The organism is Streptomyces sp. NPDC028991, assembly GCF_055564775.1.
On sequence record NZ_JBVHVP010000002.1, the window covers coordinates 168,165 to 221,843 of the forward strand.

Below are 53,679 nucleotides of genomic sequence, written 5' to 3' on the forward strand. Positions count from 1 at the left end.
GGCGTCGCCGACCTGGGACTGAACGAACGCGACGACCGCGGCGGCCGAACCGGTGGCCGTGGACGTGTTGCTGCTGACGCCGCTGTCCGAGCCGGTGGAGCTGTCGGAGGACCCGGTGTCCGCCGAGGCGCTCAGGGTGGCGCGCTCGGCACTGCGCGAGGCGCGCTCGGCGGCCGCCTTGCGCGCGGCCTCCTCGGCCTTCTTCTTCTCCGCCGCGGCCTTCTTCTTGGCCTCGGCGAGGTCCGCCTTGGCCTCCTTGGCGGCCTTGGCGGCGGCCGCGTCACGCTCGGCCTGCAGCTCGTAGCTCGCGGCCGCCTGCTGCGTGACGTTCGCGGACTGGGCGACCTGAGCGGACAGGTCGGCCGTCAGGGTGGGCAGTTCGAGGGTCTGCGTCACCGGTTCGGCGGCGTTGGCCGAACCCGACGCCCCGGCGACTGCCAGGGTGCTGAGGACGCCACCGGCAACTCCGGCCCGCATCGCGATGGTCGACGCGCTGCGGCGGGGTTTCCGGTGGCTGCGTATGTGAGCGGTGTGGGACATAGGGACAACCGGTATCAGGAGCTCCTCCATACCTTCAAGAAACGTGTGCTCCGCCACAGTTGTTCAATCGCGTCCCGAATCCCGGGCGTGTCGCTCCTTATTGACGCCCTAACGGACATTGCGGACGGCCCGTAACCCACCTGTGATCACGGGCTTTGATCGTTACGCCCGAATTGCCCCGCGCTTACCACTTGTTGGGACAGTTGGCCAAGCCCGGTTCTCAGGCGTCTCTCATGAATGTGGCGCAGGTCACGGAACGGTTACCCCGTCGGCCGCGTCCGTGGCGCGCGACCGGGCTTCCGGCGCTCGTGAACGCGTGCACGTGTCCACACCGCACCCCGACCCTCCCTCTGATGTGTGAACGCGTCCTCTATCAAGGGTTCGCGTCCAGCACCAATTTGCATGCAAGAGAACCATCTTGATATTGAGGCGCTCGCCGCACGCCTCCTCTGGCCAGCGGCGACGAGCGAAAATGTCACCTCTGGTGATCACCTGAACGCTTCTTGTGTGAAGATCACCGCTCATCCGACTTCATGATCGTTCGTCAGGTGGTGGAGATCACAAAGCTTGTGCAATACCCCGTGTCGCAGATCACAGAGCGGCAGGCATAAGATGCGAGGCAGTTGGGCTTGTGACCTGCTTCACATGTTCGCGATCTTCGCCGGGACGGGCGGAGCTCGTGGGGCTGTTGGGGCGGCTGTGAGTCCGATGCAACCGCCAGCAGTCAGTGCCGACTGAGAGGAGCGAGGAGCGGTGAACGCGTATGCGCCCATCCTCGTACTGGGAGCCCTCGGGGCAGGCTTTGCGATCTTCTCCGTGGTCATGGCCACGCTGATCGGTCCGAAGCGGTACAACCGGGCGAAGCTCGAGGCCTACGAGTGCGGCATCGAGCCGACCCCCACGCCGGCCGGCGGCGGGCGCTTCCCCATCAAGTACTACCTGACGGCGATGCTCTTCATCATCTTCGATATCGAGATCGTCTTCCTCTACCCCTGGGCCGTCACCTTCGACGCCCTGGGGATTTTCGGGCTCGTGGAGATGCTGCTCTTCGTGCTCACCGTCTTCGTCGCGTACGCGTACGTATGGCGGCGCGGCGGCCTGGAATGGGACTGAGGGGCCATTGACATGGGACTCGAAGAAAAACTGCCGAGCGGCTTCCTGCTGACCACCGTCGAGCAGGCCGCGGGCTGGGTGCGCAAGTCGTCCGTCTTCCCCGCCACGTTCGGCCTCGCCTGCTGTGCCATCGAGATGATGACCACCGGCGCCGGCCGCTACGACCTGGCGCGCTTCGGCATGGAGGTCTTCCGCGGCTCACCGCGGCAGGCGGACCTGATGATCGTCGCGGGCCGGGTCAGCCAGAAGATGGCGCCGGTGCTGCGGCAGGTCTACGACCAGATGCCGAACCCGAAATGGGTGATCTCCATGGGGGTCTGTGCCTCCTCGGGCGGCATGTTCAACAACTACGCGATCGTCCAGGGCGTCGACCACATCGTCCCGGTCGACATCTATCTCCCCGGCTGCCCGCCGCGGCCCGAGATGCTGCTGGACGCCATCCTCAAGCTCCACCAGAAGATCCAGAGCTCCAAGCTCGGGGTGAACGCCGAGGAGGCGGCCCGCGAGGCGGAGGAAGCGGCGCTCAAGGCCCTGCCCACGATCGAGATGAAGGGGCTGCTGCGGTGAGCGACGTGAACGACACGACAGGTGACGGGGTGAACCCCGAGAAGGACCTGTCCGCCGAGAACCTCCCCGGCCAGCGCGGTCAGGGCGGTGAGGAGATCCGCGTCCAGCGCGGAATGTTCGGCGCCAACAACGGCGGCGACACCTCCGGCTACGGCGGTCTGGTCCGCTCCGTCCGGCTCCCCGGGCCGGCGAGCAGGCCCTACGGCGGTTGGTTCGACGAGGTCGCCGACGAACTGGAGGGCGCGCTGGAGGAGCAGGGACTCCTGCCCGACAACGCCATCGAGAAGACGGTCGTCGACCGCGACGAGCTGACCTTCCACATCGAGCGCGAGCACCTGGTCCGGGTCGCCCGCACCCTGCGCGACGACCCCGCCCTGCGCTTCGAGCTCTGCACCGGCGTCAGCGGCGTCCACTACCCGCACGACAAGGGCCGCGAGCTGCACGCCGTGTACCACCTGCGCTCGATCACCCACAACCGGCTGATCCGCCTCGAGGTCAGCGCGCCCGACGGCGACCCGCACATCCCGTCGCTGGTCTCCGTCTATCCGACGAACGACTGGCACGAGCGCGAGACGTACGACTTCTTCGGCATCGTCTTCGACGGTCACCCGGCCCTGACCCGGATCATGATGCCGGACGACTGGCAGGGCTTCCCGCAGCGCAAGGACTACCCCCTCGGCGGTATCCCCGTCGAGTACAAGGGCGCCCAGATCCCGGCTCCGGACCAGCGGAGGTCGTACTCGTGAGCACACAGTCAGCGTCCGCGGCCTCGGCACGCGAGACCACCGAAGGCACCGTCTACACGGTCACCGGCGGCGACTGGGACGAAGTCGTCCAGTCCGCCGCCCGGGCCGACGACGAGCGCATCATCGTCAACATGGGCCCGCAGCACCCGTCCACGCACGGCGTGCTCCGCCTCATCCTGGAGATCGACGGCGAGACCGTCACCGAGGCCCGCTGCGGCATCGGCTACCTGCACACCGGCATCGAGAAGAACCTCGAGTACCGGACCTGGACGCAGGGCACCACCTTCGTGACGCGCATGGACTACCTGACGTCGTTCTTCAACGAGACGGCGTACTGCCTGGGCGTCGAGAAGCTCCTCGGTCTCGAGGACGAGATCCCCGACCGGGCCACGATCATCCGGGTCCTCCTGATGGAGCTGAACCGGCTCTCCTCCCACCTGGTGTGCATCGCCACCGGAGGCATGGAACTCGGCGCCACCACGATCATGATCTACGGCTTCCGTGATCGTGAACTGATTCTCGACATCTACGAGCTGATCACCGGCCTGCGGATGAACCACGCGTTCATCCGACCGGGCGGACTCGCCCAGGACCTGCCGCCCGGCGCCGTGGACCACATCCGCGAGTTCGTGAAGAAGATGAAGAAGAACCTCCCGGAGTACGACAAGCTCGCCACCGGGAACCCCATCTTCAAGGGCCGCATGCAGGACGTCGGGTACCTCGACCTGGCCGGCTGCATGGCCCTCGGCGCCACCGGCCCGGTCCTCAGGTCCACCGGCCTGCCGCACGACCTGCGCAAGACCCAGCCGTACTGCGGCTACGAGACGTACGACTTCGACGTCCCGACCGCCGACACCTGCGACTCCTACGGCCGCTTCCTGATCCGGCTGGAGGAGATGCGCCAGTCGCTCCGCATCGTCGAGCAGTGCCTGGACCGGCTTCAGCCCGGCCCGGTCATGGTCGCCGACAAGAAGATCGCGTGGCCCGCCCAGCTCGCCCTGGGACCGGACGGACTGGGCAACTCCCTCGACCACATCAAGAAGATCATGGGCACCTCCATGGAGGCCCTGATCCACCACTTCAAGCTGGTCACCGAGGGCTTCCGCGTGCCGCCGGGCCAGGCCTACGCGGCGGTGGAGTCGCCCAAGGGCGAGCTCGGCGTGCACGTCGTCTCCGACGGCGGCACCCGCCCCTTCCGGGTCCACTTCCGCGACCCGTCCTTCACCAATCTCCAGGCCATGGCGGCGATGTGCGAGGGCGGCCAGGTCGCCGACGTCATCGTCGCCGTGGCATCCCTCGACCCCGTGATGGGAGGCGTCGACCGGTGACCACCTCTTCTTCGGAGCGGGGCGTCAGCCTGGGCATGCCGGAACTGCCCGCGCCCGCCTACCCGGACGACGTCCGGGCCCGGCTGGAGACCGACGCGCGCGAGATCATCGCCCGCTACCCGGACTCCCGGTCCGCCCTCCTGCCGCTGCTGCACCTCGTGCAGTCGCAGGAGGGGCACGTCACCCGCACCGGCATGCGGTTCTGCGCGGACATGCTGGACCTGACCACGGCCGAGGTCACCGCGGTCGCCACCTTCTACACCATGTACCGGCGCGGGCCCGGCGGCGACTACCAGGTCGGCGTCTGCACCAACACGCTGTGCGCGGTCATGGGCGGCGACGCGATCTTCGAGTCCCTCCAGGAGCACCTGGGCGTCGGCAACGGCGAGACGACCGAGGACGGCAAGGTCACCCTGGAGCACATCGAGTGCAACGCGGCCTGCGACTTCGCACCGGTCGTGATGGTCAACTGGGAGTTCTTCGACGACCAGACCCCCGCGAGCGCCCGTCGCCTCGTCGACGACCTGCGCGCGGGGCGGCCGGTGACGCCCACGCGCGGTGCGCCGCTGTGCACCTTCAAGGAGACCGCCCGGATCCTGGCGGGCTTCCCCGACGAGCGGGACGGCGCCGTCGCGGCCGGCGGCAGCGCGGGTCCCGCCTCCCTGGCCGGCCTGAAGCTGGCCAAGGGCGAGGCGTCCGCCGCGCGCGTGGTGCACCCGCGGGACGGCGGACCGCACGACGCGCCGCAGGACCGGGCCGTGCACGACCCGTCTCCGACGGAACATCTCAGCTCGCACGACGCGCCGCAGGACACATCGGCATCCGATTCGGCCCACCCGGCGGGCCCTGTCGCCGAGGAGGGGGAGTGATGACCGTGGCAGCCGAGATCAAGGGCACCAGCCCGGAGAAGCTGCTCGCACCCGTGCTGTCGGCCTTCTGGGACGAGGACGAGTCCTGGACTCTCGACGTCTACCGGAGGCACGAGGGGTACGAGGGGCTCCGCAAGGCGCTGGCGATGGCGCCGGACGACCTGATCGCGTACGTCAAGGAGTCCGGTCTGCGCGGACGCGGCGGCGCGGGGTTCCCGACGGGGATGAAGTGGCAGTTCATTCCCCAGGGGGATGGCAAGCCTCACTATCTGGTTGTCAACGCCGACGAGTCGGAGCCGGGAACCTGCAAGGACATCCCGCTCCTCTTCGCGAACCCACATAGCCTCATCGAGGGCATCGTCATCGCGTGTTACGCCATCAGGTCTTCGCATGCCTTCATCTACCTGCGTGGTGAAGTCGTCCCAGTGCTGCGGCGGTTGCACGAGGCCGTGCGCGAGGCCTACGCGGCCGGCTTCCTCGGCGAGAACATCCTGGGCAGCGGGCTCGACCTGGAACTCACCGTGCACGCGGGCGCGGGCGCGTACATCTGCGGTGAGGAGACCGCACTGCTCGACTCGCTCGAAGGCCGCCGGGGTCAACCGCGGCTCCGTCCCCCCTTCCCTGCCGTCGCGGGCCTCTACGCGTGCCCGACTGTGGTGAATAACGTCGAGTCGATCGCATCGGTTCCCGCGATCCTGAACAAGGGCAAGGACTGGTTCAGGTCGATGGGCAGTGAGAAGTCCCCGGGCTTCACGCTCTACTCGCTCAGCGGCCACGTCGCGGGCCCCGGCCAGTACGAGGCACCGCTCGGCATCACGCTGCGCCAGCTCCTCGACATGAGCGGCGGCATGCGCCCCGGCCACCGGCTGAAGTTCTGGACCCCGGGCGGCTCCTCGACGCCGATGTTCACCGACGAGCACCTCGACGTCCCTCTCGACTACGAAGGAGTGGGCGCCGCGGGTTCCATGCTCGGCACCAAGGCACTCCAGTGCTTCGACGAGACGACCTGCGTCGTGCGGGCCGTCACCCGCTGGACCGAGTTCTACGCCCACGAGTCCTGCGGCAAGTGCACACCGTGCCGGGAAGGCACGTACTGGCTCGTCCAGTTGCTGCGGGACATCGAGGCCGGCAAGGGCTCGATGAGCGATCTCGACAAGTTGAACGACATCGCCGACAACATCAACGGCAAGTCCTTCTGTGCCCTCGGCGACGGTGCCGCCTCGCCGATCTTCTCCTCGCTCAAGTACTTCCGCGAGGAGTACGAGCAGCACATCACGGGCCGCGGCTGCCCCTTCGACCCGGCCAAGTCGACGGCCTGGGCCGACCGCACGGAGGTGAACGCATGACCGTACAGCAGTCTGTGAGCGGCTCCGCCGCGGGCCAACGCCCCTCGGGAGGGGGAGAGGCGGCGGTCCCGCCGGAGGACCTCGTCTCGCTGACGATCGACGGCGCCGAGATCAGCGTGCCCAAGGGCACCCTGGTCATCCGGGCCGCCGAACAGCTCGGCATCGAGATCCCCCGGTTCTGCGACCACCCCCTCCTCGACCCGGCCGGCGCCTGCCGCCAGTGCATCGTCGAGGTCGAGGGCCAGCGCAAGCCCATGGCCTCCTGCACCATCACCTGCACCGACGGGATGGTGGTGAAGACCCACCTGACCTCGCCCGTCGCCGAGAAGGCCCAGCACGGTGTGATGGAGCTGCTGCTCATCAATCACCCGCTGGACTGCCCGGTCTGCGACAAGGGCGGCGAGTGCCCGCTGCAGAACCAGGCCATGTCGCACGGCCAGTCCGACTCCCGCTTCGAGGGCAAGAAGCGGACCTACGAGAAGCCCGTGCCGATCTCCACACAGGTGCTGCTCGACCGCGAGCGGTGCGTGCTGTGCGCCCGCTGCACCCGGTTCTCCAACCAGGTCGCGGGCGACCCGATGATCGAGCTGATCGAGCGGGGCGCACTCCAGCAGGTCGGCACCGGCGAGGGCGACCCCTTCGAGTCGTACTTCTCCGGCAACACCATCCAGATCTGCCCGGTCGGCGCGCTCACCTCGGCGGCGTACCGGTTCCGCTCCCGCCCCTTCGACCTGATCTCCTCGCCGTCCGTGTGCGAGCACTGCGCCGGCGGCTGCGCGACCCGCACCGACCACCGGCGCGGCAAGGTCATGCGCCGCCTCGCGGCCGAGGACCCCGAGGTCAACGAGGAGTGGATCTGCGACAAGGGGCGCTTCGCCTTCCGGTACGCGCAGCAGCGGGACCGGCTGACGACGCCCCTGGTGCGCAACGCCGAGGGCGACCTGGAGCCCGCCTCCTGGCCGGAGGCCCTGCAGATCGCCGCTCAGGGGCTGCTCGCCTCGCGGGGCCGGACCGGCGTGCTGACCGGCGGCCGGCTCACCGTCGAGGACGCCTACGCGTACAGCAAGTTCGCGCGCGTGGCGCTCGACACCAACGACATCGACTTCCGCGCGCGCGTGCACAGCTCCGAGGAGGCCGACTTCCTGGCCTCCCGGATCGCCGGACGCGGCCGTGACCTCGACGGCACGGGAGTCACGTACACCACGCTGGAGAAGGCCCCCGCCGTCCTGCTGGTCGGGTTCGAGGCCGAGGAGGAGGCGCCCGGCGTCTTCCTGCGGCTGCGCAAGGCCTGGCGCAAGCACGGGCAGAAGGTCTACGCCCTGGCCACGCACGCCACGCGGGGCCTGGAGAAGGCCGGCGGCACGCTGCTGCCGGCCGCCCCCGGTACCGAGACCGAGTGGCTGGACGCGCTCGCGAGCGGTGTCGGCCTGGAGGACGGTGGCGCCCGCGCCGCCGAGGCACTACGCACCGAGGGCGCCGTGATCGTCGTCGGCGAGCGGCTGGCGTCCGTGGCCGGCGGGCTCACCTCCGCCGCGCGGACCGCCGCCGCGACCGGCGCCCGGCTGGTGTGGATCCCGCGCCGGGCCGGGGAGCGCGGCGCGATCGAGGCGGGTGCGCTGCCGTCGCTGCTCCCGGGCGGGCGCCCGGCGACCGACCCGCGCGCGCGTGAGGAGGTGGCCGCGGTCTGGGGCCTGTCCGACCTTCCGCACCGCTACGGCCGCGACACCGGCGAGATCGTCGAGGCCGCGGCCCGGGGCGAGCTCCAGGCACTGCTGGTGGCGGGCGTCGAGGTCGCCGACCTGCCCGATCCGGCACGCGCGCGTGCGGCACTCGCCGAGGCCGGTTTCGTGGTGTCGCTGGAGCTGCGGACCAGCGAGGTCACCGAACTCGCCGACGTCGTCCTGCCCGTCGCCGCGGTCGCCGAGAAGGCCGGGACCTTCCTGAACTGGGAGGGCCGGGTGCGCTTCTTCGAGGCCGCGCTCAAACCGGACCAGATGACCCGCCGTCTGGCGCCCGCCGACGCCCGCGTGCTCCAGATGCTGGCCGACGCGATGGACGTACACCTGGGCCTGCCGGATCTGCGCACCACACGCGCGGAGATCGACCGGCTCGGCGCCTGGGACGGGCCGCGGGCCGGCGAACCGCTGGGGACCGCGAGCGCGCTGCCGCGGCCGGCCGCCGGAGAGGCCGTACTGGCCGGGCACCGGCTGCTGCTCGACCAGGGCGTCCTCCAGCAGGGAGACGAGGCGCTCGCCGGTACGCGGCACGCCGCGCAGGCGCGCGTGTCGGCCGCCACGGCCGCCGAGGCCGGCGTCGAGGACGGCGGCCTCCTGGCCGTCGCCGGTCCCGCGGGGAGCGTCGAACTCCCCTTGCGGATCACCGAGATGCCCGACCGGGTCGTGTGGCTGCCGTTGAACTCGGTCGGCACCGGTGTCGCCTCCGACGCCGGAGTGCTGCCCGGGACCCTTGTCCGCATCGGTCCGGCGACGCCGGCAGGCGTAGCCCCCAAGGAGGTGGAGGCATGAGCCCGTACCTCGCCGCTGAAGACCTCTCGATGTTCGGCACCGACCCGTGGTGGCTGGTCGTCGTCAAGGCGGTCTTCTGCTTCGCCTTCCTGATGGTGACCGTGCTGTTCTCCATCGTGTGGGAGCGCAAGGTCGTCGCCTGGATGCAGTTGCGTGTCGGCCCGAACCGGCACGGCCCCTGGGGCATGCTCCAGTCGCTCGCCGACGGCATCAAGCTGATGCTCAAGGAAGACGTCATCGTCAAGCGCGCCGACAAGGTGGTGTACGTCCTCGCGCCGATCGTCGCGGCCATCCCGGCCTTCATGGCGATCGCGGTGATTCCCTTCGGGCCGGCCGGCAACGAGATCTCGATCTTCGGTCAGCGCACCGCCATGCAGCTCACCGACCTGCCGATCGCGCTGCTGTACATCCTCGCGGTCGCCTCGATCGGCATCTACGGCATGGTGCTGGCGGGCTGGAGCTCCGGCTCGACCTATCCGCTGCTCGGCGGGCTGCGGTCCTGCGCGCAGATGATCTCCTACGAGATCGCGATGGGTGCCGCGTTCGCCTCGGTGTTCCTCTACTCGGGATCGATGTCGACCTCGGCGATCGTCGAGCAGCAGAACGACCGCTGGTACATCGTGCTGCTGCCGGTCTCGTTCATCCTCTACATCGTCACCATGGTCGGCGAGACCAACCGAGCCCCCTTCGACATGCCGGAGTCCGAGGGCGACCTGGTGGGCGGCTTCAACACCGAGTACTCGTCGATCAAGTTCGCGATGTTCATGCTCGCCGAGTACGTGAACATGGTGACGGTCTCGGCGGTCGCCATCACCCTGTTCCTCGGCGGCTGGCGGGCCCCGTGGCCGGTCAGCACCTTCTGGGAGGGCGCCAACCACGGCTGGTGGCCGCTGCTCTGGTTCGTGCTCAAGGTCCAGTTGCTCTTGTTCTTCTTCATCTGGCTGCGCGGCACGCTCCCGCGGGTCCGCTACGACCAGTTGATGAAACTCGGCTGGAAGGTCCTCATCCCGGTCTCCCTGGTCTGGCTGATGCTGGTCGCGACCGTGCGGGCGCTCAGGAACGAGAACTACGACTTCGCCGACATCGCGCTCTACATCGGCGGCGGTGTCCTGGTCCTGCTGCTGTTGTCCTTCGTCGTGGACATGTACCGCGACAAGGGCAAGCAGGCGGCGGCCCCGGTCGAGGAGCCGGCCGCCTTCGACCCGATGGCCGGGGGCTTCCCGGTACCGCCGATGCCCGGGCAGGAGCTGCCACCGGTGCCGCGACGCCGTCCGCGCCGGGAGCGGGAGCTGATTGTCAGTGGTGGGCCCGATACTCAGAGTGACGAATCTGTGGGCGGATCTACGGATGGAAAGGAGGCGTCCGATGGCTGAGGAACCCAAGGAGACCGACCCCGGTTTCCAGAACCCTGTGGCCGGCTTCGGCGTGACCTTCAAGGCCATGTTCAAGAAGCGGCTGACCGAGCAGTACCCGGAGCAGCAGAAGACCACCGCTCCGCGCTTCCACGGACGGCACCAGCTCAACCGCCATCCGGACGGCCTGGAGAAATGCGTCGGCTGCGAGCTGTGCGCCTGGGCGTGTCCCGCCGACGCCATCTACGTGGAGGGCGCGGACAACACGGACGAGGAGCGCTACTCGCCGGGCGAGCGGTACGGCCGCGTCTACCAGATCAACTACGCCCGCTGCATCCTGTGCGGCCTGTGCATCGAGGCGTGCCCCACACGCGCGCTGACGATGACCAACGATTTCGAGCTCGCCGACTCCAGCCGTGCCAACCTCATCTTCACCAAGGAGCAGCTGCTCGCCGGCCTCGAGGAGGGCATGGTCGACTCGCCCCACGCCATCTACCCGGGGACGGACGAGCAGGACTACTACCGGGGCCTGGTCACCGAGGCCGCGCCCGGGACGGTCCAGCAGGTCGCCCACTCCGAGGGGGAGGTCGTCCAGGAGGCCGACTCGACCTTCGGCGGGACCGAACCGGCGTCGGAGGAGGTGATCCGCCGATGACCGAGCAGCTCGCCGCCGCAGCGACTCTCTCCGCCGGCACCTCCACCGGAGAGGCCGTCCAGTTCTGGATCCTCGGCACGGTCGCGGTGATCGGCGCCCTGTGCACCGTCTTCATGAGGAAGGCCGTGCACAGCGCGCTCTGCCTCGCCGGAACCATGATCATCTTGGCGGTGTTCTACCTCGCCAACGGTGCCTACTTCCTCGGCGTCGTGCAGATCGTCGTCTACACCGGCGCGATCATGATGCTGTTCCTGTTCGTGGTGATGCTCGTCGGCGTCACCGCGGCGGATTCCCTGAAGGAGACCATCAAGGGACAGCGCTGGCTGGCCCTGCTCTCCGGGCTCGGCTTCGGCATCCTGCTGATCGCCGGCATCGGCAACGCGTCCGTCACGGAGTTCAGCGGCCTCGCCCAGGCGAACGCGAACGGCAACGTGGAGGGCCTCGCGTCCCTCATCTTCACCAAGTACGTCTTCGCCTTCGAGATCACCGGCGCCCTGCTCATCACGGCAGCCGTCGGCGCCATGGTGCTCACCCACCGCGAGCGCACCGAACGGGCGGCGACCCAGCGCGAACTGGCCGAGCGGCGCGTCCGCGAGGGCAAGCAGCTGCCGCCGCTCCCGGCCCCCGGCGTGTACGCCCGGCACAACGCGGTCGACATCGCGGGCCTGCTGCCCGACGGCACCCCGTCCGAGCTCACCGTCAACAAGACGCTGCGCGAGCGGGGCCAGATCCGCGACGTGTCGATGGAGGCGCTGGGCGACCTGAAGGCGCTGGAGCAGCGGGCCGAGGAGCGTCTCGAGCGCAAGGCGGTCGAGCCGGGCAACTCCAAGCCGTCCGAGGAGGCGTCGAAGTGAGCCCCGTCAACTACCTGTACCTCGCGGCCCTGTTGTTCACGATCGGCGCCACCGGCGTGCTGATCAGGCGCAACGCGATCGTGGTCTTCATGTGCGTCGAGCTGATGCTCAACGCCTGCAACCTCGCGTTCGTCGCCTTCTCCCGCATGCACGGCAACCTCGACGGCCAGATCATCGCCTTCTTCACGATGGTCGTCGCCGCCGCGGAGGTCGTGGTCGGGCTCGCGATCATCGTGTCCCTGTTCCGTTCCCGCCACTCGGCCTCGGTCGACGACGCCAGCCTGATGAAGCTGTGAGGGGTCGCTAGAACCGTGACTAACGCAGAGAACTTTATTGCGCTGCTGGTGGCGGCGCCCTTGCTCGGAGCGGCGGTCCTGCTGTGCGGTGGACGCCGGCTGGACGCCGTCGGTCACTGGATCGGCACGCTGCTGGCCGCCGCGTCCTTCGTGATCGGCGTCGTCCTCTTCACCGACATGCTCGGCAGCGGTGCCGAGGACCGCACCCTGACGCAGCACCTGTTCAGCTGGATCCCGGTGGAGGGATTCCAGGCCGACGTCGCCTTCCGGCTCGACCAGTTGTCGATGACGTTCGTCCTGCTGATCACCGGCGTCGGCTCGCTCATCCACCTGTACTCGGTCGCGTACATGGAGCACGACGAGCGCCGTCGTCGCTTCTTCGGCTATCTGAACCTGTTCCTGGCGGCGATGCTGCTGCTCGTCCTCGCCGACAACTACCTGCTGCTGTACGTCGGCTGGGAGGGCGTCGGCCTCGCTTCCTACCTGCTGATCGGCTTCTGGCAGCACAAGCCCAGCGCCGCCACGGCCGCGAAGAAGGCCTTCCTGGTCAACCGCGTCGGCGACATGGGCCTGTCCATCGCGATCATGCTGATGTTCCTGTGGTTCGGCACCTTCGCCTTCGGGCCGGTGCTCGGCGGACACGGGGAGGCCGGGCTCGCCGGCTCGGCCGACGAGGGCAAGCTCACCGTGATCGCCCTGATGCTGCTGCTCGCCGCCTGCGGCAAGTCCGCCCAGGTGCCGCTGCAGTCCTGGCTCGGGGACGCGATGGAGGGCCCGACCCCGGTCTCCGCCCTCATCCACGCCGCGACCATGGTGACGGCGGGCGTGTACCTGATCGTCCGCTCCGGCGCCATCTTCAACGGCGCGCCCGACGCGCAGCTGGTCGTCACCATCGTCGGCGCGGTCACGCTGCTGTTCGGTGCGATCGTCGGTTGCGCCAAGGACGACATCAAGAAGGCACTGGCCGGCTCGACCATGTCGCAGATCGGCTACATGGTGCTGGCCGCCGGACTCGGCCCCATCGGCTACGTCTTCGCGATCATGCACCTGGTGACGCACGGCTTCTTCAAGGCCGGGCTGTTCCTCGGCGCCGGTTCGGTCATGCACGGTATGAACGACGAGGTCGACATGCGCCGCTACGGCGGACTGCGCAAGTACATGCCGGTCACGTTCGTCACCTTCGGCCTCGGCTACCTCGCCATCATCGGCTTCCCCGGTCTGTCCGGCTTCTTCTCCAAGGACAAGATCATCGAGTCGGCGTTCGCCAAGGGCGGCACCGAGGGCTGGATCCTCGGCGCCTGCGCCCTGCTGGGCGCGGCCATCACGGCGTACTACATGACGCGCGTGATGCTGATGACGTTCTTCGGCGAGGAACGCTGGCGCAACGCCCCGACGCCGTCGCCCGCGAAACCCGACGTGGAGCCCGCCGCCGAGACACGCGGCGAGTACACACCGCCGCACCCGCACGAGTCGCCGAAGATCATGACGATCCCGATGATCGTGCTGGCCGTCGGCTCGGTGTTCGGCGGTGCGTTCTTCAGTATCGGCGACCGCTTCGTGCACTGGCTGGAGCCCATCACCGGGCACGACCACGGCCACGCGCCGATCAGCGCCCTGACGGTCACGATCTCCACGGTCGCCGTGATGGTGATCGGCGTGGCGGCCGCCTGGGCGCAGTACGGCCGCCGTCCGGTCCCGGCCGTCGCCCCGCGCGGGTCGCTGCTCACCCGGGCAGCCCGGCGCGACCTGCTCCAGGACGACTTCAACCACGTCGTCCTGGTCCGTGGCGGCGAGCACCTCACGCGCTCCCTGGTCTACGTCGACCACAGCCTGGTCGACGGGGTCGTCAACGGCACGGCGGCCTCGGTCGGCGGCCTGTCCGGGCGGATGCGCAAGCTGCAGAACGGCTTCGTGCGCTCGTACGCGGTCTCGATGTTCGGCGGTGCGGCGGTCCTCGTCGCCGCGACCCTGCTGATGAGGGCGGTCTGATACCGATGTCCTTTCCTCTGCTGACAGTCACGGCGGCCCTCCCGGCCGTCGGGGCGATCGCCACGGCAGCCGTGCCGGCCACGAAACGCACCGCGGCCAAGTGGCTGGCGCTGCTGGTCTCGCTGGCCACGCTCGCGCTGGCTATCACGATCCTGATCCGGTTCGACCCCGGCGGCGACCGCTACCAGCTCACCGAGTCCCACGCCTGGATCGCCGAGTTCGGCGTCCGGTACGAGCTGGGCGTGGACGGCATCGCGGTGGCGCTGATCGCGCTGACCGCCCTCCTGATCCCGTTCATCATCCTCGCGGGCTGGCACGACGCCGACCCGCTGGAGACCGGCAGCAGCCGGTGGCGGCCGACGCAGGGCTTCTTCGCCCTGATCCTGGCCGTCGAGGCGATGGTGATCATCTCCTTCGAGGCCACCGACGTCTTCCTCTTCTACATCTTCTTCGAAGCCATGCTGATCCCGATGTACTTCCTCATCGGCGGCTTCGGGGACCGGGCCCACGAGCACGGCGAGAAGACGGCCGCCACCCAGCGGTCGTACGCGGCGGTGAAGTTCCTCCTCTACAACCTGGCCGGCGGCCTGATCATGCTGGCCGCGGTGATCGGGCTGTACGTGGTCGCCGGGAACTTCTCCCTCACCGAGATCGCCGAGGCCCGGGCGAGCGGCGAGCTGACCATGTCGACGAGCACCGAGCGCTGGCTGTTCCTCGGCTTCTTCCTCGCCTTCGCGGTGAAGGCACCGCTGTGGCCGCTGCACACCTGGCTGCCCAACGCCATGCAGGAGTCGACCGCCCCGGTCGCCGTGCTCATCACGGCGGTCGTCGACAAGGTCGGCACCTTCGCGATGCTCCGCTTCTGCCTCCAGCTCTTCCCGGAGGCGAGCAAGTGGGCGACGCCGGTCGTCCTCGTCCTGGCGGTCATCAGCATCATCTACGGGGCGCTGCTCGCGGTCGGCCAGCGCGACATCAAGCGGCTGATCGCGTACGCGTCGATCTCGCACTTCGGCTTCATCATCATGGGCATCTTCGCGATGACGAGCCAGGGCCAGTCCGGCGCGACGCTCTACATGGTCAACCACGGCATCTCGACCGCCGTGCTCATGCTGATCGCCGGCTTCCTGATCTCGCGGCGCGGCTCGCGGCTCATCGCCGACTACGGCGGAGTGCAGAAGGTCGCCCCGGTGCTCGCCGGCACCTTCCTGATCGGCGGCCTGGCGACCCTGTCCCTGCCGGGCCTGGCGCCGTTCGTCAGTGAGTTCCTGGTCCTGGTCGGCACGTTCACGCGCTATCCGGTGATCGGCATCATCGCCACCTTCGGCATCGTGCTCGCCGCGCTCTACACACTCGTCCTCTACCAGCGGACGATGACGGGCCCGGTGAAACCGGAGGTGTCCGCGATGCCCGACCTGCGGGTGCGTGAACTGGTGGTCGTGGCACCGCTGGTGGCGCTGCTGATCTTCCTGGGCGTCTTCCCGAAGCCGGTCACGGACATCGTCAACCCCGCGGTGGAGCAGACCATGTCCGACGTACACAAGAAGGACCCCCAGCCTGAGGTGGAGGCGGCCAAGTGAGCGCAACAGCCGTCCACAGCCTGTGGACAACGGCGGCGGCCGATCCGATCTCGAAGATCGACGCGCCGAAGATCGAGTACGGGCAGTTGTCGCCCGTCCTCATCGTCATCGGCGCGGCGATCATCGGAATCGCGATCGAGGCGTTCGTGCCGCGCAGGTCCCGCTACTACGTGCAGACGTTCGTGTCCGCCGTCGCGCTCGTCGCCGCCTTCGCCGCGGTCGTCGCGCTCGCGGCGGGCGGATACGGCACGACCAAGGCGGGCATCGCGGCGATGGGTGCCATCGCCGTGGACGGGCCGGCCCTGTTCCTGCAGGGCACGATCCTGCTGGCGAGCCTGGTCGGCCTGTTCACCTTCGCAGAACGGCGCCTCGATCCGGAGGTGCACGGCAACCGCGTCGACTCCTTCGCCGCGCAGGCCGCGTCCGTACCGGGCAGCGAGAGTGAGCAGAAGGCGGTGAAGGCCGGGTTCACCACCACCGAGGTGTTCCCGCTGCTGCTCTTCGCCGTCGCCGGCATGCTGGTCTTCCCGGCGGCCAACGACCTGCTGACGCTCTTCGTGGCGCTGGAGGTCTTCTCCCTCCCGTTGTACCTGCTGTGCGCGCTGGCCCGCCGCAAGCGGCTGATGTCGCAGGAGGCGGCGGTCAAGTACTTCCTGCTCGGCGCGTTCGCCTCCGCGTTCACGCTGTTCGGCATCGCCCTGCTCTACGGCTACGCGGGATCGATGTCGTACGGCACGATCGCCCAGGTCGTCGACGGCACCGTGCAGAACGTCACCCCGGCGCTCGCCGACACCATGGGCAACGACGCGCTGCTGCTCGTCGGGTCCGCGCTGGTCGTCATGGGTCTGCTGTTCAAGGTGGGCGCGGTGCCGTTCCACATGTGGACGCCGGACGTGTACCAGGGCGCGCCGACACCGGTGACCGGCTTCATGGCGGCGGCGACCAAGGTGGCCGCCTTCGGCGCCCTGCTCCGCATCCTCTACGTCATCCTGCCCGGCCTGCGCTGGGACTGGCGTCCGGTGATGTGGGCCGTGGCGATCGTCACCATGCTGGGCGGTGCGATCGTCGCGATCACGCAGACGGACATCAAGCGGCTGCTGGCGTACTCGTCGATCGCGCACTCGGGCTTCATCCTCGCGGGTGTCATCGCGACCACTCCCGACGGCATCTCCTCCGTCCTCTTCTACCTGGCCGCGTACTCCTTCGTCACGATCGGCGCCTTCGCGGTCGTGACACTGGTGCGCGACGCGGGCGGTGAGGCGACCCACCTGTCGAAGTGGGCCGGGCTCGGACGCAGGTCACCGCTGGTGGCGGCCGTGTTCGCGGTGTTCCTGCTGGCCTTCGCGGGTATCCCGCTGACCTCCGGTTTCTCCGGCAAGTTCGCCGTCTTCAAGGCGGCGGCGGAGGGCGGCGCGGCTCCGCTGGTGGTGATCGGTGTGATCTCGTCGGCGGTCGCGGCGTTCTTCTACATCCGGGTGATCGTCCTGATGTTCTTCAGCGAGCCGCGTCCGGAGGGCCCGACCGTCGCGGTGCCGTCACCGCTGACGATGACGGCGATCGGCGTCGGAGTGGCGGTCACGGTGGTGCTGGGCGTGGCGCCGCAGTACTTCCTGGACCTGGCCGGACAGGCGGGGGTGTTCGTGCGCTGACGCGGCGCCCGCCCGTACGGAGACGGCGGCCCGGCACCCTGAGGGGTGCCGGGCCGCCGTCGTGTGCGGGCCCGGCCCTACTCGCCGCTGCGGCGCGGCTTGATGCCGGTCAGGTCGAGGTCCATCGGGAAGGGTGCGCTCAGCTTCATGCGCTCACGGAAGATGCCCACGCCGACGTAGGCGCGAGTGGTGGGCTCCAGCTCGAAGGCGTGGACGACGGCAAGCCCCTTCTCGTTCTCCACTCGCCAGTAGTGGGCGATTCCCGCCCGGGCGTACTTCAAAGGCTTGGTCTCGCGGTCGCGGGAGAGGGACTCGGCCGAGACGACCTCGATGGCCAGGGTGACGGCATCGGCGGGGTAGCGGGTCTGCTCCGGGTCGTCGACCACGTCACCCCGCACGACGATCCCGTCCGGCTCCGGCCGGTTCTGCCGGTCGATGTCGATGGTGAACTCGCGGATGACCTCGAATTCCGCCGGGCGAGGGACTGGAGCTGCCATTCGAAGAAGCTCACAGCGCGGGAGCGGAATAGGGTCTGCGGACTCACGAAGACGAGGCTCCCGTCGATCAGCTCCGTGTGCGGAGGCAGGTTCGGAAGCCGGTCCAGGTCGTCCGCGGTCCAGCCGCCCTCGGGCGGGATCGGCCAGTCGGGTGTGGACGCCTTCGGCGCGACGCTCATCAGCGCTCCCATGGGACGGAGTCTCGTGGGAGCGATCAGACTATCCGCCGGAAACGGACGGGTCTCCCGCGAACGTGTGACCGACTGTCGTGTCCTTGACGCGGGAGACGGACATGACCCGGGGCGAGCCTGTGGATAACTCCGGGGCTGTCGGCGCGGACCCCTATCGTTGAGGCAGTGGTCGGGACAGGGCGGACCAGACAGGCCGGACAGACCGGGCGGGCCGGATGGACCGGACGGGCGCGGCAAGACGTACGGGGGACGGGACGATGGGCGGGACGGGCGTGATCGGCGAGATGGCAGAGGCGGCACAGGCGAGGGACACGGACAGCGAGGCGCTGGCCACGTTGCACCGGGTCTTCGGGTACGAGGCGTTCCGGGGCGAGCAGGAAGCGGTCGTCGAGCATGTGATCGCGGGCGGCGACGCCGTCGTGCTCATGCCGACCGGCGGCGGCAAGTCCCTGTGCTACCAGATTCCGTCCCTGGTCCGGCCCGGCACGGGCATCGTGGTCTCGCCGCTCATCGCGCTGATGCAGGACCAGGTGGACGCGCTGCGGGCACTCGGTGTCCGGGCCGGGTTCATGAACTCCACACAGGACTTCGACGAGCGGCGCGTGGTGGAGGCCGAGTTCCTCGCCGGCGAGCTGGACCTGCTGTACCTGGCACCCGAGCGGCTGCGGCTCGAAGGCACTCTCGACCTGCTCTCCAGGGGCAAGATCTCCCTTTTCGCGATCGACGAGGCGCACTGTGTCTCCCAGTGGGGCCACGACTTCCGGCCCGACTACCTGGCCCTGTCCCTGCTCGGCGAGCGCTGGCCGGACGTGCCCCGGCTCGCGCTCACGGCGACGGCCACGCACGCGACGCACCGCGAGATCACCGAGCGACTGAACATGCCGGCGGCGCGGCACTTCGTCGCGAGTTTCGACCGGCCCAACATCCAGTACCGCATCGTGCCGAAGTCCGACCCGAAGAAGCAGCTGCTGAGCTTCCTGAGCGAGGAGCACCCCGGCGACGCGGGCATCGTGTACTGCCTCTCCCGCAACTCCGTCGACAAGACCGCCGAGTTCCTCTCCCGCAACGGCATCGAGGCGGTGCCGTACCACGCGGGCCTGGACGCGGGCACCCGAGCCGCGCACCAGTCCAGGTTCCTGCGGGAGGAGGGCCTGGTCGTGGTGGCGACCATCGCCTTCGGCATGGGCATCGACAAGCCGGACGTGCGGTTCGTCGCCCACCTCGACCTGCCCAAGTCGGTAGAGGGCTACTACCAGGAGACCGGCCGCGCCGGGCGGGACGGCCTGCCGTCGACCGCCTGGATGGCGTACGGACTCAACGACGTCATACAGCAGCGCAAGCTGATCCAGTCGGGCGAGGGCGACGAGGCGTTCCGCCGCCGCGCCCAGTCCCACCTGGACGCGATGCTCGCCCTGTGCGAGACCGCCCAGTGCCGCCGCGGCCAGCTCCTCGCCTACTTCGGGCAGGATCCGGACCGGCCCGGCTGTGGCAACTGCGACACCTGCGTAACTCCACCGGAGACCTGGGACGGCACCGTCCCGGCACAGAAGATGCTCTCTACGGTGGTGCGGCTGAAGCGGGAGCGTGGGCAGAAGTTCGGCGCGGGACAGATCATCGACATCCTGCTGGGCAAGCGCACCGCCAAGGTGATCCAGTTCGACCACGACCAGCTCTCCGTGTTCGGCATCGGCGAGGAGCTGACCGAGGGCGAGTGGCGGGGCGTCGCCCGGCAGCTGCTGGCCCAGGGCCTGCTCGCGGTCGAGGGCGAGTACGGCACGCTGGTGCTGACCGAGAGCAGCGGGGCGGTGCTGCGGCGGGAGCGTGAGGTGCCGCTGCGAAAGGAGCCCAAGAAGCCGGCCACGGCACGGTCGGCAGCCGGCGGACGGGACCGCAAACCCAAGGCCGCCGCGGCCGAACTCCCCGAGGAACTGCTCCCCGCCTTCGAGGCGCTGCGCGCCTGGCGAGCGGAGCAGGCCCGCGAGCAGGGCGTCCCGGCGTACGTCATCTTCCACGACGCCACGCTCAGGGAGATCGCCACCGCCTGGCCCACCTCCATCGGACAGCTCGGAGGCATCAGCGGGGTCGGCGAGAAGAAGCTGGCGACCTACGGAGAGGGCGTGCTGGCGGTGCTGGCGGGACTGGCCGGACCGGCCGCCGCCACGGCGCCCGCGCCAAGCGGCCCGTCGGACGACTCCGTCCCCGGCGCGGACCAAGCCGACGCCTGGCCCGAGCAGGAGCCCGATCCCGAGCCCGACGACTGGATATAGAGGGCTCGCCGGCGGTGGTGGCGCACCGCGCCGTCCGGGCGTGGTCCTGGGGCCCGCGGTTGCCTACGCCAGCGCCGTCAGGCCCGGTGCGAAGGTGATCAGCAGAGGGATGAAGGGGACCAGGGCGGCCGTTGCCGTGGTCAGGGCCCTGTGGCGGGGCAGCAGGCGGGGCGGCGGCTCCAGGAGGCGGTCGACCCGTTCGCCGAGGAGGCGGTGGCTGGAGGAGCAGGACAGCACGCCGCGGTGCTGGTTCAGCTCGATCAGGGCCAGCGCCGTGGTCAGATGGCCACAGCGGCGCGAGGCCGTGTCGTCGGCGGCGAGCTCGACCAGACGGTGGGTCTGGTCGCAGAAGTGGGCGAAGAGCGGGACCCGCGGGAAACCGGTGGCCAGCGCGGTGGACAGGTGCAGCAGCCAGTCGTGGCGGGCCCGGGCGTGGCCGCGTTCGTGGGTGAGTACGGCGTCGAGCTGGTGGTCGGTGAGGCGTTGCAGGGCGCCGGTGGTGACGATCAGCTGGGGCGGGTTGCCGGGCATCCACCAGGCGTCCGGGTACTCGTCCTCCAGAACCTGCACGGGACCGCGGGCGGCGGGGAGCCCGGGGGGCAGGTCGGGGGCGCGTTCGCGCAGGTGGGCGCGTGACTGGGCACGGCGGCGGCGGGCCTCGACGAGTTCGCGGGCGAGCATGGCGGTCGTCCAGGCGGCGCCGCCGGCCAGCAGCAGGGTGAGGGCGGCCGCCCAGGGCGGGCCGGCGGAGAGGTTGTAGGCCGCGGTGACCGCGGGCGGCGCCGGCGCGAAGAGCTGGGCGCGGACGGTGCCGAAGACGGCGGCGGCGCCGAGGACGAGGGCCGTCAGACAGCACAGCAGGACGGTGGCGACCAGGCACTGCCACACCCACAGCGCCACCACGGGATCCCGCTCGGGCCACGCGGACCGGGTCAGCGCGCGCGGCACCGGTACCGCGGCGGTCACGGCGACGACGAACAGCAGGAGCAGGCAGACGGTCATGCCACGGGCTCCGGATCCTGGTCGGAAGAGCGGCTCTGGCTGTGGTGCGGTGGTGGTGGGCGGCGCCGGGGCCGCGGCGGGTCCCGGCGCACGCCGACCCCGCGCGGGTGCGGACGTGCCGCGCACACCGCCCGACGCCAGTATGACGGTGCCGGGCGGTGCGAGTCAGGACCCGGCGGGCAACGGATCCGGGCGCACGGGAGTGGCGGGAGTCACCGCCGGGCCGGCGCCCCGACCACCCGCCCGGTCACCTCACCCAGCCCGACCCGGGTGCCGCCCGGCCCCGGCGCCCAGGCCGACAGGGTCACCACGTCCCCGTCCTCCAGGAACGTCCGCTTGCCGTCGGGGAGTTCGAGGGGATCGTGTCCGTTCCACGTCAGCTCCAGCAGGGACCCGCGCTCCCGCTCGGCCGGCCCGCTGACCGTGCCGGAGCCGTAGAGATCGCCGGTGCGCAGGGAGGCGCCGTTGACGGTCATGTGGGCCAGTTGCTGGGCGGCCGTCCAGTACATGGTGGAGAACGGCGGCTCGGAGACGACGTGACCGTTGAGGGCGACGGAGATCCGCAGGTCGTAGCCGCCGGGTTCGTCCCGCTCCCCGGCCGTGTCGTCGAGGTAGGGCAGCAGTTCGTGCGTGCGCTCCGGTGGGGCCACCCGCGCCTCCTCCAGGGCGTCCAGCGGCGTGATCCAGGCCGACACCGAGGTGGTGAAGGACTTGCCGAGGAACGGGCCGAGGGGGACGTACTCCCAGGCCTGGACGTCCCGCGCGGACCAGTCGTTGAGCAGGCAGAGGCCGAAGACGTGCTCGCGGAAGTCCCCGAGCGCCACCGGACTGCCCAGTTCGGACGGAACCCCCACCACGAAGCCGACCTCTGCCTCGATGTCGAGGCGAACGGACGGACCGAAGACGGGAGCGGCGTCGGTGGGGGCCTTGCGCTGCCCGGACGGGCGTACGACGTCCGTGCCGGACACGACGACCGTGCCGGAGCGGCCGTGGTAGCCGATGGGAAGGTGCTTCCAGTTGGGGGTGAGGGAGTCGGCGGCGTCGGGGCGGAAGATCTGGCCGACGTTCCGGGCGTGGTTCTCGGAGGCGTAGAAGTCGACGTAGTCCGCGACCTCGAAGGGCAGATGCAGCGTCACCGAGGAGAGGGGGTGGAAGAGGGGCTCCAGGGTTTCGCGGTGGGAGGGGACCGTCACCCAGGCCGTCAGCGCGCGCCGTACGTCGGACCATGCGGTGCGGCCGGCCGCCAGCAGCGGGTTCAGAGTGGGGCGCGCGAGCAGGGAGGCGTACGGCGACCCGAGCGCGTGGGCCGCCGCGCCGGCGTCGAGGACGTGGTCGCCGAGCCGGACGCCCACCGTCCGCTCCTGCGCGCCGGGTACCGAGAACACGCCGTACGGAAGGTTGTGCGGGCCGAAGGGGTCGCCCTCGGGGACATCGAAGGGGGGCATCGGGTGCTGCCTCGCTTTCGTGCTCGCCATGTGCGCCGTGCGCGCCGGGTGCACCACGTGGTTCGTGGCCGGGCCACACGTTACGGGTGACATACCGGTCTTGGGCAGTGCGTCGGGAGGTGGCGGTGCGTGGCGGGGGAGGGCGCGCGTGGCTGGTCTGACGTGCGAGGAGCGGCCCGCGCGCCGGTGCGTGAGGCGGAGGGAGGGATCTCTGGGGCGGCTCTCGCCCCCCACGTACGCCTCCCGCGTACGCCCCGCGTGAACGTCCGTAGACGCGGCGCTCCGTTTCCGCGGATGTGGCGCTCCGCTTCCGTTCGTGTGCGGGAAGTTGTCCACAGGCCGGTACGCAATCTTGACGGAGCGGTGCGAACGGGGCGACTCTGGGCGGGTGCCGGAAGGCCTCGGGGAGGGGGCTTTCGATGGCACACCAGGGGGGCGGATGGCCATTGGGGAGGCCGGTCCGGGTTCGGTGCGGGATGGTTCGCAGCCGAGGAAGCGGCTGGAAGAGACCATGCGCAGCCGACTGGGCCGGGAATGCGTGTACGTACCGTCATGCCGTTTCGGGCTGTACGCGGCACTGCGTCACTGGTGCCCGCCGGGCGGCCGGGTGCTGATGTCGCCGGTCAACGACGACGTCATCTTCTTCGTCGTGCTCGCGGCCGGACTACGGCCGGTGCAGGCGCCGCTGAACCCGTCGGACGCGTCCGTCGACATCGATGCCGTGCCCGAGGAGACGTGGGGCTCGCTGTCCGCCGTACTGACGACGAACCTGTACGGAAACCCGGACCCGGCGCCCGGACTGCGGGCCCGTTGCGACGCGTTGGGCATCCCGCTGTTCGAGGACGCGGCGCACGCCATCGGCAGCGAGGTGGGCGGGCGGCCGGTCGGCGCCTGGGGCGACGCTTCCGTCTTCAGCCTGTCCAAGCACGTCGGCGCCAAGGCGGGCGGAATCCTCGCGGTCGCCGACCCGGGGCTGCGGGAGGCGCTGGAGAAGACCTGCGACGACCTGCTGCTGCCGCGCCGCGCCACGGCCGAACTCGCCTACGCCGTAAGGCCGTACGCGGAGGCGGCCGTACGGGGACTGCGGCTGCGGCGGGCGGCCTGGGCCACGCTGCGCCTGCTGGGGCTGATGGAGCGGGAGGAGATCCGGATGCCGCTGCGTCCGGAGGGGCTGGCCCGCGCGGTCGCCTCGGCCCCCGACCTCGACGCCCACGACCCCTGGGTCCGCGTCGACATGCACGACTACCGGCTGCGGGCCGGACGGTTCCGGCTCGGGCGCATCGGGCGCGGGCTCGACCGGCTGGACGACGTACTCGCCGACTGCCGTGCGGGTACGGAACTGCTGCTGTCGACGCGCTGGGCGAAGCCGTCCGCGTGGGAGGGCGCGAGGAGCCGGGCGCCGGGCGCGGCGCAGCCGTTGTTCCGCGTGCCGCTGCTCGTGGCGGACCGGGACGCGGCGGTGCGGGCACTGGCCCGGCGCGGCATCGTCGTCGGCTACCTCTACGACCCGCCGCTGGACGACTACGCGGGCGCCGCCTTCACCGACCCGTCGCCCTCACCCGAGGCAGCGCGCTGGTTCGCACGGCACGCGCTGCCCGTGGATCCGCTGCGGGCGCGTGCCGCCGTCGCGGCACTGGAGGAGTCAGGAGTACTACCGGCCGAGGCACCGGAAGGGCTGGTTCCGTCCGGTGGCTGAGACGCGGGTGCACGAGAGGGCCGCGGCACCCGCGGGCGGCGGCCCGACGCTGTCCGAAACCGGGCGCGGCGGCGACTCGCTCTTCAAGAACGCCTATTTCCTGATGCTCAGCACCGGTGTCTCCGCCGTGCTCGGCCTCGGCTTCTGGCTCGTGGCCGCCCGCTACTACTCGGAGGAGGCCGTCGGGCAGGGCTCCGCCGCCATCGCCGCCATGCGGCTGCTCGCCAGCATCACGGCCACCACGATGATCGGCGCCGTCGTCCGCTTCGTGCCGCGCGCCGGTCGTGCCACCGGGCCGCTGGTGTGGCGCGTGTACGCGGCCAGTTCGGTGGTCGTCGCCGTGGCCGCCGTGCTCTTCCTGCTCACCCTCGACCTGTGGGGTGCGTCGTACGCGCCGCTGGGCACCACCGAGGCGGGAGCGCTGTTCGTCGCCGCGTGTGTGGCCTGGGCGTTGCTCACCCTCCAGGACGGTGTGCTGACCGGATTGCGCAAGGCTGAGTGGGTGCCCGCCGGGAACGCGGTGTTCTCGGTCGGGAAGCTGATCCTGCTGGCCCTCTTCGCCACCACGCTGCCGGTGCTCGGCATCTTCGTGTCCTGGGCCGTGGCCATCGCCTTCTCCACCCTGCCGCTCGGCTGGCTGATCTTCCGCAGGCTCATCCCGCGGCAGGTCGCCGCGGACCGGGACGTGGAGCCGCCCAAGGTCCGGGAGATGGGCCGGTTCCTGGCCGGGGACTCGCTGGGCGCGCTGTTCAGCCTGGCGATGATCAACCTGCTGCCGGTGATGGTCGCGGTCAACTTCAGCGCCGCGGAGAACGGCTACTTCTACGTGGCGTACACCGTCGGCGGCACGATGGAGTTCATGGCCATCAACATGGCCTCCTCCCTCACCGCCCACGCCTCGCACGACCCGCGCCGCCTCGCCGACGGCGTCCGCGGGGCGCTGCGCCGCATGACGCTGCTGCTGGTACCGGTGGTGCTCTTCCTCGTCGTCTTCGCCCCGCAGATCCTCGCGCCCTTCGACGAGGGCTACGCCGAGCACGGCTCCACGGTGCTGCGGCTGCTGGCCATCGGGGCGCTGCCGAGAATCGTGGTCGAGCTGTACATCGGCGTGCTGCGCGTCCAGGGCCGCACCGGCGTGCTCGCCGCCGTGCAGGGCACCATGTGCGTCCTCGTACTGGGCAGTGCGACGGTGCTGTTCACCCCGGCCGGGATCGCGGGCGCCGGCTGGGCCGTGCTGGGCAGCATGACCGTGGTCGCGGCCGGCTGCGTGCCCGGCCTGCGCGCCGCCCTGCGAGGCCGCGACGGAGCCGGGCGTTCCGGTGGGCCCGAGGGCTCGGGTGCCTCCGGCGGCTTCGGACTGCGGGGCGGCCGGAAGCCGGGCTCCGGCAACTCCTACGGCACCCACTGGGCCCGGTTGAACGCCACCGCCGGATACGGCACCAGCTGGGCGCGGCGGGCGGCGTACGCGCACGGCCAGCCCGACGAGGCGCCACGGGAGGACACGGTCGCCCTGTTCATAGGCCGCCCGGGGTACGAGCGGGAAGCCCTGGAGGCGGACACCCTCGCGGTGATCGTCCGGGGGCCCCGGCACCCCGACGCCGAGCCCGGTTCCGCCTCCGGTCCGGACGCGTCGTCGGTTCCTTCGTCGGTCCCGTCGGGCGCGACATCGGACTTGGCCGGTGTGCCGGACGCGACCGATGCGCCGGACGCAACCGATGCGCCGGACGCGACCGATGTGCCCGTACCGGTCGACGCGCCGAGCGCACCCGACGCGCACGAAGGGGCGGACGTGATCGGGGTGCGTTCGGGCCTCGGCTCCGGCTCCGGCTCCGGCTCCGGTTCGGGCTCCGGTTCGGGATCCCGCCCCGGTTCGGGTCCCCGTCCGGGGACCGGCGGAGACCACGGCTACGGCTGCTCCCACGGGGGCGGCGAGTCCGCCGAGAGCCGCGACGACGGGTTCGAAGGCGGGTTCGGTGGCGGGATAGGCGGCGGGATCGGGCCGGTCCCCGAGCGGCGTCTGAGGCCTGCCCTGTGGCTGCTGCTCGGCGTCGCCACCGTCGTCTTCCTGGTGGCGCTGCGCGACTTGCCGTGGCTGGGTGGCGTCTCCGAGGTCGGGGCCGAACTCACCGGGCAGGAGCTGTTGCGGGGGCTGCCCTCGCCGGCGCTGGTCGCGGGGGCTCTGATGCTCGTGGTGTTCGTGGCGGCCGTGACCCTGTGCGCCTCGCAAGATCCGTGGCTGCCCGGTGGCGCGCTGGGCGCCGCCATCCTCGCCCTGTACGCGGCACCCGTCGCGCTCGGCCGGGAACCGGAGGCGGTCGGCGGGACGTTATACACCGAGACGGCCGGATTTATCGCGGAAGCGGTTGGGCTCGACGGGCCCGGACCACTGCTGCGCTGGACACCGCTCGTCCTGCATCTGCTGTGTCTCGTACCGCTGTGGCTGCTGCTCGCGAAGGCGGGCGACCGGCTGCCGTGGCAGGGACGCTGGGGGGTTCTGTATCTCGCCGGGGTGGGGGGCTGGGTCTGGCGTCAGGAGCTCGCTCCGATCGCGCCGCCTCTTCTCCTGCTGCTCGTCCTCGTAGTCCTGCTCCTCTCCCTGCGTCGCCCTGCCTTGTCGATGAATCCGACTAACCCGACTAACCCGACGAATCCGCCGAGCGCGTCGAGCACGCCGAGCGCGTCGAGCACGCCGAGCGCGTCGAGCCCGCCGAGCGAGTCGAGCATGAGAAGCGCGTCGAGCACGACCAGCGCGTCGAGCACATTGAGTGTGTCGGGTGCGACGGACACGACGGACGCGGCGGAGCCCCAGCACCGCGCCAGACCGAACGGCAAGTCCAGGGACTGATCAAGCACAGAGCCGAATCGCCAGGGGGGAACCGTCGTGCGTCCGCCAGTAACTCCACGGGAGAGATCCGCACCAGAGCCCACGCCCGGGCGGGAGACCCCGGACGCGCCGAACCGGGCCGTACCGACAGCTTCGGACGCGTCGGAAGCCGGCGAGACCCGCACCTTGCCGGAGCAGGCCCCCCGTACCTCACAGGAGTCGGCCACCACGGCCTCGGACGAGGCGTCCGCCCGGCCCGGCCGGGAGACCACCGCACGCGTCCACCGTCCCCCTACCCCGGAGCCCTCCGGCTCCGTCACCGAGCCGCCCGTGACGGATCTGTCCGACCTCCCCCCGGCCGTCTGGCCGGCCCGTGCGGCCGCCGCCTGGCCGGCCGTGCCGCTGCTCGTCGCGCTCGCCCTGTGGGGCTACGCGATGCGGCACACCGACGTGTCCGCCCTGGACGACTTCGGCCTGGTCAGCGCCCTGCATCCGACCTTCTGGGCGGGCCTCGCCGTGCTCACCGCGGGCTTCTGGTTCACGGTCCGCGACCCGCGCCGCCCGGGTGGCTGGTCGCTCGCGTACGTTCTGGGCCTGCTGGTGATGGAGCGGGCCACCCAGGCCGTTCTCTACCCGACTCCGCTCTACGCGTGGGCGTGGAAGCACGACGCGGTCATCGACCACCTGCTGACGTCCGGCGGACTCCAGACCGCGGACCAGCTCGGCGACATGGCCGTCTACGACCAGTGGCCGGGTTTCTTCGCCGCCCAGGCGGCGCTGGTGCGGTTGCTGGGCGTGGACAACGCCGCGATGTACATGGCCTGGTGGCCGCTGGTCTCCAGCGTGCTGCTGCTGCTTCCGCTGCTGTTGATCTACCGGACCTTCACCGAGGACCGGCGGCTGATCTGGACCGCCGTCTGGCTGTTCTGCGTCGCCAACTGGGTGGGCCAGGACTACTTCTCCCCGCAGTCCGTCGCCTTCCTCCTGCACCTGGGCGTCATCGCGGTCGTCCTGCGCCGCTACGGCCGTTCCGGCGGGCGGCGCGGCCGGCAGGGCCAGGCGGTGTGGACCGTACTGCTCAGCGTGCTGGTCACCGCCATCGTCGTCTCGCACCAGCTGACCCCGGGCATGCTCGTCGTCACGCTCCTCGCCCTGGCCTGTACGCGCCGCTACCGCCACTGGGTCCCGGCGGTCACCACGGTCGTGATCTTCCTGGCCTGGTGTCTGACGGCCGCGCTGCCCTTCCTCTCCGCCGCCATGCCGGAAATGATCCGCTCCATAGGCGACGTCGGCGCCAACGTCGAGACCGGGTACGGGGCCACCCCCACCGGTACCGGAGCGGTCGCGACCTCCTGGGCGGCGCGGCTGCTGTCGGGCTCCGTGCTGCTGTTCGCGCTGGTGGGTGTACTGCGCCAGCGGGTGCTGCGGCACCGGGCGCTGCCGCTGCTGCTGGTGGCCGCGGCGCCGCTTCCGATGTTCGCGGCGAGCAGCTACGGCAGCGAGATGATCTTCCGGGTGCTGATGTTCATGCTGCCGGGGGCGGCCTTCTTCGCCGCTGCCGCGCTGCTGCCCAAGGTCCGCACGCTGGCCGCCGACGCCGCCGCGCGGGAGCCGGGCGGGTGGGGCGGACGTGCGCCGGCCGCGCGGGCCTTACTGCCTCCGCTGCGCTACGGCGCGTGGGTGCCGCTGCTCGTGCTGCTCGCCGGGAGCCTCGCGTTCGTGCCGAGTTACTCGGGCAAGGACCGCATCAACTACTTCCCGCCCGGGGAAGTGGCCCTCGTCCAGCACCTCTTCGACCAGGCCCCCGACGACTCCCTGGTCGTCGCCGCCAACCGGAACTACCCGCTCGCCTACGAGGAGTACTGGAGAGTCGACCACTACTGGTTCCTCGACGACGACCGGCGCCACGTCGACGAGATCGTGCGCGACCCGGCCGCCGTCCTCGCCCGCGACATGGCCGCCGTCGAAGCACCGGCCCGCGCCTACTTCCTGCTCACCCAGGGGCAGACGGCCAACTCGGAGATGAACGGCCAGTTGGACGAGGCGCAGTTGGAGCGCGTACGGGAGTCCGTGGCGGCCTCACCCAGGTTCGAACTGGTCGCCGAGAACAGCGCCGGCGTGCTCTACGCCCTGAAACCGGCGAGCTGACAAGGGGAGCGAGGCAGGCCATGACACCGCAGGACCCCATGACACCGCAGGACCCCATGACACCGCAGGACCCCATGTCACCGCGGGCCGCCATGTCACCGCAGGGTCCCGCGCCACCGCAGGGTCCCACGACACCGCCGGACGCCATGACACCGCAGGACCTCGTGATCCGTATGCTGCCCCCATTCGCCGGCTGGCTGGCGCTCGCCGCGCTCGCACTGCCCGGCGGCTCCCCCTTGCGCGGCGCGGCGGTCGCCGCGTTCCTGGCCGTCGGCCCGGGCGCCGCCCTCGTCGGGATCTGCGGCCCCGCGCTGCGGGCCCGCCGTGCCGAAGGCCCCGTCGAGCGCCGGTACGCGGACTTCGAACGCCACTCCGACCTGCTGGAACGGCTGATGCTGGCCGTCCTGCTGAGCGTGGGCGCCGCGATGCTCGTCGCCACCGTGCTGATAGCCGCGCAGGCCTTCAGCGGGGACCGCGTCCTGCTGACGCTCACCCTGCTGACCACGCTCGCCGCGTTCTGCCCGCGCCTGCGTGCCTCCCCGACGACGTCCAGCGCGGCGCCGGGGACGGCGCCGAGGACACGGAAGGGTTCCACTCTGTGAGGTTCCCCCGTCCCGCTCGCCGTACGACCGGAGACTCGACGACGACCGGACAGCACCGCAGGCCCAAGGCCCCCGAGGGCCCGGGCCGGCGTCGGCTGCTGATCACGTCCGTCACGGCCACCTGCGCGGTCCTGGTCGCGTTGCTCGCCCTGCGCGACGCCTCCGGCCCCGCAGACCCGGCCGACGACGGGAGGTGCCGCCCGACCGAGCTCCTCGAGCCGCCCTGCGGCGCCTGGTTCGGCGCCTTCGTGCCGCACGACAAGTCCGACCTGGCCGAGAAGGTGCACGCCTACGAGAAGAACGTCGGCCGCAGGCTCGACATCGTGTACACGTACCACGACATGTCGGCGGTCACGGACACCCGCCTGGAGGGCCAGCTCCTCACCGAGCAGGAACAGCGCGTCGGTGAGGACCGCATGCTGCTGCTGTCCTGGGAGAGCAAGTGGTGGGGCGGCACGAAGCAGCAGCAGCCCACCTGGAGGCAGATCGCCGCCGGCGACCTGGACGACTCCGTGATCGACGTCCAGGCCCAGCGCATCAAGGAGTACGGGGAGCGTACGGGCAAGAAGGTGTTCCTCTCCTTCGACCTGGAGATGGACACCCGCACCCCGGACAACGGCACTCCGGCCGACTACGTGCGGGCCTACCGGCACATCCACGACCGGTTTCGCGAGCTGGGCGTCGACAACGTCGTGTGGACCTGGATCATCACCGGCTACCTGAACCACGCCGACCTGTTCAAGGGCATGTATCCGGGGGACGAGTACGTCGACTGGATCGGTTACAACCAGTACAACTACTACCTCTGCCACAAGACGGACTGGCTCAGCTTCTCCCAGACCCAGCACGCCACCCACGACTGGATCCGCGCCAACCTCTCCGACGACAAGCCCCTGATGCTCTCCGAGTTCGGCAGCGCCTCCGACCCGAAGCGGCCGGACCGGCAGGCCGACTGGTACGCGCAGGTGCCCCGGGTGCTGAAGGAACTGGAGGGCGTCAGGGCAGCCCTCCAGTGGAACTACCGAGACCCGGGACCGCACTGCAACCTGGCCGTGGCCAATGACCGGGCGTGGGCCAGCCTGCGCAAGGTGGCCGCCGACCCCCACCTCAACCAGCCGCTCGAGTGACGGAACCCACCCCGCTGACCGCCCGGCGGACTCGGGCCCTGGGCCGGGCACGTTGACTATCCGGCGAACTCGGGACCCCGGACCATGGCCCGCCCCCGCCGGTACCACCGCCACGCGACCGTCTGCGGCTCGTCCCGGTAGGGGGCGATCCGGGCGCCCGCCCCTGCCAGCCACCCCTCGACGTCGGCGACCGTGTGGCTCCGCCGCACGATGAGCCGGGCGATGCGGTACCGCTCGTCGCGGTCCGAGCTGAGCGCGTGCCGCACGGCGGTCGCCGTCTCGTACCCGGCGCGGGCCGAGAACGACCGTACCTTCGCGCTGTTGTAGCCGTGCGGGTAGGCGAGGTGGCGGACCGGGTGCCCGAGGGCGTCCTCCAGTACGGCCTTGGACGTGCGCAGCTCGTACGCCAGCCCTTTGGCGGGCAGCGTGTCGAGCTGGGCGTGGGTGACGGTGTGGCTGCCGATCTCCATGCCGGAACGTTCCAGCTCCGCCGCCGCGTCCAGGGTCATCATCGGGGCCGGGGGCAGCAGACTGCGACCGCCCGGGGTGATGGCCCCGGTGGTGAGATAGGCGGTGGCGGGCAGAGCACGCTCGGCCAGCGCCTCGGCCGTGGGACCGGGCAGGTCGGCGAAGCCGTCGTCGAAGGTGAGCAGCACCGGCCGAGGCGGCAGGGGCGCCCGCCCGGTGAGGTGGTCGGCGAGCACGCTGATCGTGACCGGCGTCATGCCGCTGTCCACGATCGCGTCCAGGTGGGAGGCGAACTCCTTGGGCGTGACGGTGAACTCGGCGATCCAGGAGGGCGGATCGTCCATCACGGCGTGGTAGAGGAAGACCGGTATGTGCCCGCCGGATCCGCCCGTTCCGCTCGCCCCATTCGACTCGTTCGCCCTGGTCCCGCTGGTCCCGCTGGCCCCGCTGGTCCCGCTGGTCCCGCTGGTCCCGCTGGTCCCCCTCGGTCGGGGCGCCCCGCTCGGTCCGTCTGCCGCGGGGACGTCGTCCCGCGCCCCCGCCGCTCCCGGGGCCCCGGCCTCGCTCATCGCGCCTCCAGCCCGACCGTACGCAGGGCGCGGCGGGCCCGCAGATAGCCGACGGGGCCGTACAGCATGCCCCGGCGCTGCAACCGGGACAGACGCCGTGGCCATGGATGGGTGCGGGAGTCGTGCCCGCCCGGAACCTCCGCCGCCGTGTCCGCACCGGCGTCGGCGGCGCGTACGGCGGTCAGGCCCCGTGCGTGCGCGAGCCCGCCCGGCACCCGCGCGAGGAAGGCCGGCAGCAGCGCCGGCCGGTTCACCAGGATCGCCGTGAGATACGCGGTGAGGCCCGCGCCGTAGCCGTACGCCTGGGTCTCCAGGTCACGCCAGGTCTCCCGGTGGTGGTGCCAGACCAGCGCGCGCGGGGTGTAACGCAGCCGCTGGCCCAGGGCGAGGACGCGGACGAAGCCGTAGAGGTCGTCGCCGCCCCGCGCGCGTGTGCCCGCGCCGGTCGCCGGGTCGAAGCCGCCGACCGACCGCAGCACCGACGTACGGAAGGCCATGTTGGCGCCGGAGCCGAACCGGCCCGCGGTGAACGGGAACAGCGGCTCGTCGGCGGGCGGGCGCTCGGGGTCGTACGTCCGCGGGGTGAACCCCTTCGCGAAGCCGCCGTGGCTCTCCAGGAGCACCTGGGCGGGAGTGCGCAGCCGCGCGGGCAGGATCAGCCCCGTGGCGCAGCCCAGGCGCGGATCGGCGGCGAAGGGGACGGTCAGCTCGGTGAGCCAGCTCGGGTCGGCGACCACGTCGTCGTCGGTGAAGGCGACCACCTCGCCCCGTACGGCCGCGAGGCCCCGGTTGTGGGCGATGGCGAGTCCGGGCACCGGCTCGCACACGTAGCGCACCCGCTCGCCGTATTTGCGCTCGACGAGTTCGCGGGTCTCCTCGGTCGTGGGCGCGTTGTCGACGACGACGATCTCGTAGTCCGGGTGGTCCTGCGCGAGCAGTGAGTCCAGCGCGCGGGCGAGCTGGTCCGCGCGTTCCCGGGTGGCGACCACGACACTGGCGGACGGCGGCGGCCCGGGCAACGGCTCGGGCGGCTCCCCGTGCGGCAGCTCCCGGGCGAGTCCGGTCAGCACCTTTGCGGGATCCGCTCCTTCGGGCACCTGCCCGAGCAGGGTGCCGACGGGCACCCCCGCCCGCCTGACCAGGAGGAAAACCGCGCCGGACGTCACCGGCGCGCTGCCCGGCCCGGGTCTCAGCTCCGCCCGTTCGGTGCTGTCACCCCCATCGCCCCGCTGGGTGCCGTCACCCTCATTGCCCTGCTGGGTGCCGTCGGCTCCCTCGGCTCCCTCGGCCCTCGCGCCCCGCTCGGTGCCGTCGGCCCCCGTGCCCCGTTCGGCGTCATCGCCCCGCTCGGTGGTGTCAGCCGCCGCGCTCTCGCCGCCGAGATCCAGCTCGGCGACCTGCACCGGCCCGATGCTCAGGAACCCCTCTATCGCCCGCCGTGTCTCCTGCCGCGCACGCCGCACACCGGCCATGCGCCCACCCCCTCGTGGTTGCCCTCCGTCATGACCGGCGCAGCCGGGCCGCGCCCCTCAGCGTCCGTACCGCCAGCGACGCCAGCCGGGGCCGGTCGCGCACGAAGCCGTGCGCGCGGCGGGCCGGCTCGCGGCCGAGCCAGTGCAGCGCGGCGCCCGCCCCCACCCGCGTCACCGCCCCCTCGTACACGGACAGGTCTCCGGTCTTCAGCGAGTCCTTGTACTCCGCGGGACCCCGCCCCATGTCGAGCATGCCGATGCCCGCGGCGGCGGCGGCCTCGGCCATCCGCAGATGCAGCACCAGCCCCGGCGAGTACTTGGCGAAGTCCGGGTCGTACGCCGGGAACCAGCACGCCAGGACCGTCGCCGAGCGCAGTCCGAAGTGGGCGGCGACCGGGCGGCCTGCGGCGTAGAGCACGGACAGGGTGCCGGTGCACTCAGGCGCCCGGGTCCTGGCGAGCCGTCCGACGAGCCGGGTGATCCACTCCTGCGCGAACCGGTCCCGGCGTCCCGTCCTGCGGTACTGCGCCGACTTCCACTCCATGAGCGTGCGCAGCGCGGCCGGGTCACGTTCGTCGAACACGAAGCGCACGTCCCCGACCTGACGGCCGAGCCTGCGCTCCTTGGCGAGGGTGGTCTTCAGGAACTTCGGCGACCGGTCGCGCAGTACGCTCTCGTACGCCTCGTAACCCTGCTCCACGTCGATGACGTAGGTGGTGTGCTCCTCGGCGGCGTGCGGCACGAACAGCCCCTGCTCCGCCTCGAGGTTGTCGAAGGCGAAGCTCGACAGGGAACAGGCCCGCAGCAGTTCCCGGGTGTCCGGGATGAGGCCCGGGCGCAGCACCGCGCCCTGGCAGTCCGAGACGCCGAGCCCGATCGCCCGGCCCTGACCCAGCCGTCCCCGCTCGTGCGGCAGGAAACCGGCCGCATCACCGCCGTCGTACACCACCGCCACCCGCGCCCGCGGCCGTACCCGGCCCACGACGTCGGTGAACTCCGGTTCCATGAACGGATTGCGTGGTGCCGTCGATTTGGCGCGCAGCTCGCGCCAGTGCTCCCGTTCCCCCTCGCCCAGTTCCTCCGGCCTGAGCACGCGCACACGTCCGCTGTTCAACCCGACCCCCCGATCAAGTCCCCCTGGACAGAAGGACGGTACCCCCGGGGACGGTTCGGCCGGTAGGTAGCGGACCATGTTGTTGCCAACCGGTGCACAGGCCCTTAACCGGCTTTAGCCGATGAAGCCGGTGATGTGCCAGGTTTCGGACACGAACGTGCGTCCTCGTGCGCACTCGTGCCGTACTCGTGCGGACTCGTGCCGACCTCGCGCGTCCTCGTTCGGAAGCGATCGCGGGTGAGTCGGACAGGTGCGGTGTCCGTATTCTCTGATCATGGACCGCACCGCGTATTCACTCGTCGCCACCGACCTCGACGGCACGCTGCTCCGCGGCGACGACACCGTGTCCGACCGGTCACTGGCCGCGCTGACGCGGGTGGCCGAGGCCGGTGCGCGGCATCTGGTGGTGACCGGGCGGCCGGCGCCCCGGGTGCGGTCCCTGCTCGACCGCCTCGGCTGCACGGGGCTCGCGGTGTGCGGCCAGGGCGCGCAGGTGTACGACGCCGGCGCACACCGGATGCTGTGGTCGGTCACCCTGGAACGGGAGCTGGCCGAGACCGCGCTCGGCAAGATCGAGGCCGAGGTGGGGCAGGTGCACGCCGCGGTCGACCAAGACGGCGTCGACGGCCTGACGCTCATCGAACCGGGCTACCTGATGCCCCACCCGACGCTGCCCGCGGTGCGGGTCGAGCGGCGCGACGAGCTGTGGAGCGCGCCGATCAGCAAGGTGCTGCTGCGCCACCCCGACCTGACCGACGACGAGTTGGCGGCGACGGCACGCGCGGTGGTGGGCTCCCTCGCCACGGTCACCATGTCGGGGCCGGGGACGGTGGAGCTCCAGCCGTGCGGCATCACCAAGGCGACCGGCCTCGCGATGGCCGCCGAGCGCCTGGGGCTGGGCCGGCGGCGGACGATCGCCTTCGGCGACATGCCGAACGACATCCCCATGTTCGACTGGGCGGCGCACGGCGTCGCCATGGCCGGCGCCCACCCCGAACTCAAGGCGGTGGCCGACGAGGTCACCACGACGAACGAGGACGACGGCGTGGCCGTCGTCCTCGAGCGGATCTTCGGAACCTCTTAGTACGCCTCGGCGCGGCTCAGTACGCCTCGGCGCAGCTCAGTGCGGTGCGGCGCAGTTCGGTGCGGCTCCGCGCAGCCCGGTGCGGTTCCGCGCGGATCAGTACGCGCCGAAGACGTTGTCCATCGAGCCGTACCGGTCGGCCGCGTAGTTGCAGGCGGCGGTGATGTTGGCGACCGGGTCGTACGGGTCCCAGGAGGTGCCGGGCACGTGGTACGCCTGGAAGGTCGGGTCGATCACCTGGAGCAGGCCCTTGGACGGGGTGCCGTTGATGGCGTTGATGTCCCAGTTGTTGATGGCGAGCGGGTTGCCGGACGACTCCCGCATGATGTTGCGGTGAATGCCCTCGTACGACCCGGGGATGCCGTGCTGCGCCATGACGTCGAGCGACTCCCGGATCCAGCCGTCGAGGTTGTCCGGGTACGTCGTCGCCGCCGTGGTGGCGGACGCGGCGGAGGTGGTGGCGGCCGGGGTGGCCGCGGAGGCGCTGGTGGCGCCGATGAGCGGCAGGGCGAGCACTGCGGCGCCGGTGCCGGCCACCGCGAGCTTCCGGGCGAGGCGGGCGGTGCGGGCGTGACGGTTCTGACCGTTGGCAGACATGCTTGAGTCCCTCTCCTTACGCCTGCGAGGTGAGCTGTCGGGTTCGGGCGGGGAGGTGCCCGGCCGGGCCCTGACGGGCACGGCTTCACCCCAAGCCGCTCCGGTGGTGACCGGTGCGGCGACTTACCTGGGTCCCCCGCTCCTGCCTGCGAGTTTGTTGGCGGATGACTGTGTGACCGGGCGGTGGCAGGATTCGGCGTCCGCCCGACAGGCCGGGAACGTATGCGAGAGCAGATGTCCGAAACAAGTGCAGGAATCACCCAACAGTCCTGTTGACCTTGGTCTGGGGTGTTTGAGGCGCTTGATCCTTTGCGGCTGCCAAGGCTCAACTGGCTTGCGGCGCAAAGGGAGGGCACAGCCGGCGGCGGGGTTGCCTACAGGTGTGCGGGAGTGAGCCAACTCACTGGCCTCAACAAGGATGGCAAATCGGGCATTCAGGCCAACAGGGAGCCAATCGGCCGTAGGCCGGGAGGGCTTCGGATGCCGGCCGGCGGCCGGATGGGCTCGCCGTCGTGCGCGCCCCGTCTCTCGCCTCGCCCTGAGCGGTGTTTCGGCGCGCCGTGCGGGCATCCGTTCGAGGTGAGGGTGGAGTGCGCCGAGTGGGTGACGTATTCGCAGTGCGGGCCGTTGGGGGGAGTGATGTGATCTTCCGTGGCGGGTTCCGGCCCTGGCGATGTCGATCAATGTCTGCTCATATCACCTGATCAAAAACATACTGTGCATGATCTGATACCGACCGGCCTGTAACGGTGGGCGCTCGCGGTGATCGAAAGGTGACCGGATACGCTGACTTGAGTGGTGGCAGCGACCTATCGACAAACCAGGTAATCGCCAGTAGACACCAGCAGACAGGAGACCCCTCGTGACCGTCGTCGGGCCGTTCGGGCTGAGCGTGCGGGACCAGGCTCTGGAAGCCGATGTCCAGGCCGGATTGGTTGCTGTCGAGGAAGGGTTGCTTGAGGCAACCAAGAGCGAGGTTCCGTTCATCACGGAGGCCGCCCAGCACCTGGTGCGAGCCGGCGGCAAACGTTTCCGGCCACTGCTGGTGATGCTCTCCGCCCAGTTCGGCGACCCCTACGCCCCCGGGATCGTGCCCTCGGCCGTCGTCGTGGAGCTGACCCACCTCGCCACCCTCTATCACGACGACGTGATGGACGAGGCCGCCGTGCGGCGTGGCGTATCCAGTGCCAACACCCGCTGGGGAAACTCGGTCGCCGTCCTCACCGGCGACTTCCTGTTCGCCCGCGCCTCGCAGATCCTCGCCGACCTCGGGCCCGAGGCGGTCCGCGTGCAGGCCCTGGCGTTCGAGCGGCTCGTCACCGGCCAGATCCTGGAGACGGCGGGGCCCCAGGACGGCCGGGACCCGGTCGACCACTACCTGGACGTGCTGGGCGGCAAGACGGGCTCGCTGGTGGCGGTCTCCTGCCGGTTCGGGGCGATGATGTCCGGCGCCGACGAGACGGTCGTGGACGTGCTGACCCAGTACGGCGAGCGGCTCGGTGTCGCCTTCCAGCTCGCGGACGACGTCCTGGACATCGCCTCCGACTCCCACGAGTCGGGGAAGACGCCCGGGACCGACCTGCGCGAGGGAATCCCGACCCTCCCGGTGCTGCGGCTCCGGGAGCGGGCGGCGCGGCTCGGGCTCGCCGAGGACATCGCGCTGTGCGAGCTGCTGGACTCCGACCTGAGCGACGACGCGCGGCACGCGGAGGCGCTGCGGCTGCTGCGCGCCCACCCCGCGCTGGAGCAGGCGCGGCAGGACACCATCCGGTACGCCAAGGACGCCCGGGCGGCGCTGGCCCCGCTCAGGGAGTGCGAGGCGAAGGCCGCGCTGGTGGAGCTGTGCGACGCCGTGGTGCACCGGGCCGGCTGAACGCCCGGCCGCGTACCCCGCCCCCTACGGGCCGGGGGAGTCGCGGCCCCTCCGTGTCATCCCGCAGGAGTAGGCGGAGTTGAGCCCGCGGTCTGACGATTCCCCTTGGCCGATTTGGTCAGATGGACACCACGGAAGACACCAATCCTCACCGATTCGGGTGAGAATGGCGGCTCACGGGTGAACGAGTGCGAGGCCGTGGGACAGCCGCCGCCGACGACGGAGGTAGGGCACACAATGGCACCGATCGATTCCGACGACAGCACGACCGCCGGTGAGGGCGAGGACCTGCGGTCCGGACGGCGCAGGGCCGCGCGGTACGTCGTCCCGGTCGCGGTGATGGGAGTGGCGGCCGCGACGATCGGCCTCGTCCCCGCCCTCGCCGACTCCGGGGACCCGGACCTTCCGAAGGTCACGGCGGAACAACTCATCGAGAAGATCGCGAAGTCGGACGTCGAGCAGCTGTCCGGCACGGTCAAGATCAGCACGGACCTGGGCCTGCCGGACCTCGGCGGTCTGGAGAGCGGCATGATGTCCGGTATAACCGGCGCGCCGGGCGGTTCGGGCGGAGACGAGGGCGGCTCGGCCGCCGACCCGTCGGCCAAGCTCACCGAGCTGGTCTCCGGCACCCACACGCTCCGGGTCGCCGCAGACGGCCCCGACCGGCAGAAGCTGTCCCTGCTGGAGAACGCCGCAGAGTACAGCCTCATCCACGACGGCAAGGACGTCTGGGGCTACGACAGCGAGTCCAACGAGGTGTACCACACCACCACGTCCGGCGCCGCCGAGCAGCCGGAGAAGGAGGTGCCGGCCACTCCGAAGGACTTCGCCGACCAGGCACTCAAGGCGGTCGACGACACCACGTCCGTGACCGTCGACGGCACCGCTCAGGTGGCCGGCCGGGACGCCTACCGACTGGTGATCAAGCCGAAGCAGGAAGGTTCCACGGTCGGCGCCATCAGCGTCGCGGTGGACGCGAAGACCGGCATGCCGCTGAAGTTCACGCTGACCCCGGCGAGCGGCGGCGCCGCCGTCGTGGACGCGGGCTTCACCAAGGTCAGCTTCGCGAAGCCGGACGCGTCGACGTTCGACTTCACCCCGCCCAAGGGCGCGAAGGTCACCGAGGCCGACGAGACGGCCGAGGCGCCGGAGCACGGCCGGGAGGCCGGGGGCGACCTCGCGCAGGAGATGGACGGCCTGAAGGGGACGGACGGCCTGAAGGGGACGGACGGCCCGAAGGTAATCGGCGAGGGATGGAACTCGATCGCCACCTTCGACACCGGCGGCCAGGGCCTGCCCACGGCCTCCGCGGGCGGCGACCTCGGTGGTTTCCTCGGCTCCTTCGGCGACCAGGTCAAGGGCGATTTCGGCTCCGGCACGGTCTTCAAGACCCGCCTGGTCAACGCCCTGATCACGGACGACGGCAAGGTCTACGCCGGTGCGGTCACCAAGGACGCGCTGGTGAAGGCGGCCGACGCCGCCCAGTAGGCGTCGGACGGGAGCCGTTGTCCGTACGGAGCCGTTGTCAGCTCGGACCAGTGACGACGAAGTGGACGAAGTAACGAAGTAACGAAGTGACGAAGTGAGGGAGCCGGTGGCCGAGACGTCCGCCATGGAAGCGAGGGAAGCGGAGGGCCCGGACCGGGGGAGCGGCGCGGACGACGCCGTCATCTCGACCCGGGCGCTCACCAAGCGCTACCGCGGCGGGCAGCTCGCCGTCGACGGTCTGGACCTGACCGTCCCGGCGGGCAGTGTCTTCGGCTTCCTCGGTCCCAACGGCTCCGGCAAGACCACCACCATCCGCATGCTGATGGGCCTGATCGAGCCGACCTCCGGCACCGCGCGCGTGCTGGGCCGGCCCATGCCGCGCACCGCCCGCACCGTGCTGCCCCAGGTCGGCGCCCTCATCGAGGGCCCCGCCCTGTACGGCTTCCTCTCCGGCCGCGACAACCTGCTGCGCTACGACGCCGCCGACCCGGCCGCCGACCCGCGCACCCGGCGCCGACGCGTCGCGGCGGCGCTGGACCGGGTGGGCCTCGCGGCCGCCGCCGGCAAGAAGGCGAAGGCGTACTCGCTCGGCATGAAGCAGCGACTCGGACTCGCGGCGGCGCTGCTCCAGCCGCGCCGCCTGCTCGTCCTGGACGAGCCGACCAACGGACTCGACCCCCAGGGCATGCGCGAGATCCGCGCGCTCGTTCGCGAACTGGCCTCCGACGGCACGACCGTCTTTCTCTCCTCCCACCTGCTGGACGAGATCGAGCAGGTGTGTACGCATGCCGCCGTGATGGCCCAGGGGCGGTTGATCACCCAGGGCGCGGTCGCCGACCTGGCGGCCGGGGCGCGTGGCCGGCTGGTGGTGACCACGCCGGACACGGGAGAGGCGGCCCGGGTGCTGAAGGAGCACGGCGCCGGGGACGTGGCCGTCGCCGAGGACCGGTTGACGGCGGAACCACCGGACGGTGACCTCGCCGACCTGAACGCCGCCCTGGTCGCGGCCGGTGTCCGGGTCCGCGGCTTCGGAGTGGAACGCGCCTCCCTGGAGGACGCGTTCGTGGCGCTGACCGGGGAGGGCTTCGATGTCGCGGGCTGAGCGTTCGCGGACTGAGGTGACGGGGGCCGGGGTGCCGAGCGCCGGGGTGCCGAGCGCGCTGCGCGTCCCGAGCCCGTTGTGGTCGTTCGGACTGTTCCGCAGTGAACTGCTGATCACCTTCCGACGCTGGCGCACTCTCGCCCTCCTGGGCGTGCTGGCCGCCGTGCCGGTCCTGGTGGGGATCGCCGTGAAGATCGAGACGAGCGACGAGGCGTCGTTCGGCGGTGGGGGCGGTGGGGGCGGTGGGGGCGGTGGCGGCGGTGGGGGCGGCGAGGGTCCGGCGTTCATCTCGCAGATCAGCAACAACGGCCTGTTCCTGGTCTTCACCGCGCTCGCCGCGACCCTCCCGTTCTTCCTGCCGATGGCCGTCGGCGTCGTCGCGGGCGACGCGATCGCGGGCGAGGCGAGCGCGGGCACCCTGCGCTACCTCCTGGTCGCCCCGGCCGGCCGCACGCGTCTGCTCCTCACCAAGTACGCCACAGTGATCGCGTTCTGCGTCGCCGCCACCTTGGTGGTCGCGGTCTCGGCGCTCGCCGTCGGAGCGGTGTTGTTCCCGGTCGGCGAACTGACCACCATCTCCGGCACCCGGATCAGCTACGCCGAGGGATTGGGCCGGGCCCTGCTGATCGCCTTGGTCGTGGCCGCCTCACTCGTCGGCGTGGCGGCCCTCGGCCTCTTCGTCTCGACGCTGACCGGCAGCGGTATCGCGGCCATGGCGGCCACGGTCGGGCTGCTGATCACCGTCCAGATCCTCGACCAGATCCCGCAGCTCGACGTGCTCCAGCCGTACTTCTTCTCGCACTACTGGCTGTCCTTCGCCGACCTGATGCGCGAACCGGTCTACTGGGACGACCTGGTGAAGAACCTCGGCCTCCAGGCCCTCTACGCGGCGGTGTTCGGCTCGGCGGCCTGGGCGCGGTTCACTGCGAAGGACATCACCTCGTAGCCAGGGCCTCCGTCTCCTCGTACGGGAAGCGGGCGAGCGGTGCCTCCCGAGTGAAGAAGGTCTTGGCCCGGGTCAGCGCCTCGGTGTCCTTCAGGACGTCGCCGGGCTTGCTGCCGTTGCCGAGCAGTACGCCACCGAAACGCATGCCCATGTAGGCCGCGGAGTTGCTCAGGCTGCCGATCAGCGGGTCGGCGACCTCCTGCTCCTGGTGCGCGAGCGCGGTGACGCCCCACAGGGTGCGACCGGCCAGGGTCGCCTTGAAATCGACGCCGGGGGTGCGCAGCCAGCCGGACCAGTAGTCGAGGTAGCGCTTGACCGGGGCGGACAGCGAGTACCAGTACAGCGGCGAGGCGATCACGATGTCCGTGGCGGCGAGGGTGGCGTCGAGCAGCAGGGCCCTGCTGCCCTCCGTCGGCCGGACGTGATCGCTGTCGTGCCGCAGATCCTCGAACTCGGGTAGCGGATGCTCGGTCAGGTCGATCCACCGCTGCTCGGTGTCCGCGGGCAGTTGCTCGGCGGCACGGCGGGCGAGCAATTCGGTGTTGCCGCCGGGGCGGCTGCTGCCCAGCAGGAAGAGGAAGTGGCGGTTCATGAGGTCCCCCCGAGTGGTTGGCATGCGCGTAATACCAGCACGTACATTATATGCGTACGCAAGTACTTGTCCATCGGGTGGGCTCAGCGCATCCGCCCGGTGAGGCGGGCCAGGGAGTCGGCGCCCCGGGGTGGCTGTCCGTCCGTCTCGCCGAGGCGCCAGGCGGGGACCCACGGAAGGCGGTGGACGTCCGCCACCGCTTCGAGCAGCTGGCGTCGGGGCGGGCGGCTCCGGTACGGCCGCCGGCCCGCGTATCCAGATTTCCGGCCCCGGTCGCATGCCTGCCCCCCTGCCCGGCCCCCTCTCGCGTCACGCCCCCGTGTGCCCGCCCTCGTGCGCTCGTCCCCGTGTGCTCGCCCTCGTACGCTCGCCCCCGTGTGCTCGTCCCGCTCGAGCCCGCCGGTACGGGGGTGACCTCCTGGAACGAGCCTGTGACAACCCGGTGACGTGAGAATCGCGAGCGAGCGGAGAGACTCGACATCAGGTGTACGACAGGCATGACAGGCTCTGGACGGCAGGGAAGCGGAATCGCCGACGGAAGCCGCCGATGAGTGGGGGAACGATGTCTCGACTCGGCCGCGACAAGCAGCGGGGCCACGAGGGCGCCGAGGGCTCGCGCGCTCCTGCGGCGACGCCGATCGACGTTCGCGTGCCGATGGCCGGTTCCGGCGCACGCAGCGCTTCGGTCGACGGCTCGCCGGTCGTCGCGGCCCCCGGCGAGGAGATCCAGAACGCCGTCCTGAACCGCCTCCATCGCCTCGCCCTCGCCGTCGGCCACCCCGTCCTCGCCACCATTCACGACGAGCGCATCGGCTACTCCGTCCCGCTCCTCGTCGACCCGGACGGCTCCAGCCGGCTCGCCGCCGAACCGGCGCCGACGGCTCCCGGGGAACCGGACGTACAGCGGGACCGGCACAGTCACGTCCTGCGGCCGGTGGAGCCCGGGGAGCCGGTGTGGGACAGCGCCCCGACGTTCCCCCTCCCGAACGTGTCCGAGTCACAGCCGGTGCCGCCCGGCGAGTCCGCGCCGACGTTCACGCTGCGCGCCCTGCCGGAACCGGCCGGGGGCACGGCGCCCGGTACGGTGGCGCCGCCGACGGGGGAATTCGGGCCGCCGCCCCGGATGGACGGTGCTTCCGCGACCGGGGCCTTCGAAGGCGCGGCACCGCAGCCCGTGCCCGGACCGGTCACCGGGGCCGGGTCCGTGTATGCGACTGAGGGCGAGCCGGAGCGGGTCCGTCGTCGTGAGCCGGTCCGTGGCCCTGGCCATGATTCTGGTCCTGGTCCTGGTCATGGTCATGGTTCCGGTCCGGTCCCTGGTCCTGGTCCCGTTCGGGTTCCTGGTCCGGGTCTGCTCCGTGGTCCTGAACCGATCGACGGCCCGATCGACGGTCCGATCGACGGCTCGATCGACGGCCGCCAGTCGATCGCCGCCTCCCAGTCGATCGCCGTCCCCCAGCCGGTCGCGGCTCCGAAGCCGGCCTCCGCCCCCGAGCCGGTTGCCGATCTCGCCCGCGCCCTCGCCCCCGGCCCCGACCCCAAGCCCACCCCCGCACGCGGCTTCGACGCCGTGGCCGAGGCCGTGCTCGGGGACGAACCGCTCACCGCTCCCGGCGACGCCACCGCCCCCGCGCTCCTCGCAGAGCCGACGGCCCGTATCAACGAGGCCGTCAAGGAGGGGCGTACGGAGACGGCCGCGCGACTGGCCGAGCAGAGCGTGACCGAAGCCTCGGGAACGCTGGGGCCGGAGCACCCCGAGGTACTCCGGCTCCGTGAACTCACCGCCTACATCGCCTACTTGTCGGGCGACCCGGACCACGCCCTCCGCCTCTCCCTGGACCTGGCCCGGATACACCGCCGTGCGGGCGACGCGGAGGCCGCGTACGGCAACGTCCAGAGCGCGGCCACCGCCTGGCGCGCCGTACGCGACCCGGCACGGGGCCTGGAGCTGGGGCATGAGCTGGTCGGTCTGTGGAGCGAGCTCGCCGCCGAGGAAGGTCCGGCCGCGGAGGACGCCGAGCAACTGGAGTCCGCCCGCAACCGCATGGGCCGCCTCACCGAACGCGCCCGCGCCCAGGCCGGCTGACCGGGCAGCCTTTGAGGAGGTGGGGTGTCGGTCCTACTGCGACAGTTCCCACATCGCGTACGCGACGGCGTCGCTGTTGCGGTTCAGGGCCGTGTCGTTGATGTTGGCGGTGGTGTCGCAGGACGAGTGGTAGCAGCGGTCGAACGGCTGGCCCACGGTGCCGCCCCACTTGGCCGCCTGAGCGGACGTCTTCCGGTAGCCGGCGCCGGTGAAGAGGCCGCCGACGGGGACGCCCGCGTTCTTGAAGGGCGCGTGGTCGGAGCGGCCGTCGCCCTCGGTCTCGATCTCCGTGGAGACGCCGAGGCCGGCGAAGTAGTCGCGGAAGGTCTTCTCGATGGTGGGATCGTCGTCGTAGACGAAGTAGCCGGGGTTGGGCGAGCCGATCATGTCGAAGTTCAGGTAGCCGCTGATCTTCGCGCGGCCGGTGGAGCCGAGGCTGTTGACGTAGTAGCGGGAGCCGACCAGACCCAGCTCCTCGGCTCCCCACCAGGCGAAGCGCAGGTGCTTGGTGGGCTGGAGGCCGGACCGGGCGACGGCGAGTGCGGTCTCCAGGACGGCCGCCGAGCCGGAGCCGTTGTCGTTGATGCCGGGGCCGGAGGCAACACTGTCCAAGTGTGACCCGGCCATGACAACCTGATCCGTGTCACCGCCGGGCCAGTCGGCTATCAGGTTGTAGCCGGTGCGGCCGGATGCGGTGAAGCGCTGGACGGTGGTGGTGAACCCGGCCGCGTCCAGCTTGGCTTTCACGTAGTTGAGTGAGGCCTGGTAGCCGGGGCGGCCGTGGGCGCGGTTGCCGCCGTTCGCCGTGGCGATCGACTGGAACTGCGCCAGGTGGGCCTTCACGTTGGCTATCGGTATGTCGGGCGCGGCGACGGCCGCGGGTTCGGCGCCGGGTGCGGGTGCGGGTGTGGGTGTGGTTGCGGCGCCGGCCTCGGGCGCCGCGCCGGCCATCGATCCGCCGGTGATCAGCGTGGCGACCGCGACGGCACCGGCCGCCAGCGCGCGCCCGGAATGGAGGAGCTTCATGTGGGGGGCTCCGGATTCCTAGGGAGACCCTGGGGAGGGGACTCCGCAGTGAATGGGGTGCCTGGATGGTGTGGCCGATGCTGACCAACCGTCAAGACCGGTATTCGGCCACGGTGTCGCGTATATCGGAAGCCCTTGGTGGCACGCCCGGCCCTTGGGAGCCTTTGGTGGCGCGCCCGGCCCTTGGGAGCCTTTGGTGGCGCGCCCGGCCCTTGAGGGCCTTTGGTGGCGCGCCCGGCCCTTGGGGGCTTCCGGTGGCGCGCCGGCCCTTGGGAGCCCCTGGTGGTCCCCGGGCCCTGGGGGCCCTGTCCCTGAACTCTGACCCTTCGCGCCCCGGCGGCCGGGGCGCGAAGGCCGCGCCCTAGTGAACGCAGAACTCGTTCCCCTCCGGATCCGCCATCACCACCCACTCCCCGCCCGGCTCCTTCACCTGCCGCAGGACGCTCGCTCCCAACGCCTCCAGCCGGGCGACCTCCTCCTCGCGCCGCCCCTCGCCCGGGTGCAGATCGAGGTGGAGGCGGTTCTTGCCGGACTTGGCCTCCGGTACGCGCTGGAACAGCAGCCGCCGCCCCAGTCCGGTGCCGCTCTCCTCCTGGTAAGGGTCGTCGGGATGCCGTACGGCGGCCAGGTCCCGCCAGGCGCGGCGGCCGTGGGACTCGACGGTCAGCTCGGCCGGCACGGCCCCGAAGTCCAGCAGCTTCTCGATGAGCGCGCTGTTGTCCTCCACCTCGTAATGGAGGGCGGCGGCCCAGAAGTCCGCCTGCGCGTGCGGAGTGGCGGCGTCGATGACGAGCTTGAAGTGCAGAGGCGTCGGCGCAGAAGTCGATGTCATGTAACCAGTTATAGTGGTTACATGAGTGAGCGGGCAATGGAATCACCGAAGCCGTCCCCCGGTCCACCTGATCTCCCCGGGCTGACGCTGCTGTCGTACGAGGGCAAGCCGTACCGCTTCGACCCGGGTGCGCTCTGTCTCGAACTGCTGACGACGGGCGGGCCGGGCGCCTACGCGCGCTGGGAGGTGCTGCACGAGCCCGCCGACCTGGCCGCCTGGGCCAACCGCAGCAGACTGGCGGACGGTCTGGAACTGGTCGTCGACCAGACCGATGTGGAGCGGGCCCGGGTCCTGCGCGACGCCCTCTTGCTGCTCACCGCGGACCGCGCGCACGGACGCCCGCTCCGGGCCGGCCACCTGGACGCCGTCAACGCCGCCGCGGCCGAGCCTCCGCTCGTCGCCCGCGTCGAGGCGGACGGCACTCGCGGCTGGGCTCCGGGTGCCACGGGCGCCGGTCTGTTGTCGACGGTCGCGCGCGATGCGATCGACCTGTTCACCGGCCCGTACGCCGACCGCATCCGGGAATGCGGTGCTCACGACTGCCGTCTGCTCTTCGTCGACACCTCACGCCCCGGCCGCCGCCGCTGGTGCGCGATGGAGCACTGCGGCAACCGGGAGAAGGCGCGGGCGCACCGAGCGCGGCGGGCGCCCGGGGAGGGGTGACGAAGGGCAGCGGCAGGACGACCGGGCCGTTACGGCTTCCCTGTCGCCGGGTCGAACTGCTCCGACCCGGCGGAACCGGGGGCCGGCGCCCCGGAGGCCACGATTCCCGACTCCCGCACGGCGCTCCCCTTGACCGGCGTCACGCCGTCGCCCGTCCGGTCCAGTTGTGCCCTGAGGGTCCGGGCGGTCCGGTGGGCGGTGCGCAGGGCGTCCCAGGTGAGCAGGGTGAGCGCCAGCCACACCAGCCCGAAGCCGGCCCACCGCTCGGGCGGCATGGCCTCGCCGAAGTAGAGGACGCCGAGCAGGAACTGGAAGACCGGGGCCAGGTACTGCAGCAGCCCCAGCGTGGACAGCGGCACGCGGATCGCCGCCGCCCCGAAGCAGACCAGGGGGATGGCGGTGACCACGCCGGTCGCGGCGAGCAGCGCCACATGGCCCCCGCCCTCGGTGGCGAAGGTGGAGTCGCCCTGTGCGCCCAGCCACAGCAGGTAGCCGAGCGCGGGCAGGAACTGGACCGCGGTCTCGGCGGCCAGCGACTCGACGCCGCCGAGGTTGACCTTCTTCTTGACCAGGCCGTACGTGGCGAAGGAGAAGGCGAGGCAGAGGGAGATCCACGGCGGTTGGCCGTAGCCGATGGCGAGGACGAGCACGGCCGCGAAACCGGTCCCGACCGCCGCCCACTGGGCGGGCCGCAGCCGTTCCTTCAGCAGCAGCACACCCATCGCGATGGTGACCAGCGGGTTGATGAAGTAGCCGAGCGAGGCCTCGACGACATGGCCGCTGTTCACGGACCAGATGTAGACGCCCCAGTTGACGGTGATGACCGCGGCGGCCACGGCGACCAGGGCGAGCCTGCGCGGCTGCCGCAGCAGCTCGCCGGCCCAGGCCCAGCGCCGTACGAAGAGCAGGGCGACGGCGACGAAGGCGAGGGACCACACCATCCGGTGGGCGAGGATCTCCCCGGCTCCGGCGGGCTTGAGCAGCGGCCAGAACAGTGGGACGAGGCCCCACATCCCGTACGCCGCGAAGCCGTTCAGCAGGCCTATTCGCTGCTCACTCCTGGACGACCCGGCCACGGGCACCTCCTTCTCGCACTCGGCATGCCGGGACGGATGCATGCCAGGACGAAGGTAGCGCCGCAAACGGCCGCCTGTCATGCCCGTATCGGCATACGGTCATGACAGGCGGGGGGCGGGGCCGGGGGGGGGCGGGTGCTGTGGAAGCTCGCGATCCGGGCCGGCGGTGGAGGTCAGCTCTTGAGCGCGGCGGCGACGGCCTCGGCGAGCGGCGTGGTCGGGCGGCCGGTCAGCCGGGACAGGTCACCGGTGGAGACCACCAGCTCGCCCTTTTCGATGGCGGCGTCCACGCCTGCCAGGACGTCCGCCAGCGGCCCGGGGACCCCGGCACCGGTGAGGATGCCGGCGTACGCCTCGATGGAGACGGGGTTGTAGACGATCTCCTCGCCGGTCTGCCGGCTCAGCTCGGCGGCGTACTCCGCGAAGCTCCACGCCTCGTCGCCGCCCAGCTCGTACGCGTTGTTCTCGTGGCCCTCACCGGTCAGTACGGCGACGGCCGCGGCCGCGTAGTCGGCGCGGGACGCGGAGGAGACGCGTCCCGCTCCCGCCGCCTGCACGACGGCGCCGTGCTCCAGGACGGGGGCGAGCTGCTCGGTGTAGTTCTCGTGGTACCAGCCGTTGCGCAGCAGCACGTACGGCACGCCCGAAGCGACCAGCACGTCCTCGGTGGCGCGGTGGTCGTCGGCGAGCGCGGCCGTGAGGCTCCTGGGGGCGCTGGTGTAGGCGAGCAGGGCGACGCCGGCCTTCTTGGCCGCGTCGATGACGACCGTGTGCTGCCGGACGCGGCCCTTGTCGAACTCGTTGCCGGAGACCAGCAGCAACCGGTCGCCGGCCGCGAACAGGCCGTCGAAGGTCCCGGGGTCGTTGTAGTCGGCGACCGCGAGCCGTACGCCGCGGGCGGCGAGGTCGGCGGCCCTGTCACGGTCGCGGACGACCGCGGTGACCTGGTCGGCCGGCACCTTTTCCAGCAGCTGCCGCACGACGTGGCGGCCGAGGTGTCCGGTTGCTCCGGTGACGACGATGCTCATGGCTTCAGTGCTCCTTGTGGGGGTGCGATGCCGCTAACCCTAAGCGCTGCGCTAACTGCTGGATAGTGCCCACTTTGAAGTTAGGTACTAACATGTAAGTAAGTGATGTCGGCGAAGTAGTGATGTGCGTAGGTGAGTGGCACCTGGAGGGGGCCCAGCGGGGGGATCAGGCGCGAAAGGCATACGAAGGGGCCCGGACGTTTCCGTCCGGGCCCCTTCGTATGCGTATGCCCTGAACCGCTGACGGTCCCAGCTGACGGTCCCAGCTGACGGTCTCAGCCGACGACCGTCCAGGTGTCGCCGCCTGCGAGGAGGGCGGTGAGGTCGCCCTTGCCGTGTTGTTCGACGGCGGTGTCGAGCTGGTCGGCCATGAGGGTGTCGTAGACGGGCCGGTCGACGGAGCGCAGGACGCCGATCGGGGTGTGGTGCAGAGTGTCGGGGTCGGCGAGCCGGGACAGGGCGAAGGCGGTGGTCGGGGACGCGGCGTGGGCGTCGTGGACCAGGACGTCCGCCTCGTTGTCCGCGGTGACGGTGACGACCTTCAGGTCACCGGTCTGCGGGTCGCGTACGACGCCCTTCGTGCCGTCGGTGCCGAAGCGGATCGGCTGTCCGTGCTCGAGGCGGATCACCGCCTCCTCGGCCTGCTGCTTGTCCTTGAGGGCGTCGAAGGCCCCGTCGTTGAAGATGTTGCAGTTCTGGTAGATCTCGATCAGGGCCGTGCCCGGGTGGTCGGCGGCCTGGCGCAGGACCTCGGTGAGGTGCTTGCGGTCCGAGTCGACGGTCCGGGCGACGAATGACGCCTCCGCGCCGATGGCCAGGGAGACCGGGTTGAAGGGCGCGTCCAGGGAACCCATCGGGGTGGATTTGGTGATCTTCCCGACCTCGGAGGTGGGGGAGTACTGGCCCTTGGTCAGGCCGTAGATCCGGTTGTTGAACAGGAGGATCTTGAGGTTGACGTTGCGGCGCAGGGCGTGGATGAGGTGGTTGCCGCCGATGGAGAGCGCGTCGCCGTCGCCGGTGACGACCCAGACGGACAGGTCGCGACGGGAGGTGGCCAGCCCGGTGGCGATGGCGGGGGCGCGGCCGTGGATGGAGTGCATCCCGTACGTGTTCATGTAGTACGGGAAACGGGAGGAGCAGCCGATGCCGGAGACGAAGACGATGTTCTCCTTCGCCAGGCCGAGCTGGGGCATGAAGCCCTGCACGGCGGCGAGGACGGCGTAGTCGCCGCAGCCGGGGCACCAGCGCACTTCCTGATCGGACTTGAAGTCCTTCATGGACTGTTTGCCCTCGGCCCGGGGGACCAGCTTGAGTGCCTCAGCCATTGATGGCCTCCTTCAGGACCGTGGCGAGCTGTTCCGCCTTGAACGGCATGCCGTTGACCTGGTTGTACGACTGCGCGTCGATCAGGTACTTCGCCCGGACGAGAGTGGCGAGCTGGCCGAGGTTCATCTCGGGGATCACCACCTTGTCGTAGCGCTGGAGAACCGCTCCGAGGTTGTGCGGGAACGGGTTGAGGTGGCGCAGGTGCGCCTGGGCGATGGCCTGGTCGGCGCCGCGCAGCCGGCGCACGGCGGCGGTGATCGGCCCGTAGGTCGAGCCCCAGCCCAGTACCAGGGTCCTCGCTCCGTCCGGGTCGTCGACGTCCAGGTCGGGGACGTCGATGCCGTCGACCTTGGCCTGGCGGGTGCGGACCATGAAGTCGTGGTTGGCCGGGTCGTAGGAGATGTTCCCGGTGCCGTCCTGCTTCTCGATGCCGCCGATCCGGTGTTCCAGCCCCGGGGTGCCTGGCACCGCCCAGGGCCGGGCGAGGGTGTGCGGGTCGCGCTTGTAGGGCCAGAACGCCTCGGTGCCGTCGTCCAGGGTGTGGTTGGGGCCCTGCGCGAACCGCACCGCGAGGTCGGGCAGCTCGTCCGGCTCCGGGATCCGCCACGGCTCACTGCCGTTGGCCAGGTAGCCGTCCGAGAGCAGGAAGACCGGGGTGCGGTAGGTCAGTGCGATCCGCGCCGCCTCCAGCGCGGCGTCGAAGCAGTCCCCCGGGGTGCGGGGGGCGACGACCGGGACCGGCGCCTCGCCGTTGCGCCCGTACATCGCCTGCAGCAGGTCCGCCTGCTCCGTCTTGGTCGGCAGACCGGTGGACGGCCCGCCGCGCTGGATGTCCACCACCAGCAGCGGCAGTTCCAGGGAGACCGCGAGCCCGATGGTCTCGCTCTTGAGCGCCACGCCCGGGCCACTCGTCGTCGTCACGGCCAGCGAGCCGCCGAACGCCGCCCCCAGCGCCGCCCCGATCCCGGCGATCTCGTCCTCGGCCTGGAAGCTCCGCACACCGAAGTTCTTGTGCTTGCTCAGTTCGTGCAGGATGTCCGAGGCCGGCGTGATCGGGTAGGAGCCCAGGAAGAGCGGCAGATCGGCCTGGCGCGAGGCGGCGATCAGGCCGTAGGCCAGTGCCAGGTTCCCGGAGATGTTGCGGTACACGCCCGGCGGGAACGCCTTCGCCGCCGGGGCGACCTCGTAGGAGACCGCGAAGTCCTCCGTCGTCTCCCCGAAATTCCAGCCCGCCCGGTAGGCCGCGATGTTCGCCGCCGCGATGTCGGGCTTCTTGGCGAACTTCGACCGCAGAAACTTCTCGGTGCCCTCGGTCGGCCGGTGGTACATCCAGCTCAGCAGCCCGAGCGCGAACATGTTCTTGCTGCGCTCGGCCTCCTTGCGGGTCAGGTCGAACTCCTTGAGCGCCTCCACGGTCAGCGTGGTCAGCGGCACCGGATGCAGGTGGTAACCGTCGAGCGAACCGTCCTCGAGCGGCGACGTGCCGTAGCCGACCTTCTGCATCGCCCGCTTGGTGAACTCGTCCGTGTTGACGATGATCTCGGCGCCACGCGGCAGATCGTCGATGTTCGCCTTCAGGGCGGCCGGATTCATCGCGACCAGCACGTCGGGGGCGTCACCCGGGGTGAGGATGTCGTGGTCGGCGAAGTGCAGCTGGAAAGACGAGACGCCCGGCAGAGTACCGGCAGGCGCCCGGATCTCGGCCGGGAAGTTCGGCAGCGTCGACAGGTCGTTGCCGAACGACGCGGTCTCCGAGGTGAAACGGTCGCCGGTGAGCTGCATCCCGTCACCCGAGTCCCCCGCGAACCTGATGATCACCCGGTCCAGCCGGCGGACGTCCTTCGCCCCGACCGGTTTGCGCTGCTCTCCCACGACGGTTCCGTCGGCCTGCTCCGCTGGGCTGCTGACCTGGCTGGTCACTGAACTGGACCTCCCTCGAGGCGGCTGTCCGGGGACCGGTCTCCCACCGACCGCCCCAGGATCAACCCTACGTCCGCAAGGGTTGACTTCCGGTGGACATTCGCATGATGGACACGACCTCGAGATGGCCCGCCGCTCCGGGATCTCACGATTCCCCACCCCCTGGCTCTCGGGACACTCGTGGAGACGCACCCCGCTCGTGCGTCGGTTCTCATTCGTTCGGAAGAGCACCCGGGCCACCGGGCCACCCGGGCCACCCGGGCCACCGGGCCGGTCGGCCGGTCGGCCGGTTCCGGTGGGTGGGCCGCCGAGGTCAGGAATTGAGATACGTCAGCACCGCGAGCACCCGCCGGTGATCACCGTCGCTCGGAGACAGGCCCAGCTTCATGAAGATGTTGCTGACGTGTTTCTCGACGGCCCCGTCGCTCACCACGAGCTGTCGGGCGATCGCCGAGTTCGTCCGGCCCTCGGCCATCAGCCCCAGCACCTCACGCTCCCGTGGGGTGAGCCCCGCCAGCACGTCCTGCTTGCGGCTGCGCCCGAGCAACTGCGCGACCACCTCCGGGTCCAGCGCCGTACCGCCCTGCGCCACGCGTACCACCGCGTCCACGAACTCCCGTACCTCGGCCACCCGGTCCTTCAGCAGATAACCGACACCGCGGCTGGAACCCGCCAGCAGCTCCGTCGCGTACCGCTCCTCCACGTACTGGGACAGCACCAGTACGCCGAGACCGGGGTGCGCCTTGCGCAACTGCACCGAGGCGCGCACGCCCTCGTCGGTGTGCGTCGGCGGCATCCGCACGTCCGCCACCACGACGTCCGGCAGCTCACCCTGCGCGTCCAGCTCGGTGATGGTCTTGATCAGTGCCTCACCGTCGCCTACACCGGCCACGACGTCGTGCCCGCGGTCGGTCAGCAACCGGGTCAGCCCCTCTCGGAGCAGCACTGAATCCTCGGCGATGACCACCCGCACCCTGTCCTCCACGATCTTCGGCCCCCCACCGCCCGTCCACCCCACGGCCCGCGCGGCCCATGCCGCGTCCACGAACCGTCCGTGCGACGGGTCCAGCATTCCAGCATCGGAGGCCGGATGCGCTCGGACAATGGGAAGAGCAGGGGAAAAGCGGGGTGTCAGTCCGGGTCCGGCTGCTCGGTGGCCGGTTCTCGATCACGCCGGCGACCTCTGGGCGAGGCGGCCATGAGGCGGCCTGG

42 protein-coding genes, 1 pseudogene and 1 riboswitch (1 of these 44 cut by a window edge) are annotated in these 53,679 nt (G+C 70.9%); of the genes and pseudogenes, 27 read left to right on the forward strand and 16 right to left on the reverse strand.

Features of this window, described 5'->3' with window-relative positions; translation table 11 throughout:
- Window positions 1-540, reverse strand: the 5' portion of a protein-coding gene (locus tag ACZ4V1_RS04865; RefSeq protein WP_468329424.1) for a C40 family peptidase. Its footprint begins 303 nt before the window's first position; the window shows 540 of its 843 coding nt (coding positions 1-540); its start codon is at window positions 538-540; its stop codon lies off the left edge, out of view.
- A gap of 753 nt (window positions 541-1,293) precedes the next feature.
- On the opposite strand from ACZ4V1_RS04865, the gene ACZ4V1_RS04870 reads away from it, so the two are divergent.
- Genes ACZ4V1_RS04870 through nuoN form a run of 14 tightly spaced genes read left to right on the forward strand, consistent with a single transcriptional unit; the run spans window position 1,294 to window position 17,406 of the window.
- The gene (locus ACZ4V1_RS04870) at window positions 1,294-1,653 is read left to right on the forward strand and encodes an NADH-quinone oxidoreductase subunit A (RefSeq protein ID WP_003974383.1); all 360 of its coding nucleotides are present in this window, start codon (window positions 1,294-1,296) and stop codon (window positions 1,651-1,653) included.
- A 12-nt stretch (window positions 1,654-1,665) separates the two neighbouring features.
- A complete protein-coding gene (locus ACZ4V1_RS04875) occupies window positions 1,666-2,220 on the forward strand; it encodes a NuoB/complex I 20 kDa subunit family protein (protein WP_031141109.1) in 555 nt (184 codons plus the stop codon).
- A complete protein-coding gene (locus tag ACZ4V1_RS04880; RefSeq protein WP_468329428.1) occupies window positions 2,217-2,966 on the forward strand; it encodes an NADH-quinone oxidoreductase subunit C in 750 nt (249 codons plus the stop codon). The genes ACZ4V1_RS04875 and ACZ4V1_RS04880 overlap by 4 nt, the downstream gene beginning before the upstream one ends.
- Window positions 2,963-4,294: an NADH-quinone oxidoreductase subunit D gene (locus tag ACZ4V1_RS04885; RefSeq protein ID WP_468329431.1), complete on the forward strand. Its 1,332-nt coding sequence runs from the start codon at window positions 2,963-2,965 to the stop codon at window positions 4,292-4,294. The genes ACZ4V1_RS04880 and ACZ4V1_RS04885 overlap by 4 nt, the downstream gene beginning before the upstream one ends.
- On the forward strand, window positions 4,291-5,163 hold the full coding sequence (nuoE, locus tag ACZ4V1_RS04890; protein ID WP_468329434.1) for an NADH-quinone oxidoreductase subunit NuoE: 873 nt from the start codon (window positions 4,291-4,293) through the stop codon (window positions 5,161-5,163). The genes ACZ4V1_RS04885 and nuoE overlap by 4 nt, the downstream gene beginning before the upstream one ends.
- Window positions 5,160-6,509 carry an NADH-quinone oxidoreductase subunit NuoF gene (gene nuoF / locus ACZ4V1_RS04895; protein WP_468329437.1) on the forward strand — a complete coding sequence of 450 codons (1,350 nt, stop codon included), beginning with the start codon at window positions 5,160-5,162 and terminating at the stop codon, window positions 6,507-6,509. The genes nuoE and nuoF overlap by 4 nt, the downstream gene beginning before the upstream one ends.
- On the forward strand, window positions 6,506-9,034 hold the full coding sequence (locus tag ACZ4V1_RS04900; protein WP_468329440.1) for an NADH-quinone oxidoreductase subunit G: 2,529 nt from the start codon (window positions 6,506-6,508) through the stop codon (window positions 9,032-9,034). Before nuoF ends, ACZ4V1_RS04900 begins: the two co-directional genes overlap by 4 nt.
- Complete coding sequence (gene nuoH / locus ACZ4V1_RS04905; protein ID WP_468329443.1) at window positions 9,031-10,407, forward strand: NADH-quinone oxidoreductase subunit NuoH; 1,377 nt, start codon at window positions 9,031-9,033, stop codon at window positions 10,405-10,407. Before ACZ4V1_RS04900 ends, nuoH begins: the two co-directional genes overlap by 4 nt.
- A complete protein-coding gene (nuoI, locus tag ACZ4V1_RS04910) occupies window positions 10,400-11,041 on the forward strand; it encodes an NADH-quinone oxidoreductase subunit NuoI (RefSeq protein ID WP_468329446.1) in 642 nt (213 codons plus the stop codon). Before nuoH ends, nuoI begins: the two co-directional genes overlap by 8 nt.
- Window positions 11,038-11,895 (forward strand): NADH-quinone oxidoreductase subunit J, encoded by an 858-nt coding sequence (locus ACZ4V1_RS04915; protein WP_468329449.1) that lies wholly within the window; start codon window positions 11,038-11,040, stop codon window positions 11,893-11,895. Before nuoI ends, ACZ4V1_RS04915 begins: the two co-directional genes overlap by 4 nt.
- Complete coding sequence (nuoK, locus tag ACZ4V1_RS04920; RefSeq protein ID WP_029381056.1) at window positions 11,892-12,191, forward strand: NADH-quinone oxidoreductase subunit NuoK; 300 nt, start codon at window positions 11,892-11,894, stop codon at window positions 12,189-12,191. Before ACZ4V1_RS04915 ends, nuoK begins: the two co-directional genes overlap by 4 nt.
- Before the next feature lie 15 nt (window positions 12,192-12,206).
- Window positions 12,207-14,180, forward strand: coding sequence for an NADH-quinone oxidoreductase subunit L (gene nuoL, locus ACZ4V1_RS04925; protein ID WP_468329453.1), 1,974 nt, complete (start codon window positions 12,207-12,209; stop codon window positions 14,178-14,180).
- Window positions 14,181-14,185: 5 nt separating this feature from the next.
- On the forward strand, window positions 14,186-15,757 hold the full coding sequence (locus ACZ4V1_RS04930; RefSeq protein WP_468329456.1) for an NADH-quinone oxidoreductase subunit M: 1,572 nt from the start codon (window positions 14,186-14,188) through the stop codon (window positions 15,755-15,757).
- A complete protein-coding gene (gene nuoN / locus ACZ4V1_RS04935; RefSeq protein ID WP_468329459.1) occupies window positions 15,754-17,406 on the forward strand; it encodes an NADH-quinone oxidoreductase subunit NuoN in 1,653 nt (550 codons plus the stop codon). Before ACZ4V1_RS04930 ends, nuoN begins: the two co-directional genes overlap by 4 nt.
- Before the next feature lie 77 nt (window positions 17,407-17,483).
- Here the strand turns inward: nuoN and ACZ4V1_RS04940 are convergent.
- A pseudogene (locus ACZ4V1_RS04940) lies at window positions 17,484-18,082 on the reverse strand (Uma2 family endonuclease).
- A gap of 269 nt (window positions 18,083-18,351) precedes the next feature.
- On the opposite strand from ACZ4V1_RS04940, the gene recQ reads away from it, so the two are divergent.
- A complete protein-coding gene (gene recQ / locus ACZ4V1_RS04945; protein ID WP_468329462.1) occupies window positions 18,352-20,361 on the forward strand; it encodes a DNA helicase RecQ in 2,010 nt (669 codons plus the stop codon).
- 63 nt (window positions 20,362-20,424) lie between these two features.
- Here recQ and ACZ4V1_RS04950 read toward each other — a convergent pair whose 3' ends face one another.
- Window positions 20,425-21,363 carry a M56 family metallopeptidase gene (locus ACZ4V1_RS04950; protein WP_468329465.1) on the reverse strand — a complete coding sequence of 313 codons (939 nt, stop codon included), beginning with the start codon at window positions 21,361-21,363 and terminating at the stop codon, window positions 20,425-20,427.
- Between the two features lie 212 nt (window positions 21,364-21,575).
- On the reverse strand, window positions 21,576-22,808 hold the full coding sequence (gene fahA, locus ACZ4V1_RS04955) for a fumarylacetoacetase (protein ID WP_468329468.1): 1,233 nt from the start codon (window positions 22,806-22,808) through the stop codon (window positions 21,576-21,578).
- A gap of 439 nt (window positions 22,809-23,247) precedes the next feature.
- Between fahA and ACZ4V1_RS04960 the strand changes: the two genes are divergently transcribed.
- The 5 genes from ACZ4V1_RS04960 (at window position 23,248) to ACZ4V1_RS04980 (ending at window position 31,205) form a co-directional block, all read left to right on the forward strand.
- Window positions 23,248-24,504, forward strand: coding sequence for a DegT/DnrJ/EryC1/StrS family aminotransferase (locus tag ACZ4V1_RS04960; RefSeq protein WP_468329471.1), 1,257 nt, complete (start codon window positions 23,248-23,250; stop codon window positions 24,502-24,504).
- Window positions 24,497-27,349, forward strand: a complete 2,853-nt coding sequence (locus ACZ4V1_RS04965; RefSeq protein ID WP_468329474.1) for a lipopolysaccharide biosynthesis protein — start codon at window positions 24,497-24,499, stop codon at window positions 27,347-27,349. Before ACZ4V1_RS04960 ends, ACZ4V1_RS04965 begins: the two co-directional genes overlap by 8 nt.
- Before the next feature lie 309 nt (window positions 27,350-27,658).
- A complete protein-coding gene (locus ACZ4V1_RS04970; RefSeq protein ID WP_468330899.1) occupies window positions 27,659-29,476 on the forward strand; it encodes a glycosyltransferase in 1,818 nt (605 codons plus the stop codon).
- 20 nt (window positions 29,477-29,496) lie between these two features.
- Complete coding sequence (locus ACZ4V1_RS04975; protein WP_468329476.1) at window positions 29,497-30,078, forward strand: hypothetical protein; 582 nt, start codon at window positions 29,497-29,499, stop codon at window positions 30,076-30,078.
- The gene (locus tag ACZ4V1_RS04980) at window positions 30,075-31,205 is read left to right on the forward strand and encodes a glycosyl hydrolase (protein ID WP_468329478.1); all 1,131 of its coding nucleotides are present in this window, start codon (window positions 30,075-30,077) and stop codon (window positions 31,203-31,205) included. Before ACZ4V1_RS04975 ends, ACZ4V1_RS04980 begins: the two co-directional genes overlap by 4 nt.
- A 56-nt stretch (window positions 31,206-31,261) precedes the next feature.
- On the opposite strand, the gene ACZ4V1_RS04985 is transcribed toward ACZ4V1_RS04980, so the two are convergent.
- From ACZ4V1_RS04985 to ACZ4V1_RS04995, 3 genes are all read right to left on the reverse strand, one after another.
- On the reverse strand, window positions 31,262-32,017 hold the full coding sequence (locus ACZ4V1_RS04985; protein ID WP_468329480.1) for a polysaccharide deacetylase family protein: 756 nt from the start codon (window positions 32,015-32,017) through the stop codon (window positions 31,262-31,264).
- 221 nt (window positions 32,018-32,238) lie between these two features.
- Window positions 32,239-33,714, reverse strand: coding sequence for a glycosyltransferase family 2 protein (locus tag ACZ4V1_RS04990; protein WP_468329483.1), 1,476 nt, complete (start codon window positions 33,712-33,714; stop codon window positions 32,239-32,241).
- Window positions 33,715-33,742: 28 nt separating this feature from the next.
- On the reverse strand, window positions 33,743-34,828 hold the full coding sequence (locus ACZ4V1_RS04995; RefSeq protein WP_468329486.1) for a GNAT family N-acetyltransferase: 1,086 nt from the start codon (window positions 34,826-34,828) through the stop codon (window positions 33,743-33,745).
- A 274-nt stretch (window positions 34,829-35,102) separates the two neighbouring features.
- Between ACZ4V1_RS04995 and ACZ4V1_RS05000 the strand changes: the two genes are divergently transcribed.
- On the forward strand, window positions 35,103-35,912 hold the full coding sequence (locus tag ACZ4V1_RS05000; protein ID WP_468329489.1) for an HAD family hydrolase: 810 nt from the start codon (window positions 35,103-35,105) through the stop codon (window positions 35,910-35,912).
- Between the two features lie 96 nt (window positions 35,913-36,008).
- Here the strand turns inward: ACZ4V1_RS05000 and ACZ4V1_RS05005 are convergent, their stop codons facing one another.
- Entirely contained in the window at window positions 36,009-36,509 is a 501-nt protein-coding gene (locus ACZ4V1_RS05005; protein WP_468329492.1) for a transglycosylase SLT domain-containing protein, read from the reverse strand.
- Between the two features lie 5 nt (window positions 36,510-36,514).
- A riboswitch (cyclic di-AMP (ydaO/yuaA leader) is annotated at window positions 36,515-36,682 on the reverse strand.
- 689 nt (window positions 36,683-37,371) lie between these two features.
- Here ACZ4V1_RS05005 and ACZ4V1_RS05010 point away from each other — a divergent pair.
- The 4 genes from ACZ4V1_RS05010 to ACZ4V1_RS05025 all read left to right on the forward strand — a co-directional run bounded on the left by ACZ4V1_RS05010 (window position 37,372) and on the right by ACZ4V1_RS05025 (window position 41,918).
- Window positions 37,372-38,382, forward strand: a complete 1,011-nt coding sequence (locus ACZ4V1_RS05010) for a polyprenyl synthetase family protein (RefSeq protein ID WP_468329495.1) — start codon at window positions 37,372-37,374, stop codon at window positions 38,380-38,382.
- 237 nt (window positions 38,383-38,619) lie between these two features.
- Window positions 38,620-39,870, forward strand: a complete 1,251-nt coding sequence (locus tag ACZ4V1_RS05015; protein ID WP_468329498.1) for a LolA family protein — start codon at window positions 38,620-38,622, stop codon at window positions 39,868-39,870.
- A gap of 124 nt (window positions 39,871-39,994) precedes the next feature.
- Window positions 39,995-40,972: an ABC transporter ATP-binding protein gene (locus ACZ4V1_RS05020; RefSeq protein ID WP_468330902.1), complete on the forward strand. Its 978-nt coding sequence runs from the start codon at window positions 39,995-39,997 to the stop codon at window positions 40,970-40,972.
- Window positions 40,959-41,918: an ABC transporter permease gene (locus ACZ4V1_RS05025; RefSeq protein WP_468329501.1), complete on the forward strand. Its 960-nt coding sequence runs from the start codon at window positions 40,959-40,961 to the stop codon at window positions 41,916-41,918. The genes ACZ4V1_RS05020 and ACZ4V1_RS05025 overlap by 14 nt, the downstream gene beginning before the upstream one ends.
- Here ACZ4V1_RS05025 and ACZ4V1_RS05030 read toward each other — a convergent pair.
- Window positions 41,908-42,510: a flavodoxin family protein gene (locus ACZ4V1_RS05030; protein ID WP_468330905.1), complete on the reverse strand. Its 603-nt coding sequence runs from the start codon at window positions 42,508-42,510 to the stop codon at window positions 41,908-41,910. The genes ACZ4V1_RS05025 and ACZ4V1_RS05030 overlap by 11 nt on opposite strands.
- Before the next feature lie 562 nt (window positions 42,511-43,072).
- Here ACZ4V1_RS05030 and ACZ4V1_RS05035 point away from each other — a divergent pair.
- Entirely contained in the window at window positions 43,073-44,596 is a 1,524-nt protein-coding gene (locus ACZ4V1_RS05035; protein WP_468329504.1) for a tetratricopeptide repeat protein, read from the forward strand.
- 33 nt (window positions 44,597-44,629) lie between these two features.
- Here ACZ4V1_RS05035 and ACZ4V1_RS05040 read toward each other — a convergent pair whose 3' ends face one another.
- Window positions 44,630-45,622 carry a M28 family metallopeptidase gene (locus tag ACZ4V1_RS05040; RefSeq protein ID WP_468329507.1) on the reverse strand — a complete coding sequence of 331 codons (993 nt, stop codon included), beginning with the start codon at window positions 45,620-45,622 and terminating at the stop codon, window positions 44,630-44,632.
- 361 nt (window positions 45,623-45,983) lie between these two features.
- Window positions 45,984-46,454: a VOC family protein gene (locus ACZ4V1_RS05045; RefSeq protein WP_468329510.1), complete on the reverse strand. Its 471-nt coding sequence runs from the start codon at window positions 46,452-46,454 to the stop codon at window positions 45,984-45,986.
- Window positions 46,455-46,490: 36 nt separating this feature from the next.
- On the opposite strand from ACZ4V1_RS05045, the gene ACZ4V1_RS05050 reads away from it, so the two are divergent.
- Window positions 46,491-47,117 carry a CGNR zinc finger domain-containing protein gene (locus ACZ4V1_RS05050; protein WP_468330908.1) on the forward strand — a complete coding sequence of 209 codons (627 nt, stop codon included), beginning with the start codon at window positions 46,491-46,493 and terminating at the stop codon, window positions 47,115-47,117.
- Window positions 47,118-47,146: 29 nt separating this feature from the next.
- Here ACZ4V1_RS05050 and rarD read toward each other — a convergent pair whose 3' ends face one another.
- The 5 genes from rarD to ACZ4V1_RS05075 all read right to left on the reverse strand — a co-directional run bounded on the left by rarD (window position 47,147) and on the right by ACZ4V1_RS05075 (window position 53,440).
- Entirely contained in the window at window positions 47,147-48,193 is a 1,047-nt protein-coding gene (gene rarD / locus ACZ4V1_RS05055) for an EamA family transporter RarD (protein ID WP_468329513.1), read from the reverse strand.
- A gap of 173 nt (window positions 48,194-48,366) precedes the next feature.
- On the reverse strand, window positions 48,367-49,221 hold the full coding sequence (locus ACZ4V1_RS05060) for an SDR family oxidoreductase (RefSeq protein ID WP_468329516.1): 855 nt from the start codon (window positions 49,219-49,221) through the stop codon (window positions 48,367-48,369).
- A gap of 275 nt (window positions 49,222-49,496) precedes the next feature.
- Window positions 49,497-50,546, reverse strand: a complete 1,050-nt coding sequence (locus ACZ4V1_RS05065) for a 2-oxoacid:ferredoxin oxidoreductase subunit beta (RefSeq protein WP_468329519.1) — start codon at window positions 50,544-50,546, stop codon at window positions 49,497-49,499.
- Window positions 50,539-52,467, reverse strand: a complete 1,929-nt coding sequence (locus tag ACZ4V1_RS05070; protein WP_468329522.1) for a 2-oxoacid:acceptor oxidoreductase subunit alpha — start codon at window positions 52,465-52,467, stop codon at window positions 50,539-50,541. Before ACZ4V1_RS05070 ends, ACZ4V1_RS05065 begins: the two co-directional genes overlap by 8 nt.
- 313 nt (window positions 52,468-52,780) lie before the next feature.
- Entirely contained in the window at window positions 52,781-53,440 is a 660-nt protein-coding gene (locus tag ACZ4V1_RS05075) for a response regulator transcription factor (protein WP_426599929.1), read from the reverse strand.
- Window positions 53,441-53,679 lie beyond the last annotated feature (239 nt).

Excerpts from the sequence above, each read along its gene's own strand:
- ACZ4V1_RS04990 (WP_468329483.1), bottom strand. The coding sequence starts at position 33,714 with ATGGCCGGTGTGCGGCGTGCGCGGCAGGAGACACGGCGGGCGATAGAG.
- ACZ4V1_RS05065 (WP_468329519.1), bottom strand. The coding sequence starts at position 50,546 with ATGGCTGAGGCACTCAAGCTGGTCCCCCGGGCCGAGGGCAAACAGTCC.
- ACZ4V1_RS04930 (WP_468329456.1), top strand. The coding sequence starts at position 14,186 with ATGTCCTTTCCTCTGCTGACAGTCACGGCGGCCCTCCCGGCCGTCGGG.
- ACZ4V1_RS05030 (WP_468330905.1), bottom strand. The coding sequence starts at position 42,510 with ATGAACCGCCACTTCCTCTTCCTGCTGGGCAGCAGCCGCCCCGGCGGC.
- ACZ4V1_RS05035 (WP_468329504.1), top strand. The coding sequence starts at position 43,073 with ATGTCTCGACTCGGCCGCGACAAGCAGCGGGGCCACGAGGGCGCCGAG.
- ACZ4V1_RS04985 (WP_468329480.1), bottom strand. The coding sequence starts at position 32,017 with ATGGACGATCCGCCCTCCTGGATCGCCGAGTTCACCGTCACGCCCAAG.
- nuoI (WP_468329446.1), top strand. The coding sequence starts at position 10,400 with ATGGCTGAGGAACCCAAGGAGACCGACCCCGGTTTCCAGAACCCTGTG.
- recQ (WP_468329462.1), top strand. The coding sequence starts at position 18,352 with ATGGGCGGGACGGGCGTGATCGGCGAGATGGCAGAGGCGGCACAGGCG.
- ACZ4V1_RS05005 (WP_468329492.1), bottom strand. The coding sequence starts at position 36,509 with ATGTCTGCCAACGGTCAGAACCGTCACGCCCGCACCGCCCGCCTCGCC.
- ACZ4V1_RS04975 (WP_468329476.1), top strand. The coding sequence starts at position 29,497 with ATGACACCGCAGGACCCCATGACACCGCAGGACCCCATGACACCGCAG.
- ACZ4V1_RS05000 (WP_468329489.1), top strand. The coding sequence starts at position 35,103 with ATGGACCGCACCGCGTATTCACTCGTCGCCACCGACCTCGACGGCACG.
- ACZ4V1_RS05050 (WP_468330908.1), top strand. The coding sequence starts at position 46,491 with ATGGAATCACCGAAGCCGTCCCCCGGTCCACCTGATCTCCCCGGGCTG.
- ACZ4V1_RS04950 (WP_468329465.1), bottom strand. The coding sequence starts at position 21,363 with ATGACCGTCTGCCTGCTCCTGCTGTTCGTCGTCGCCGTGACCGCCGCG.
- ACZ4V1_RS05025 (WP_468329501.1), top strand. The coding sequence starts at position 40,959 with ATGTCGCGGGCTGAGCGTTCGCGGACTGAGGTGACGGGGGCCGGGGTG.
- ACZ4V1_RS05060 (WP_468329516.1), bottom strand. The coding sequence starts at position 49,221 with ATGAGCATCGTCGTCACCGGAGCAACCGGACACCTCGGCCGCCACGTC.
- fahA (WP_468329468.1), bottom strand. The coding sequence starts at position 22,808 with ATGCCCCCCTTCGATGTCCCCGAGGGCGACCCCTTCGGCCCGCACAAC.
- ACZ4V1_RS05045 (WP_468329510.1), bottom strand. The coding sequence starts at position 46,454 with ATGACATCGACTTCTGCGCCGACGCCTCTGCACTTCAAGCTCGTCATC.
- ACZ4V1_RS04900 (WP_468329440.1), top strand. The coding sequence starts at position 6,506 with ATGACCGTACAGCAGTCTGTGAGCGGCTCCGCCGCGGGCCAACGCCCC.
- ACZ4V1_RS04875 (WP_031141109.1), top strand. The coding sequence starts at position 1,666 with ATGGGACTCGAAGAAAAACTGCCGAGCGGCTTCCTGCTGACCACCGTC.
- ACZ4V1_RS05040 (WP_468329507.1), bottom strand. The coding sequence starts at position 45,622 with ATGAAGCTCCTCCATTCCGGGCGCGCGCTGGCGGCCGGTGCCGTCGCG.
- ACZ4V1_RS04960 (WP_468329471.1), top strand. The coding sequence starts at position 23,248 with ATGGCCATTGGGGAGGCCGGTCCGGGTTCGGTGCGGGATGGTTCGCAG.
- ACZ4V1_RS04915 (WP_468329449.1), top strand. The coding sequence starts at position 11,038 with ATGACCGAGCAGCTCGCCGCCGCAGCGACTCTCTCCGCCGGCACCTCC.
- ACZ4V1_RS05015 (WP_468329498.1), top strand. The coding sequence starts at position 38,620 with ATGGCACCGATCGATTCCGACGACAGCACGACCGCCGGTGAGGGCGAG.
- ACZ4V1_RS05020 (WP_468330902.1), top strand. The coding sequence starts at position 39,995 with ATGGAAGCGAGGGAAGCGGAGGGCCCGGACCGGGGGAGCGGCGCGGAC.
- nuoH (WP_468329443.1), top strand. The coding sequence starts at position 9,031 with ATGAGCCCGTACCTCGCCGCTGAAGACCTCTCGATGTTCGGCACCGAC.